We start from the raw sequence: 46916 nt of genomic DNA on the forward strand, positions 1-46916 counted from the left end.
GCGGAGTTCCCGCGCACCCGCCTCGTCCTGCCCGGCCTGCGCGTCGACCTCGCGCGGCTGGCCGCGTACGAGCGGGTCTGCGGCTTCGCCACCGGCGACGACGCCCTGCCCCTGACCTATCCGCACGTCCTGGGCTTCCCGCTCGCCATGCGCCTGATGAGCGACCGCGGCTTCCCGCTGCCGCTGCTCGGCCTCGTCCACACCTCCGTCGACATCACCCGGCGCCGGTCGCTCCCGGCCACCGGCGCGTACGAACTCGCCGTCTACGTCGGCGGTCTGGAGCCGCACCGGCGCGGCACCGAGGCCTCGGTGATCACCGAGATGCGGGACGGCGGGGAGGGCGGGGACGTCGTGTGGGAGTCGCGCAGCACGTATCTCGCGCGGCACCGCACGCACGCCGAGCCGTCCGCCGAACGGGCCGAGCAGGCACCGCTTCCCGTGCTCGCCGAGTGGCGGCTGGCCGGGGACGTCGGGCGGCGGTACGGGGCCGCGTCCGGCGACCGCAACCCCATCCACCTCCATCCCCTCACCGCCCGCCTCTTCGGCTTCCGGCGCGCCATCGCGCACGGCATGTGGACCGTGGCCCGCTGCCTCGCCGCCCACGGGGCGCCGGACGCGGTGCGGGCGCGGGCGGAGTTCCGGGCGCCCGTGCTGCTGCCGGGGACCGTGACGTACGGGGCGGAGGGGGGCCGGTTCGAGCTGCGCGGAAGCGGTGATCGCGTGCACGTCAGCGGGCGGGTGGATCCGCTGCCGTAGCGCCTCCCCGCTCCTCGCGGCCGACGACGCGGCCTCCCCGGCGCCCTGCCCCTGCCCCTGCCGTGACGGACCGGTTCAGCCACGGCTGACGCTGACCCCGCCGATCAGGCCCCACGCGTCGATACGGACCGTCGGGCCGCCGGGCTCGGTGGGACCGTCGTCCTTCACACCGCCGAGGCGGATGCCGTGGACCTCGACGCGGACGTCGGGGCGGACCTTGAGGCTGACGCCGCCGATCAGGCTCAGCTTGGTGACGCGGAGCTCGGCGCCGTCGGGAATGTCGATGTCGGTGAGGTCGATGTCCGCGCCGCCGATGAGGGAGGCGGTGAGGGTGCGCTCGTGCAGGGTCTCGCCCTTGAGGCGGTGACCGCCGATGAGGCTCACCTTGATGTCGGTCTTCTGCGGGTCCCCGCCACTGGCCTTCGTCATGGGCATGAAAGTACGGGCGGAGGGATGCGTTCCCCCAGTGTCCGTCGTCCGCCGATCGGGATGACAATTGCGCCGGCTAGCCGCACGGGCCGGGACGGACGTCGTACGGCCCGAAGCGGCCCTGGAGACCGAGCTGTTGCTCGGCCCGGTCGCGTCCCGTCTCGTCACCCTGCGGCCCGAGCCCACCCTGGCGTCGCTGCTCGCGGGAACCGGCGTGGACGTCGTCGACGCGGCCGCGTCACAGGACGGGCTGCTCCGCCTCCTGCGGGGGTGACCAGGGCCGCCCCTCCATCAGGTTGCCGAGCCCGGCCCAGGCGAAGTTCATCAGGGTGGCCGCGGCCTGCCGCGCGGTGACGCCGGGGGTCGCGTTGGCCCAGGCCGCGAGGGACTCGGCGGCGCCGACCAGCGCTTCGGCGAGCCCCGCGACCTCGCTCTCGGCCAGATCGGGATCCCGGTGCGCCTCCCGCGCGGCCACCACGATCAACTGCGTCACGAACGCGACCAGTTCCTCGCGCATCGCCGCCACCTCGGCCGCGAACGGCTCGCCGTGGGTACGGGCCTGCAGATGCAGCACGGCCCAGCCGTCCGGGTTCTGCGCGGTGTGCGTGAAGAACGCCCGCAGCCCTTCCCACAGTTGCCGGTCGACGGGCAGCTCCCGCCGCACCCCGGACCGCACCGCCTCCGTCAGCGCCTTCGCCTCACGCCGGATGCACGCGGTGAACAGGTCTTCCTTCGAGTTGAGGTACAGATAGACCAACGGCTTGGACACGCCCGCCAGTTCGGCGATCTCGTCCATCGACGCGGCCATGTACCCACGCTGCCCGAAGGTGCGCACGGCGGCGTCCAGCATCTGCTGCTCCCGCACCGCCCGCGGCATCCGCTTGGTCTTCACGGCACCCATGCCGCACAGAGTAGTTGGGACCAAGCGTGTGCAAACCCCGCGTGACAGGCTTACGAGGTCTGGGGTGCCTGGCCCTGGGTGCGGGCCGCGTCGTCCGCGTCGTCCTCCTGGGCCGCGTTCGCCTCGAAGTTCGCCTTCATCCGGTCGACCCGCTCGACGACCTTGATCGAGGCCCGGTCCCGCTCCTTGCGCAGGACGACGAAGCTGATGGGGGCCGAGATCAGCAGGGCGAGCAGGACCATCCAGATGCCGTTGGAGGCGCCGAAGCCGCGCGGGACGACGCCGGTGTAGACGAGACCCCAGACGACCACGAAGCAGCCCGCGAAGATCCCGAGGCGCATCAGCGTGTAGCGGAGCATCTCAATCCACTCTTCCGTCAACGGTACGAACATTGCCAAAGGGCACCGTCCAGTGAAGCACGTCAGGTACCCGATCTTGCAGGCGGGGGCTCAGCGCAGCGGCAGCAGCATGATCACGTCGTCGCGGTCGTCTCCCGGTGCCACCCGGATCGCCCCGGGGACGCGGCCGACCTCCTTGTAGCCGCAGGTGCCGTAGAAGCGTTCCAGCCCGAGGCCGCCCCGGCAGGTGAGCCGGATCGCCTCGATGCCGTCGAATCCGCACGCCGCGTCCTGGGCGGCGGCCAGCAGGTCGCGGCCGTACCCCTTGCCCTGGTGGCGGGGGTGGACCATCACCGTGTAGAGCCACAGCCAGTGGGTCATCAGCCGGTGCGTGTTGAGGGCGAGGAAGGCGGTGGCGGCGACCCGTCCGCCCTCGTCGTGCCCGACGAGCAGCCGGGTGCGGCCCTCCGCCATCGCGACCATGTGCCGGACCAGCTCCGGCCGGATCGTCTCCGCCGTCACCGGCGGCACGAAACCGACGGAGCCGCCGGCGTTGGACACGTCCGTCCACAGGTCGAGGATGCCATCGCGGAGGGCGGGGGTGACGGCAGGGTCGAGAGTGAAGGTAAGGGACACGTGGGTATCGTAGCCCTTACGCCAGGACGCGCGCCGCGACTTTCAGATCCGCTACGAGCCCTTGGTACGCCGACTCCCGATCGTCCGAGCGCAGCACGGACGAAGGATGAACGGTGGGCACCAGGCGCTCCCGCCGGCCGTGAACGTCCTCCTCCAGCACCGTCCCGCGCACCTGCGTGACCCGGAACGACGACCCCAGCAGCGCCTTGCCCGCGGTGGCCCCGAGCACCACGATCAGCTCCGGCTCCACGACGGCCAGCTCGGCGGCCAGCCAGGGCCCGCACGCGGTCATCTCGCGCAGCGTGGGCGCCTTGTGAATGCGCCGCTTACGGGGCTCGGCCTGCGTGAACTTGAAATGCTTGACCGCGTTGGTGACGTAGGCGTCCCTCGGGTCGATACCGGCGTCCACGAGAGCCCGGTCGAGGAGCTTCCCGGCGGGCCCCACGAACGGCTTCCCCTGCCGGTCCTCCTGATCCCCGGGCTGCTCCCCGACCAGCATCACGCGCGCGTGAGCGTCCCCTTCACCGAACACCGTCTGAGTGGCGTCCCGATGCAACGGACAGCCCCGGCAGTCTGCGGCGGCGCGGCGGAGGGAGGGAAGACCGCCGCGGTCGGGCACGAAGGGTTCGGCGGTGTACCGATCCTCCGGGGCCGAGCTCTGTATGGCCATGACCGCCGAGTACCCACCGTCCCCACGGCTGAAAAACCTACGGCCCCTCCCGCGCCTCGACCTCCGACAGGCCCGGGTGGAACAGGCCGTCACACACGTGGGGTGCCTCGGAGACGAACGGGGTCATGCCGACCACCCTGTCCTCCCACCGCTGGTCCGCCGGCCTGGAGATGACATCGACGGTCTCGGAGACGGCCGCCTTCGGTGCTGCCGGTCACGGAGCAGGGGCGCGGAATCACACCCGCATCGGCTGCGGCTCTTCCCTCCGCGCCGGGTCGGGGCCCTCGTACTCTCGGATGATCTCGTAGCGGGTGTTGCGCTCCACCGGGCGGAAGCCGGCGTCGCGGATCAGGTCCAGGAGGTCCTCGCGGGTCAGCTTGTTCGGGGTGCCGAAGTTGTCCGCGTCGTGGGTGATCTTGTACTCGACGACCGAGCCGTCCATGTCGTCGGCGCCGTGCTGGAGCGCCAGCTGCGCGGTCTGGACGCCGTGCATGACCCAGAAGACCTTGACGTGCGGGACGTTGTCGAAGAGCAGACGGGAGACAGCGAAGGTCTTCAGGGCCTCCGCGCCCGTCGCCATCTGGGTGCGGGCCTGAAGGCGGTTGCGGACCTTGCCGTCCTTCATGTCCACGAAGTCGTGCTGGTAGCGCAGCGGGATGAAGACCTGGAAACCGCCGGTCTCGTCCTGCAGTTCACGCAGGCGCAGGACGTGGTCGACGCGGTGGCGCGGCTCCTCGATGTGGCCGTACAGCATGGTGCACGGGGTCTTCAGACCCTTCTCGTGCGCCAGCCGGTGGATGCGGGACCAGTCCTCCCAGTGGGTGCGGTGGTCCAGGATGTGCTGCCGGACCTCCCAGTCGAAGATCTCGGCGCCACCACCGGTGAGGGACTCCAGGCCCGCGTCGATCAGTTCGTCGAGGATCTCCGACGCCGACAGCCCGCTGATCGTCTCGAAGTGGTGGATCTCCGTCGCCGTGAACGCCTTCAGCGACACGTTCGGCAGCGCGGCCTTCAGCTCCCGCAGGGACCGCGGGTAGTAGCGCCACGGCAGGTTCGGGTGCAGCCCGTTGACGATGTGGAGCTCGGTGAGGTTGTCGCTCTCCATCGCCTTCGCGAGCTTCACCGCCTCCTCGATGCGCATCGTGTACGCGTCCTTCTCACCCGGCTTGCGCTGGAAGGAGCAGTAGGCGCAGGAGGCCGTGCACACGTTGGTCATGTTGAGGTGCCGGTTGACGTTGAAGTGGACCACGTCACCGTTCTTGCGGGTGCGCACCTCGTGGGCGAGGCCGCCGAGCCACGCCAGGTCGTCCGACTCGTACAGCGCGATGCCGTCCTCGCGGGACAGCCGCTCACCGGAGCGGACCTTCTCCTCCAGCTCGCGCTTGAGCCCGACGTCCATGCCACGACCTTTCCTCTACGACAACTCGACCCAACGGTACGCCCACGGGCTCACACCTGTTCGGGCAGCTCACCCACCCGGTTCTCCCACTTCGTGGAGAGCACGATCGTGGTACGGGTCCGGGACACGCCCTTCGTCCCGCTGAGCCGCCGGATGATCTTCTCCAGGCCGTCCACGTCGTTCGCCCGCACCTTGAGCATGAACGAGTCGTCACCGGCGATGAACCAGCAGTCCTCGATCTCGCTGAGCTCCTTCATCCGCTGGGCCACGTCCTCGTGGTCGGCCGCGTCGGAGAGGGAGATCCCGATCAGCGCGGTGACGCCGAGGCCGAGCGAGGCGGCGTCGACGGTGGCGCGGTAGCCGGTGATGACACCGGCCGCCTCCAGCCGGTTGATGCGGTCGGTGACGCTGGGCCCCGACAGACCGACGAGGCGCCCCAGCTCCGCGTACGAGGCCCGGCCGTTCTCCCTCAGGGCCTGGATGAGCTGCCTGTCCACCGCGTCCATGCGATCGATGCCTTCCGCTGAAGAGTTCCCGAGTGATGAGAGGTAGTGCGAGGTGCTCACAGGTGCCGGCGCCCTAGTCCGCGCTGTGGCCGCCGCCCAAGTCGCCCTTCCAGCGCCGGTACAGGCCGTGCCCGACGCCCGCCGCGTCCAGCACCCGCCCGGCGACGAAGTCCACCAGGTCCTGGATGTGCGTGGCGCCCGCGTAGAAGGCGGGCGAGGCGGGGACCACGGTGGCGCCCGCGTCGTCGAGGGCGACGAGGTGGCGCAGCGTCTGGCCGTTCAAGGGGGTCTCCCGTACGGCCACGACCAGCGGCCGGCGCTCCTTCAGTGTGACGCTCGCGGCGCGCTGGAGCAGATCCTTGGACAGCCCGAGCGCGACACCGGCCACGCACGCCGTGGAGGCCGGCACGATGAGCATGCCCTTGACCGGGTACGACCCCGAGGACGGGCCTGCGGCGAGGTCCCCGGCGGGCCAGTACTGCACGGCGCCGACGTCCACGGTGTAGGTCCCGGGCTTTCCGTCGGCACCCCGCGTCAGCCATTCCCGCAGGTCGTCACGCCAGTGTGCGTCCCGGAACGAGATCCCCGTCTCGTCCAGGAGGGTGAGCCGGGAGGCCCGGCTGACGACCAGGTCCACGCTCTCGCCGGCGTCGAGCAGCGCACGCAGCACCGACGCGGCATATGGCGTGCCGGAAGCGCCGGACACCCCTACGATCCAAGGTGTACGCGGCGTCTCTCCTGGCTTGACTGGGTCCACGACACCGAGCCTATCCGGCGCCGCGGGGTGGGAACCGGTCGAGGGGGCTCGGTCGTTGTCCGTAGGGGTCGGGCGGATCGTTGGGGGACGGCATGTCGGGTACGGAGCTCGAGTGGTCGCGGGGCGAGCGGGCGAAGGCCGCGGCCAAGCTGATGGTGGGCTGGATCGCGCTGCTGTGGCTGCTGGAAGTGGTCGACGTGGTCAGCGGCCACGCGCTCGACGGTCTCGGCATCATGCCGCGCCGGGTCTCCGAGCTGGTGGACATCGTCCCGGCCGCGTTCATCCACTTCGGCTTCGCCCATGTGGCCGCCAACAGCGTGCCGCTGCTGGTCATGGGCTTCCTGGCGGCGCTGGGCGGGCTGCGCCGGTTCGCCGCCCTCTGCCTCGTCATCATCGTCGCCGACGGACTGGGCGTGTGGCTGACAGCCCCGGACCACACCAACACCGCGGGCGCGTCCGGCCTGATCTTCGGCCTGTTCGGCTTCCTGTTGGTCAGCGGCTTCGTCGAGCGCCGCCCGCTGGGCGTCCTGGTGGGCCTGCTGATCGGCGCCGTCTGGGGCACGTCGATCCTCCTGGGCCTGTCCCCCCTGCAGACGGGCGTCAGCTGGCAGGCCCACCTGATAGGCCTGGCGACGGGAGTCGGGACGGCGTTCTGGTTCCGGCGCCGCCCCGCCTCGCCTCCCGCACTCACACGGTGAGGCCCCGAACCAGCAGGTCCAGCAGCGCGCACACGAACAGGGCGATGCCGATGAAGCCGTTGACGCTGAAGAACGCGCGGTTGAGGCGGGACAGGTCGTGGGGTCGCACGATCGAGTGCTCGTAGACGAAGGCGCCCGCGACGATCATCAGACCGACCCAGAAGAACCCTCCCGCGTCGGTGGCGACGGCGTACCAGACGAGGAGGGACATGGTCAGCAGGTGGCACACCCGCGCGCCCCAGATGGCCCCCGGGATGCCGAAGCGGGCCGGTACCGACATGACGCCGATCTCGCGGTCGGTCTCGACGTCCTGGCAGGCGTAGATCAGATCGAACCCGCCGATCCAGATGCCCACGGCGAGGCCGAGGATCACCGCGTGCCAGTTCCACTCGCCGCTGATGGCGAGCCAGCCGCCGATCGGGCCCATGGCCTGGGCGAGCCCCAGGATGGCCTGCGGGAAGTTCGTGAACCGCTTGCCGTAGGGGTAGACGACCATCGGGACGACCGCGACCGGCGCCAGCGCCAGGCAGAGCGGATTGAGCAGCGCCGCCGAGCCGAGGAAGACCACGACCGCGATGAGGGCACCGGTCCAGGCGTGCTTCACCGACATCGCGCCGGTGACCAGCTCGCGGTGGGCCGTGCGCGGGTTCCGGGCGTCGATCTCCCGGTCGATGATCCGGTTCACGGCCATGGCGAACGTCCGCAGACCCACCATGCAGACGGTGACCAGGAGCAGCCGCCCCCAGTGGATGTTCTTGTCCCACTCGTACATCGCGGTGAGCGCGGCGATGTACGCGAAGGGCAGGGCGAACACCGAGTGCTCGATCATCACCAGACGCAGAAACGCCTTGGTGCGTCCTGGCTGCGGGATCGCGGCGGAGGCACTGCTCATGAAAGGCCGTACTCCTTCCAGCGGCGGTCGACCTTCGCCGCCGTATCCGGGTCGGACAGGACCATGTCGGGCCAGCCGCCGTCGCGGGTGTAGCCCTCCTCGGGCCACTTCTTCGTCGCGTCGATCCCGGCCTTGCCACCCCAGAACTGCTGGTAGGAGGCGTGGTCGAGATGGTCGACGGGGCCTTCGACGACGCTGAGGTCGCGGGCGTAGTCGGTGTTGCCGAGCGCCCGCCACGCGACCTCGTGCAGGTCGTGGACGTCGCAGTCGGAGTCCACGACCACGATCAGCTTCGTCAGGGACATCATGTGTGCCCCCCAGATCGCGTGCATGACCTTCTGGGCGTGCTTGGGGTACTTCTTGTCGATCGAGACGATCGCGCAGTTGTGGAAGCCGCCCGCCTCGGGCAGGTGGTAGTCCACGATGTCCGGGACGATGATCTTCAGCAGGGGGAGGAAGAAGCGTTCGGTCGCACGGCCGAGGGGTCCGTCCTCCGTCGGGGGCCGGCCTACGACGATCGACTGCAGCAGCGGGCGCTTGCGCATCGTCACGCAGTCGATGCGCAGCGCGGGGAACGGTTCCTGCGGGGTGTAGAAGCCGGTGTGGTCGCCGAAGGGGCCCTCGGGGAGCATCTCGCCGGGCTCCAGCCAGCCCTCGATCACGACCTCCGCCTGCGCCGGCACCTGCAGCGGCACCGTCTTGCAGTCCACCATCTCGATCCGCTTGCCGGCGATGAACCCGGCGAAGAGGTACTCGTCGATGTCACCGGGCAGGGGCGCGGTGGCGGCGTACGTCACCGCGGGCGGGCAGCCGAAGGCGATCGCGACCGGCAGCCGCTCGCCGCGCCGTGCCGCGACCTGGTAGTGGTTGCGGCTGTCCTTGTGGATCTGCCAGTGCATACCGATGGTGCGCTTGTCGTGCCGCTGGAGCCGGTACAGGCCGAGGTTGCGGATCCCGGACTCCGGGTCCTTGGTGTGGGTGAGGCCCAGGTTGAAGAAGGAGCCGCCGTCCTTGGGCCAGGTGAACAGCGCGGGCAGCCGGTCGAGATCGACGTCGTCCCCGGTGAGGACGACCTCCTGCACCGGCGCGTTGTCGGACTTCACCTTCTTCGGCGGTACGTGCGTCATCGCGCCGAGTTTGCCGAAGGCCTCGCGCACCCCGACGAACCCGTGCGGCAGTTCGGGCCGCAGCAGGCCGCCGATCTTCTCGCTGATCTCGCCGTACGACTTCAGGCCCAGGGCCTTCAGCAGCCGCCGGTCGGTGCCGAAGACGTTCATCGCGAGGGGCATGGCGGAGCCCTTCACGTTCTCGAAGAGCAGCGCGGGGCCGCCTGCCTTCTGCACCCGGTCGACGATCTCCCCGACCTCGAGATACGGGTCGACCTCGGCCTTGACGCGCTTGAGGTCGCCCTCGCGTTCCAGGGCCCTGAGCAGGGAGCGAAGATCGTCGTAAGCCATGGGTCCCAGTATCGGCCACCCGCTACCCTGACCCCGTCACCGGGGCCGACTCACCACCGCTGGGAGAGCACGCGAGCATGCTGAGGTATCTGCCGTTCCTTCTGGTGCTGGCCCTGTGGATCTACGCCTTCGTGGACTGTCTGAACACTCCCGAGGAGGAGGTGCGCGGACTGCCCAAGGTGGCCTGGGTGATCGTCATCCTGCTGTTCGGCGAGGTGCTGGTCGGGCCGGTGGCCTGGCTGATCGCCGGAAAGAACCGGTCGGCCGCCACCGGATCCGCGGGGCCCGCCGCGCCGGGGCGCTGGGTCGCGCCGGACGACAACCCCGACTTCCTGAAGTCCCTGGACGACACCAAGGGCGACAAGGACCCGGACAAGAACAAGGACTGAGTCTGAGCCGCCGCGGCGCCGGGGTCCGCCCTCACGACGGCGGGCCGTACAAGGTGTACGTCGCCGCAGCCCCCGAAGCGGACAGTGCGTCCCTGGGCCCGGACCGGTCGGAACCGGACACTTGGCTCGTATGACGACTGCTCCTGCCGACTCCGCCGGCACCCTCGCCCCCGCCTACGGTGACAAGGTCATCGCCGTCGAAACGGCGGGCTCCGAGCCCATCCCCGATGCCGAGCGGCACGGCAGCCCGCTCCAGCTGCTGTGGACGTGGGCCTCACCGAACATCGAGTTCGCGACTGTCTACATCGGTGTGATCGCGGTCCTCTTCTTCGGGCTGAGCTTCTGGCAGGCCACGGCCGCCATCGTGCTCGGCACCGCGGTCGGCGCGATCACGCAGGGCGTGCTGTCGCTGGACGGGCCCCGGTTCGGGGTGCCGCAGATGGTGATCGGCCGCCTCTCCTTCGGCTACTTCGGCAACATCCTGCCCTCGGCGGCCAACGGCCTGGTCGCGGGCGTGGGCTGGTTCGCGGTGAACAGCGTGAGCGCGGCCTTCGCGCTGAACACGCTGACGGGTCTGCGGCCGCTGCCGTCCCTGTTCCTCGTGGTCGTGGCCGAGATCCTCATCGGCTTCATCGGCCACAACTTCGTCCACACCTTCGAGAAGTACGCCTTCCCCACGCTCGCGGTGATCTTCCTGCTGGCCGGCGTGTGGACCTTCAAGGACGCCCATCTCGGCGGGGGCGGAACCGGCGGCGGGATCGGCGGTTTCCTGCTCGCCTTCAGCGCGGCCTGGGGCTACGCGGCGGGCTGGAACCCGTACGCCACGGACTACTCGCGCTACCTCCCCCGCACCGCGAACCGACTGAAGACGATCCTCTACCCGGCCGTCGGCCTGTTCGTGTCCGTCGCCGTGGTCGCGGTCATCGGCGCGGCCTCGGCGACGATCCTGGCCCCGAAGGACGCCACCCCGACGGCCGCCTTCACCGGCCATCTGCCGGGCTGGCTGGGCGACCTGGTGCTCATCGCGATCATCCTCGGCGGCATCTCGGCGAACGCCCTCAATGTGTACTCCGGGGCGATCTCCATCGCGTCCTTCGGCCTGAACCTCCCCACCTGGCTCAGCCGCGGGGTGCTGGTCGTGGTGTCGGGCGTGGCCGGTACGGCGGCGGCGTGGGCGTCACTGGACGACGCGGGGGCGGCGTACGAGGCGTTCCTGCTGGTGATCGCGTACTGGGTGGCGCCGTGGCTCGGGGTCGTCCTGACGGAGCGCTGGCTGCAGGGCCGAACGGCGACGGACGAGGCCCTGACGGCCCGCCTGAGGGACCGCACCTTCACCAACTGGCCCGGACTGGCGGCCCTGTTGATCGGCGTCGCGGTCTCGGTCCCCCTCTTCTCCAACCAGGAGGACTACGTCGGCTACGTCCCCAAGCACTGGCCGTCCTTCGGCGACATCACCCCGGTCGTCGGCTTCGTGGTGAGCGCGGTGCTGTACGCGGTGCTGCGGAGCCGGGGACGGGGTACGAGCGCGGCGGCCTGAGCGGACCGACGGGGCCGGACCTCCCCACGTTGATATACTGGCAGTGCCCTGTATATCAACGTGTGCTCGGAGGGCGTGTGTCCAGGACCCTGGTCGACATCGACGACGACATGCTGGCGTTCGCCCAGCAGCAACTCGGCACCAAGACGAAGCGGGACACCATCAACCGCGCCCTGACCATAGCGGCCGCGATCAGCGCGGACGACCGGGCACGGGCACTGCGCTGGCTGCAGGAGAACTCGGAGGACTACCTCGACTTCGAGGCCCTCGAGGCGCTGGAGCGCTCAGGACAGTGACGTATCTGGCCGACACCTCGGCGGTCTGGCGCCTTCTGCGCGGGCACATCACATCCCCGTGGCCCGAGCACGTCGCTCGGGGACTGGTGGCCGTCTGCCCGCCCGTCGAGGCCGAGTTGATGCGCGGAGTACGCGCGGACCGCGACCACGAGCCCTTCTTCACCATGCTCGGTCAGACCTTCGGCTGGGTACCCGCACCCGACGACGTCTGGCCGAGGATCATCGCCGTGCAGCGAGAGCTGCTGAAGATCGGCCATCACCGGGGCCCGTCACCCGTCGACATCCTGATCGCTCTGACCGCGGAACACCACCGACTGACCGTCCTCCACGTCGACGACGACTTCGGCGCCATCGCCAAGGTGCGACCGGGCATCCCGATGATCCGCCTGCAGCCGGACATCCGATGAGACCCACCTTCCGTCAGGCCACCGTCCGCAGCCCCCGCACCTGAGTCGCCCCCATCCCCCGGACCACCCGGTGTGCGCAGGCCGCCTGCAGCAACTCGCCCAGGAGGTCGGGGTCGTCGATCTCCAGGCCCAGCAACGACTCGATGCGCTCGAGGCGTTGGTAGAGGGACTGGCGGCCGATGTGGAGCAGGGCGGCCGTACGGGTCGGGGAGCAGCCGTGGCGCAGGTGCACCTCCAACGTCCGTACCAGGTCGCTGGGATGGGCCGCCTCCCACGCCAACAGCGGCCCCAGCGTGTGCTGCACCATCCGGGCAAGCCGGTCCCGGTTGGTGTCCACACCGCCACGGGTCAGCTCCCGCTCCAGGGCGAGCGCGCGGGCGGAGGTCACCAACGGGCCGTCCGGGACGGAGGGTTCGGCGGCCGGCACGGTCAGCGCCAGTTCCAGCGTCGTACGGGCCGCGCGCAAGGTGTCGCTCCAGCGCAGCCAGCCACCGCCCGCGTCCACGGCATGTCCGACGGCGACGGTGAGCCCGGACTCGGCGGCACCGCGGAAGGCGTCCTGGACGGCGCGGATCGGGTCGCCGGTTCCGGTGGCGGGCAGCGCGAGCAGGGCCAGCACGTCGCCCGGGAAGGCCGCCCGCAGCACCGCGGCCCCGCTCAGCAGCCGTACGGCCCGGTCCACCGCGCCGGTCTCCCGGGTCCCGTGCACGGACACCCCGATCAGCCGTGCCCCCGGCCCCGGATGGAACCCGGCGAGGGCCGAACGGGCCTCCACCTCGGGCTGGTTGAGGGCCGCCTGGTCGGCGAGGTCGGCGAGCAGGGCGGCCGTGTGGTCGTCGCCCCAGGGCCGTACCACCTGCCGCCCGGACAGCCCGCGCGCGACGATCGCCCGGTTGGCCGCCTCGGTGATCCGCACGAAGGGCACGACCCGGTGCAGGGCCAGCAGGGGCAGGCCGAGTCGCTCGGCCTCGTCGACGACCTCGGCGGGCATCTGGGGCAGGGACCGGCCGATCTCCACCGCCAGCCCCGCCGCACCGCGCGCGGCCAGCTCACGGACGTACCGCCGCCGTACCTCCTCGTCGGCGTCGGTGAGTCCGAAGCCGTTGGTGAGCAGCAGTTCGCCGCCGTCGAGGAAGTTCGCGCCCTCGTAGACCTCGCTGGAGTGGACCCAGCGCACGGGGCGGTCGAGGGCGGTCCGTCCGGTCAGCAGGCGGGGCTCGGAGGCGCGTACGGGATCGAGGTCCAGGACTTCGCGGAGCGTGAGGGCGGCCACGGGCACCTCCTGGGCGTGGACAGTTCGTCCGGCGGCGGGATGCCCGGAGAGTACTTTCCGCACGTTGCCCTCGTGTTTCGGCCACAGGAGAGTGGAACGTATGGATCAGGCACAGGCACGCACCTGGCTCGCCACCGCCGTCGCGGAGGCCCGCGCCGGGCTCGCGGAGGGCGGCATCCCGATCGGGGCCGCGCTCTACGACGCCGACGGCACGCTGCTCGGGCGGGGCCACAACCGGCGCGTCCAGGACGACGACCCCTCGATGCACGCGGAGACGGCCGCGTTCCGGAACGCGGGACGGCAGCGGTCGTATCGCGGTACGACCATGGTCACCACCCTCTCGCCCTGCTGGTACTGCTCCGGACTGGTCCGGCAGTTCGGCATCTCCCGGGTCGTCGTCGGCGAGGCGGCGACCTTCCACGGCGGGCACGACTGGCTGGCCGAGCACGGCGTGGAGATCGTGCTGCTCGACGACCCCGAGTGCATCGGCATGATGCGCGACTTCATCAAGAACCATCCGGCTCTGTGGAATGAGGACATCGGTGAGTGACGCCCCTGCCCCGCGCATCCCGACCATCGATCTGCGGCCCTGGCTGGAGGGCGACGCGGACGCCCGCGCGGCCATCGCCCGTACCGTCGACGAGGCCCTGCAGAGCGCCGGGTTCCTGCTGGTGACGGGGCACGGGGTCGACCCGGCTCTGCGCTCGGGGATCCGGGAGGCGGCGCGGGCCTTCTTCACCCTGCCCGTGGACGTCAAGCAGCCCTACGAGGCGAAGGTCGGCGGCCGCGGCTGGCTCGGACCCGGCGCGGAGGCGAACGGCTACTCGGAGGGCACCGAGACCCCGCCCGACCTGAAGGAGTCGCTGACCTTCGCGACGCACGAGCCCTTCGAGGACCCGGTGATCAACGCGGAGTGGTACGCGCCCAACGTGTGGCCGGCGGAGGTGCCGGAGCTGCGGACGCTGTGCGCCGAGTACCTGGAGCGGATGGCGGAGCTGGAGAAGCGGCTGCTGTCCCTGCTCGGCGAGGCGCTCGGCCTGGAGGGCGACTTCTTCTCCCGGCACATGGACCATCCGACGTACGGCTTCAACATCAACTGGTACCCGGGGACGGACGTCGTCGGCCAGCCGCAGCCGGGCCAGTTCCGCATCGGCCCGCACACCGACTTCGGGACGGTGACGATCCTGGACCGGCAGGCAGGCAAGGGCGGGCTGCAGGTCTACACCGACGAGGGCGGCTGGGAGGACGCGCCGTACGATCCCGACGCCTTCACCATCAACATCGGTGACCTGATGGCCCGCTGGACCGGCGACCGCTGGCGCTCGGGCCGGCACCGGGTCCTCCCGCCGCCGGCCGACGCCCCCTCCGAGGAGCTGATGTCCCTCGTCTACTTCGGCGAGTGCACCCCGGGGACGGTCGTGGAGTCCGTGCCGGCGCCGGTGGGGCGGGTGGCGTACCCACCGGTCGACTCGCATGTGTACCTGCGGGAGAAGCTGGACTCGATCACGGTCGGCTGACCGGCTTCTCCCCCGGCCACGGCTGCCGCCCGCCCACGGCTGCTACCCGCCCGCCGCCACTACACGCCCGCGTACGAGTGCTTGCCCGAGACGAAGATGTTGACGCCGTAGTAGTTGAAGAGCCAGCAGCCGAAGGCGATCAGGGCCAGGTAGGCGGCCTTGCGGCCCTTCCAGCCGGCGGTGGCGCGGGCGTGCAGGTAGCAGGCGTAGGCGACCCAGGTGATGAACGCCCAGGTCTCCTTGGGGTCCCAGCCCCAGTAGCGGCCCCAGGCGGACTCGGCCCAGATCGCGCCCGCGATGATCGTGAACGTCCACAGCGGGAAGACGGCCGCGTTGACGCGGTAGGAGAACTTGTCCAGCGAGGAGGAGGCGGGCAGGCGCTCCAGGAACGAGGTGGCGAAGCGGCCGGGCGTGCCGCCGTTCTCCAGCTTGGTCTCGTAGGAGTCCTTGAAGAGGTACAGCAGCGTGCCGACCGCGCCCACGTAGAAGACCGCGCCGCACAGGATGGCGGTGGAGACGTGGATGTACAGCCAGTACGAGTGAAGGGCGGGAACCAACTGGTCGCTGGCGGTGTACAAGACAGTGACGGCGATGCCGAGATCGAGGAGGACCGTCGTGATCAGGAACAGGCCGAGCCAGCGGACGTTCTTCTTCAGCGCGAGCAGCGTGAGGTACACAGTGACGGCCACCGCGGAGAACGTGATGTTGAACTCGTACATGTTGCCCCACGGCGCCCGCTCCACCGAGGCCGCGCGGGCGATCACGCCGACGAGGTGGATGAGATACGCGAGCACGGTGAGCGAGATGGCGATACGCCCGTAGAGGTCGCCCTGCTCGTCCCCGCCGTGCGCCCCGGGCCCGTCCGGCACGTCACGGGCGCCGGCCGCGGACCGTACGACGACCTTGGGCCGCTCCAGTACGGCGGTGCCGCCGGCCTTCTGCACGGTGACGGCCGGGGCCTTGCCCTTGGCGCCCTCGGCCTTCCCCGTCAGCGCGGCGGCCGTACGGCCGATCTTGCTGCGGCTGCCGAAGATCCACTCGGCGATGTACGTGAAGAAGGCCAGGGTGTAGACGGCCATCGCGGAGTAGATGAGCGTGTTGCTGATGTTCGCGAGGTGTTCGTTGGTCGCGGTGGCCAACTCGGTTCCGGCGGAGAGAGTCACTTCTCAGCCCCTTCGGCAGGTACGACTTGGGGGTCGGGGGTGGTTGAGTCGTCGTGGTCTGGGGAGCCGGCGTCGGGTTCGGCGTCGGAGTGGTCCTGGGAGGCCGCTTCGGGCTCGGGTGCACCGGGTGCCTGGTCGTAGAGGATCCCGGCGAGATCGCCGAGTTCCTCCGGGACCTTCGCGGACTCGCTGCGGCCGAGACCGGCCATCTCGACGACCGTGACGCCGTCGGGGCCGGTCACCGCGCGCACCCAGACGCGGCGGCGCTGGATGAACAGGGAGGCGGCGAGGCCGAAGATCGCGACGAGGGCGCCGGCGAGCGCCCAGTCGGTGCCGGGCTGCTGGACGATCTGGAAGTTCGCCCACTCCTTGGTGGTGTCGTAGGTGATCGACCCGGCGCCGTTCGGCAGCTGCATGGTCTCGCCGGGCTTCAGGTTCGCCCTGAGCTGCTGGCCCTTGGCGTCCTTGAACTCCTTCACATGCGACTTGTCGAGCTGGTACACGCTCTGCGGGATGCCGGAGTTGACCCCGAGGTCACCGTGGTACGGCGTCAGGTTGAGCACCGGGTTGAGCAGGGCGGGGAAGGTGGAGGCGGTCTCGCTGCCCTTGGTGTAGGTGGGCAGGAGGAACGCCGAGATGCCCAGCTGCTCGCTGACGCCCTGGGCGTTCCGGTAGCCGTCGAGGACCTTGACCACGCCGGTGGAGGTGACGTTGGAGTCGAGCGGAAGGAGGGGGACGGCGTCGCGGTAGACGACGTTGCCCTTGCCGTCGCGGACGGTGATGAGGGGGGCGTAACCGTGGGCGGTGAGGTAGACCTTGGCGTCGCCGATGGACAGCGGTTCGTTGACCTTGACGATCCTCTTCTTGCCCTTGCCGTAGGCGCCCTGGCTGTAGGTGACGGCGGCCTGGTAGGTGCGCGGGGTGCCCCGGTTGGGGCCGTTCGTCTCGTACGTGCCGGTGAACTTGTTCAAGCGGAAGCTGAACGGCACCAGATCGTCGGTGGTGAAGAGGTTGCCGGACTTGAAGTCGTCGTACTGGGTGGTGGTGTTGGAGAAACCGTCGCCCTCGACGATCAGCTTGTTGCCCTCGGACTTGTAGAGCTGGCCCCAGGCGAAGGCGGTCAGCAGGACGATCAGGGCGATGTGGAAGGCGAGGTTGCCGATCTCGCGCAGATAGCCCTTCTCGGCGGCGACGGCGTCACCGGCGAGGTGGGCGCGGAAGCGGCGCTTCTTGAGGAGGGCGAGCGCGGCCTCGCGGACCTGCTCGGGTTCGGTCTCGGTGCGCCAGGTCGTGTACGCGGGCAGCCGGGTCAGCCGCCGGGGGGCGCCCGGCGGGCGGCCGCGGAGCTGGCCGACGAACTGCCAGGTGCGCGGGATGATGCAGCCGATGAGGGAGACGAACAGCAGGATGTAGATCGCGGAGAACCACACCGAGCTGTAGACGTGGAAGAGGCCGAGCTTGTCGTAGATCGGCGCCAGGACGGTGTGCGCCTTGCGGAAGTCGGCGACCTTGGTGGCGTCGATGCCGGACTGCGGGATCAGCGAGCCGGGGATGGCGCCGAGGGAGAGGAGCAGGAGCAGGAGCAGCGCGACCCGCATCGAGGTCAGCTGCCGCCAGAACCAGCGGGCCCAGCCGATCACGCCCAGGGAGGGCAGGTTCGGCAGGTCCTCCTTGGGCGCGGTGGACAGCTGGGAGCCGGCGGCGCCGAGATCCGGGTCCTCGGCCCGTTCGGGGGTCGTACCGGTTGTGGTCTTGCTCATCGATCAGATCCCCACGGTGAAGCCGGCGGACCAGGACTGCATGTCCTGCACGATTCGGTCCCAGGCGCCGGTGACCAGGAGCAGACCGGTCACGATCATCATCGTGCCGCCGATCCGCATCACCCAGACATAGTGGCGCTTGACCCAGCCGAAGGCGCCGAGCGCCTTGCGGAAGGCGACCGCGGCGAGCACGAAGGGCACGCCGAGGCCGAGGCAGTAGGCGACGGTCAGTATGGCGCCCCGTCCGGCGCTGGACTGCTGGGAGGACAGGGCCAGCACGGAGGCGAGCGTGGGTCCGATGCAGGGGGTCCAGCCGATGCCGAACAGGGCGCCCAGCACGGGTGCGCCGGCGAGACCGGCCACGGGCCGCTTGTGGAAGCGGAACTCACGCTGGGTCATCCAGGGCATCAGGCCCATGAAGAAGACACCCATGAGGATCATGAGCACGCCCAGCACCTTGGACAGGATGCCCTTGTTGTCCTGGAGGGTGTCGCCGAAGAAGCCGAACAGGGCGCCGCTGGAGACGAACACGGCGGTGAAGCCGAGCACGAACAGGGAGGCGCCGGCGACCATGCGTCCGCGCCGGGCCTCGGCGAGGTCGGTGCCGGTGACGCCGGTGACATAGGAGAGGTAGCCGGGGACGAGCGGGAGGACGCACGGGGAGAAGAAGGAGACGAGTCCGCCGAGCAGCGCGATGGGCAGGGCGACCAGCAGGGCGCCGTTGAGCACCGTGCCGTTGTAGCCCGTCGCGGCGAGTGTGGTGACGGATGTCACGTCACTTCTCCGCGAGGACCGGGGCGATCATGCTGCGCAGCTTGTCCTCGCTGAGCGCGGCCAGCGAGCGGGCGGCGATCCCACCCTCGCGGTCCAGGACGAGCGTGGAGGGCACCGCCTGCGGGTTGAGGGTGCCCTTCTTGAAGCGCAGCATCAGCTTGCCGGTGGGGTCGTAGAGGCTGGGGAAGGTGACGCCCATCTGCTTCTCGAAGGCGACCGCGTTCTGGACGCTGGTGTCGCGGGTGTTGATGCCGACGAACTGCACGCTCTTGGCCTTGAGGCTCTCGTAGACCTTCTCCAGGCCCGGCGCCTCGGCGCGGCAGGGGGCACACCAGGAGCCCCACACGTTCAGGACCACGACCTTGCCCTTGTAGGAGGCGACGTCGAGCTGTTGCCCGTTGACCGTCTTGCCGGACAGGTCGGGCGCGGCGGCGCGCTCCCCCTTCTTGGCGGTGGAGATGCCGTCCTTGCCCATGACGAAGTTGGTGTCACCGCCTCCGCCGGAGGTGCCCCCGGAGCTGCACGCGGACAGGGTCAGCGCCGCGGCCGCGGCGGCTGCGGTGAGCAGGACGGCACGGCTGCGGTTCGAGCGCAGGGGGACGTGGCTGGCGGCACTCATGTGAAAAGTTTCGCATGCCCGTTCCGGGGATCTTGCCCGCCCCCCTCACGGGCCCCACAGGGCCAGGAAGCCGCATGTCAGGCGGCTTGACCGGAGGGTGAGGACGAGGAGGACGGGGCCGGCTGAAGGAACGCCTTCCAGCCGCCGGCGGGGCGCTGTCCGACGTCGAGCGTACGGAGCTTGGCGAGCACTTCCGGCTTCTGCACGTCCATCCAGTCGACGAACTGCCGGAAGGAGACCAGCCGTACGTCCGCGCCCTTCTCCTTCTCCCGCGCGATGTGCCTGAACGCCTCCTCGACGGCGTCCATATAGATGCCGCCGTTCCAGTGCTCGAAGTGGTTGCCGACGAAGAAGGGCGCCCGGTTCGACTCGTATGCCCGCTGGAAGCCGGATATGTACGCCTGCGCGGACTGGGTGCGCCAGCCCGGGTAGTTGTAGGCGGGCGCCTTGGTCGTGTTCAGCGACTGGTTGGCGAGCATGTTGTAGTCCATCGACAGGACCTCGAAGGACCGGCCGGGGAAGGGGATCTGCTGCAGCGGCAGGTCCCACACGCCCAGCTTCTTGTCCGGCCACACCTGCCGGCCGCCGGGCGAGGAGGCGTCGTAGCGCCAGCCGAGCGACTTGGCGGTGGGCAGCAGGTTGTTCTGGCCGAGCAGACAGGGCGTACGGCCGCCGACCAGCTCCTTGTCGTAGTCGAAGGGGAGCGAGGGCAGGCCGGTCCAGCCGGTGTTGGTGCGCCACTGCTTCACGAACGCCTTGGCCTGCTGGATCTCGCTGCGCCACTGCGCGGGCGTCCAGTTGCCGACGGTGCCGTGGCCGGAGCAGAAGTGGCCGTTGAAGTGGGTGCCGATCTCGTGGCCCTCGAGCCAGGCGCGGCGGACGTTGGTGAGCGTCGCCTTGATGTGCTCGTCGGTGAGGTAGCCGATGTCGGAGGCGCCGCGCGGGTTGTTCGGCGGGTCGTAGAGCCGCTTCTTCGACTCGGGCAGCAGGTAGAGCCCGGACAGGAAGAAGGTCATGGACGCGCCGTGCTGCTTGGCGAGGTCGAGGAAGCGGGGGAAGAGACCGTTGCCGACCTCGCCGGCGCCGTCCCAGGAGAAGATGACGAACTGCGGCGGGGTCTGGCCGGGCTCCAAGGGCTCGGGCTTGGCCGGCTGATGGGGCTGCTTGCCGCTGAAGGAGGTCGAGCCGTCGCCGATCGGCTTGGCCGGATGCGCCGTACTCCCGGACTTCTTGCCGCCCTTGGAACCCGATGCGGGGTGCGGCCCGTCTGACGGGTTGAGGGTGCCGCAGCCGGCGAGTCCGGCCGCCGCCGCGGCTCCCGCGCCCAGCCCGAGCATTCCCCTGCGAGAGAGTGCGCGCATTCCAACCCCGATTCGTCATGTGCTCTGGTGGTCACCCATTCAGAGGACATGACGAACGGGGAGGTTCCTCGCGATCACACTAATCCCGCAATAAATGTCACGAACGTGTCATAAGACACAAGATGAACGTCCTGCGCCGGCTCAGGCGCTCCTGCGCGGACTCAGGCGCTCAGGCGCCGAAGGCCTTGCTCTTCCCCTTCACCGGCTTGGCGCCCGCGAGGAGATGAGCGGGCACCAGATCGCGGGCCGGCTCGGTGTAGCCGACGGACACGATCTTGTCACCCCGGTAGGTGAAGCTCGTCAGCGAGGCGAGGGTGCACTGCCGCTTGCGCGGGTCGTGCCACAGCCGCCGCTTCTCGACGTAGGAGCGCACGGTCCAGATCGGCAGCTGATGACTGACCAGCACCGCCTCGTGCCCACGCGCCTGCTCCTTGGCGGCGTCCAGTGCCTGCATCATCCGTACGACGATGTCGACGTACGGCTCGCCCCAGGACGGCTTGAACGGGTTGACGAGGTACTTCCAGTTTTCCGGCTTCCTGAGCGCACCGTCGCCGACGCCGAAGGTCTTGCCCTGGAAGATGTTGTCGGCCTCGATGAGCCGCTCGTCGGAGGCGAGAGGGAGCCCGTGCGCCTTGGCGATCGGCGTGGCCGTCTCCTGCGCCCGCTCCAGCGGCGAGGCGCAGACGTACGTCACGTCCCGGGAGGCGAGGTGCTCGGCGACCCGGTCGGCCATCTGCCGCCCGAGCTCCGAGAGGTGGTACCCGGCGAGACGGCCGTAGAGGACCCCGTCCGGGTTGTCGACCTCGCCGTGCCGCATGAGGTGTACGACCGTGATGTCCTGCTGCTCGCTCATGCTGCTGTGGCCTCCGCCGCCGCTCGGGCCGCCGCCGGGAGGGCGTCGGCGATGCGCTGCACGGCCTGCTCGTCGTGGGCCGTGGACACGAACCAGGACTCGAAGGACGAGGGCGGGAGGTAGACGCCCTGCGCCAGCATCGAGTGGAAGAAGGCGGTGAAGCGGAAGGACTCCTGCGCCTTCGCGTCCTCGTAGTCACGCACCGAGCGGTCCGTGAAGAAGACGGAGAACATGTTGGAGGCGCTCTGCAGCCGGTGCGCGACGCCTTCCTTGGTGAGCGCCTCGGTGACCAGCGCCTGGATCTGCTCCGACACGGCGTTGACCTTGTCGTAGGCGGCGTCGTCGAGCAGGCGCAGCTGGGCGAGGCCGGCCGCGGTGGCGACCGGGTTCCCGGAGAGGGTGCCGGCCTGGTAGACGGGCCCGGCGGGGGCGAGGTGCTCCATGACGTCCTGTCGGCCGCCGAAGGCCGCGGCCGGGAAGCCGCCGCCCATGACCTTGCCGAAGGTCATCAGGTCGGGCCGGACGCCATCGATCCCGTACCACCCGGCGCGACTCGTCCGAAACCCGGTCATGACCTCGTCGGAGATGAACAGCGCGCCGTTCTTCGCGCAGGCGTCCTTCAGCCCCTGGTTGAACCCGGGCCGCGGCGGTACCACGCCCATGTTGCCCGGCGAGGCCTCGGTGATCACACAGGCGATCTCGCCCGGGTGCCGGTGGAAGGCCTCGTTCACGGCCTCGAGGTCGTTGTACGGCAGCACGATCGTGTCGCCGGCCTGGGCCCCGGTGACGCCGGGGGTGTCGGGCAGGGCGAACGTGGCCACCCCGCTGCCGGCGGCGGCGAGTAGCGAGTCGACGTGACCGTGGTAACACCCGGCGAACTTGATCACCTTGGAGCGCCGGGTGAACCCGCGGGCGAGCCGGATGGCGCTCATGGTCGCCTCGGTCCCGCTGCTGACCAGCCGTACCTGCTCAACGGGCTCCACCCGGGCGACGATCTCCTCGGCGAGCGCGACCTCGCCCTCACCGGGAGTGCCGAAGGACGTACCGCGTGAGACGGCGTCCTGGACGGCGGCGATGACCTCGGGGTGGGAGTGGCCGAGGATCATGGGCCCCCAGGAACACACGAGGTCCACGTAGTCCCGGCCGTCCGCGTCCGTCAGATAGGCGCCCCGGCCCGACACCATGAACCGGGGCGTGCCGCCCACCGCCCGGAAGGCGCGCACCGGGGAGTTCACGCCGCCGGGCGTGACGGCGGCCGCGCGGTCGAACAGCTCCTGCGACTCGGGGGCTTCGTATGGATATGGCAGTTCGCTCATGACCTGCGGCTTCTCCGACCTCTCGGGCTGGGCGGGCTCCGGTTGCCCGGTGACCTCCCCAGGGTAGGTCAGGGGGGCGCGGCGGCAGTGGGGCACCACCGCCGTCCCGCTGCTGACCCGAGGAACAGTCGCGACCCGATGTGATCTGCGAAACTGGGACCTGATACACACACCTCGAACGGCCCTGTCGTACGTATAGGAGTGCGTACGGATGTACGGCTGATGTACGACCGGGTGTACGGAGGCTTGTTCAGGGGCTGCGAAGATCCTGCGGACAGGTGTTTCAACGCACGTTTCGGCGGGCGGCCGTGGGGGAGGTCACTGACACGATGATCGGGTTGCGCGGCGGGGGCCACGCGTCCTAGAAAAGCAGTCGGGTGGAGATATGCATCGCGGTGGCGGACTGGGCGAGGGGACTGACGACCTGGGTCCTCGACGGGCCCAGCGGGGAAGGCACCGACGCGAGGCGGAGGAAGCTACCGAGAGACGTCAGGGACAGGGTGTACCGAGTGAGCCCGAACCGTTCGACCGGCGGACCGACCGTCGGCTCGACCGGCTGCGGGCGGGGAGCAGGAATGGTGGTCGGGTGGGGGTGACGTACAAGTACTTCGGCGCGCCGGACGGCGCGACCGCGGCCCGCGTCCCGATCTCGATGCGCCCCGAGGAACTCGGCGGCGACGAGCTCGGCATGAACGGCATGTTCACGAAGATCAAGCCGGAGACGATGGCGGCGATGGTCCTCACGGGCATAGAAGGCGTGCCGCTGCACAAGGTCCCGCCCCTGGAACTGGTCGTCCTGCACCCCGACTACGCCGTGGTCAAGCTCCCCATGACGGTCGTCGACCCCCTCCGCGGCATCGGCGAGGAGGCGGTGGGCGCGGCGGCCTTCATCTGGTCGACGGTCCCGGACCGGGGCGGCCCCCGGGACGCGTTCAACGTGTACCAACTGCTCCACGAGTGGCAGGACTTCAGCCACCGCCTGCATGAGGCGGGGCATCAGCCGTACTGCCTGGTGTGGCCCTGAGCCGCGGTTCTCGCGGTTCCCGGGAAGCGGCCGTCAGGCCGGGTAGTGGGCGGCCTCGGCTCCCAGGACGTTCAGCAGGTCCAGGGCCTCGGCGCTGCGGGATCCCCGTGGTGCCGTGTAGAGCACGAGGTACTGGTCGCGGTCGGTGAGGCTGAGCGTGTCGCAGTCGACGGTGACCTCGCCGACGGTCGGATGGCGGAAGGTTTTGGTGAGCATCGGCGCGGCCTGTACGTCGTGCCGTTCCCAGAGCCGGGCGAAGTCGGGGCTGCCGGTGCGCAGTTCCTCGACCAGGCCGGTCACGTCCGGATCCGTCGGGTAGCGGGCGACGGTGGTGCGGAGCTGCGTGACCACGTGATGCCGGAACTCGGCGGCGTCGGAGATCCCGTACAGCGTGGCACCGTCCCGTGTCGGCCCGAGGAACACCCGGCGCGCGAGATTGCGGTCCCTGGGGGCGAGCGGTGCGAAGTCCTCCATGAGCGCGGCGGCGAGGTCGTTCCACGCGAGGACCTCGAACGTGGTGGAGATCACGAAGGCGGCCGTCTGCGGGAGCCGTTCGAGGAGCGCGAGGATGCTCGGGCGGACGTCGCGCCGGTGCAGCCCGGCGCGGGCCGGTGCCGTCCCCGCGAGGACGTGCAGGTGGTCGGATTCGGCGTCGGTGAGCCGTAGCGCGCCCGCGATCCCGGCGAGGACCTCGGCCGACGGTCGCGGCGCCCTGCCCTGCTCGAGCCGGACGTAGTACTCGGTGGAGATGTGCGCGAGGACCGCGACCTCCTCGCGGCGCAGACCGGGGGTGCGGCGTCGGGGTCCGGTGGGCAGGCCGACGTCCTGCGGGCGCAGCCGCTCGCGGCGGCTGCGGAGGAACGCCCCGAGTTCCTGTTTGTCCATACGCCCAGTGTGCCCGCGGCACGGCGGCGGATCCTGGTACAGCCTGTGCCTGTATCCGGACGGCGGCCGGCCGGACGCTTGGGGTCATGACGAACACCACGCACAGCGCACACACAGCACCCGTCGGCCTGCTTACCGGCAAGGTCGTGTTCATCACCGGCGCCAGCCGCGGCATCGGGGCGGCCGCCGCCCGGCTCTTCGCCGCCGAGGGCGCCGCCGTCGTGCTCGCCGCCCGCGGCACCGACGCCCTGGAGCGGATTGTCAAGGAGATCCGCGCCGAAGGCGGTGTCGCCGACGCCGTCACCCTGGATCTCGCCGATCCCGCGAGCATCCGCGCCGCGGTCGACCGCGTCGGGGAACTGCACGGGCGCCTCGACGGCGCCTTCAACAACGGCGCGGTGATCCAGCAGCCGGGCCCGCTCGACACCACCAGCGACGAGGACATCGACACGCAGTTCGCCGTGAACTTCCGCTCCCACTGGACCGCCATGAACGCCGAGGCCGCGCTCATGCGCCGCACCGGCGGCGGGGCGATCGTCAACACCTCCAGCATCGGCAGCCGCCGCGCCAACCCCGTCCTGCCCGCCTACGGCGCCATGAAGCGCGCGCTCAACAGCATCACCGAGACCGCGGCCAGGACCTGGGGCCCGGAGGGCATCCGCGTCAACGGCATCACCCCCGGCGGCACCGCCACCGAGATGATCGACGCGTGGGAGGCGGCGACCCCGGGCGTCGTCGAGGCCAACAACGCGGCCACTCCGCTCGGCCGCATGGCCGAGCCCCGCGAGGTGGCCGAGGCCGCCGCGTGGCTGCTCAGCGATCGCGCCTCCTACGTGAGCGGCGCCATCGTCCCCGTCGACGGCGGCGCCGGCGCCTGACGAGAGCGGCCCGTGCCCCGGGCCGCCTCAGCCGATGGCGTACGCCCGGTACACCGTCTGCACCGAGCTGTCCCCGGCGGCGTCCGTAACCTCGGAGCGCAGGGCCACGGCGCCGGAGGCGGGGTTGTGGACGGACGCCTGCCAGGCCGTGCCGGAGTGGGTCACGGTCGCCGGCTTCCAGGTCCTGCCGCCGTCGGCGGACGACCAGACCCGGACGGACTTGACGGTCACGCCGGTGAGCCTCGTGTCGGGCCCCTGGGACTCACGCCCGGGGGTCACACCGACCGTCGTGGTGGAGTTCGGCGCGGCCTGGTTGTGGCTGTTCAGCCCGGCGGGCAGGAAGCGGGTCAGGAAGACCGGCGCGACCCACGCCCTGGCCGGGTCGGCCACCTTGAAGTGCCAGTCGAGGGTGACGCGCGAGCTCAGCATGCCGGCGGGGAAGGTGATGCCCGGGCGGTAGCGCCGGCCGTCGACGGTCAGGCGGTACCAGCCGGCCGAGCGGACGGGGGCGGAGAACTCGTCGTCGCTGTTGCGCCAGTCCGTCAGGGTCTGCTTCTTGACGGTGGTCGCCCCCTTGGACAGGACCACCGTCTCCTTCGTGATGTCCCCCGAACCACCGCCCACGTCGGGGTCATTGACCAGGCCGTCCGGCCAGAAGGTGACGGACCGGTCCCCGAGCAGCGGCAGGTTGTGCGTCGGACCCCACACCGCCCGGCCGAAGGACTGCGTGACGCTCTGCCCCGTCTTCAGTGTCCGCAGCTTCGGGAAACCGCCGCTGACGTCCTCGCCGTTGCTTCCGCTGATGTCGTCGCGCGGCTGCCAGGTCCCGGGGGTGACATGGACGGTGGCGCCGTACGGGGCGTTGTCGTCGCGCACCCCGGCCATCAGGTCGGTCGTGCAGTCGTCGACCTTCGGCTCGGCCTGGAGCGCGGTGTAGACCTGGGTGCCCATCTCGGTTCCGCTGCGCACCGCGAAGTGCACGCTCGCCAGCTGGGACCGCTTGAACGACCCGCCGGGCGCTGCCGGGATGCCCTTGCTGTTCTTCACAGCGACGTAGCTGTCGTCGCCCGACCACTGCGCCAGGTACCCGAACTGCAGCAGCGGGGAGGAGTTGGGGATGGCGTAGAGGGAGCCCTCGTCGTTCCAGCCGCCCGCGCTGAACGCGTCCGGCATGTCCATGCTGGCGGCGCACACCTGCGCGCTGATCCGCGGCGGGCCCGTCACGTCGGCGGGCGTGTCCAGCGACACCTTGACGGCCTTGCCCTTGCGCGCGTCGAGCGTCACCGCCTTGTTTCCCGACACCTGGACGACCTGCGCGCCGATGGTGTCGGTGCCCAGACCGTCCGGGGCGCTCTCGTAGATGTCGGTCATCGCCAGGTAGCGCCCCGACGGCAGGCCGAGCCGCTTTCCTGAACTGACGCTGTACGTCCTGCCGGACGGCACGGCGACGACCGTGACCGTCGTCGCGACCTTGGCGCCGTGCCGCCCCAGCGTGGTCACGGTCAGTGAGGCCGACGCCGCCTGTGCGGCAGCGGCGGACACGAACAGCGGCGCCAGCGCGGCCACGCCCACGACAGCGAGCGTTCTTCGTCGCACCATCATCAACTCCCCCTCCAGCCCCCGAAGTCGGCCCATCGTAGCCATGGCGCGGACATGGCAGACCCAAGGGAGGAGCGGCGCCTGATCAAGCTGTGACAAAGACGCGTCGGGTCCCCGAGGGTAGGGTGGCCGCACTCGTGTCGAGGTGGGTGATGGCGGTGGAGTGGCGGGAATTCGCCGAGGCGATGGCCCAGCTCGCACGGAACCTGCTCGCGCAGGAGTCGCTGCAGGGGACGCTGGACGAGATCGCGGCCTCGGCGGTGCGGCTGGTGGAGGGCTGCGACGCGGCCGGGATCCTGGCGATCCGCAAGGGCCGGGCGGTCACGCTGGCCTCCTGCGGGGAGATGGTCGAGGCGTCCGACCGGCTGCAGGGCGAGCTGGCCGAGGGGCCGTGCTTCGACCTGGCCCGCGGTATGAAGGGCGCGGACGGCGAGCGGGTGTTCCGCATCGCGGATCTCACCGGACCGCAGCCGACCTGGCCGCGGTTCGCCGCGGCGGCCCGTGATCTCGGCATCGGCAGCATGACCGGGGTGCTGCTCTACACCCATGACGAGGACTTCGGCGCGCTGAACCTGTACTCCCGCCGCCCCGGCGCCTTCGGCGAGGACATCGAGACCGCCGGCTGGCTGCTGGCCTCGCACGCCGCCGTGGCCCTGGCCGACGCCCGCACCATCGACCAGCTCGAGGACGCCATGAAGACCCGGCACGCCATCGGCGAGGCCATGGGCATCCTCATGGAACGCCACAAGCTGAGCGAGGACGACGCCTTCGACGTGCTGCGCCGCATCTCCCAGCAGCACAACATCAAGCTGCGCGACGTCGCCCAACGCGTCCGCGGCGACCGCGGCGACCAGTGATCGTCACCGCGGAGCCCTCTCACTGCGTCTTATTGCGACCTACTTGCAACAACTGCCTCAAAGCATCAGCATGATCCCTGACGGGGTCGGCCCGATCGTCTTCTCACCCGGCGACCGCCGGCCCGGCCGACCCCGTCCGGACCCGGCGCTGGTCAGACGGCCGCCGGCGCGGCCGGCTCCGCCAGCAGGTCGACCAGCGTCGCCCGGGCGCGCGCCACGCGGGAACGGACCGTGCCGACCGGACAGTCGCTGACCTCGGCGGCCTCCGCGTACGGCAGTCCGGCCAGCTGGGTGAGGACGAACGCCTCGCGGCGCTCGTCCGGCAGCGTGGCCAGCAGATCCAGCAGCGCGACGCCGTCGTCGAAGCCGGGCAGGTCGCACGGCTGGGCGAGCTCGACGGCCAGCTGCCAGTCCGGTACGTCGGACAGCCGGGGCCGGGAGGCGGCGTACCGGTAGCTGTCCATGACGGCCCGGCGGGCGATGGACAGCAGCCAGGCGCGTGCCGAGGAGCGGCCCTCGAAACTGTGGAGGCCGGCGAGGGCGCGCAGGAACGTGTCCTGGGCGAGGTCGTCCACGGCCTGCGGGTCGGCGCACAGATGGGCGACGTAGCGCCGGACGTCTCGCTGCAGGGCGCGCACGAACCGCTCGACGGCATCGGGGTCGCCGCCCCGGGCGGCGAGCGCCCAGGCCGTGATCGACTCGTCGAGCGCCGCCGTCCTGTCGTTCGAGGCGCGCGAGGTGGGCAGGGCAGGGGTCATCACCTGGTGTCCTTCTCGGATCCGTGATCCGGACCGGCGCGCGAGGGCGCGGGCGGTCCGGTGAAGGGGGAGACGGCCTACGACGCGGTGGCGCCGGGGCACAGGAGCGCTACGGCGCGGTTGGCGCCGGGGCGCTGCGGCGTTACGGGCGCCTGTGCGGTCGTACGGCCGTGGCCCGGGGCGCGCAGGGGCTGCCCCGGGGAGCCTGCTGTCCTCAGACGACAGCCGTCACGGCGGGAGGACCCCGAGAGGTGATCGCGTGGACGAGAAGGAGCAGTCGCGGCGCCCGGTCCGAGCGGCGGCGCCGCGGGTGCGGACGCGGGCGTTCCGGGGTGACGGGCAGGGCCAGCAGCAGCCGCAGGGGCGCGGCCAGCCGTCCGGCGACGGCGCGCAGGATACGGAAGGCGGCCCTCTCGCCGTAGGCCAGCCACAGACCGCACAGCAGCGCGGCCAGCAGGTGGGCGGCGAGCATGCCCAGCGAGGGTGAGCCGAGGGCCGCGATGTGGGACGTGGCGTGCGTCGGCGCCCCGTCCATCGTGCTCATGTCCATCGAGCCCATGCCGCTCATGTCCATGGCGCTCGTGGACCCGGGTGTCCCGGTGACCGACTGGGCGAGGGAGAACGCCTCGTGCAGTGCCGTCTGGGCGGCGACCACGACCGTCACGATCAGCGGCAGCCCGCGTTCACGCCCGGCCAGACACCAGCCGGCGAGGCCCGTGGCCGCCGTACCGGCGCTCAGCGCCCAGGCGGCCACCTGGCTGCCGGACATCATGACGTGACCCAGGGCGGCGAGCACCACGCACACGGCCGCGAACACCGCGGCCCGTACCGTGCGAGAACACCACCCTGCCGTCATGGCGCCTCATCCTTGCATCCGGGCGTCCCTCGTCAGATGGGGGTACGGAAATCCACAGGGGACCACACTCAATCCACAGACTGTGATCCCAACCACGGAATCGGGGGCATCCTGGTGTCCGTACGCGCGGACCGGGAGGTGCGGGATGCGGTGGTGGGCCGGGGTGTGGGTGGCGGCCGGGGTGGTCGCGCTGGCGGCGTGCGGCGGGTCCACGGGAGGTGGTGGGTCGGCTTCGCAGTCCCCCGGCCGTTCGTCGGGACCACCCGCCAGTCCGTCGGTCAGCCCGTCAGTGAGCTCGTCGTCCACTCCTCCGGCCAGCCCCTCCGAAAGCCGGCCCGCGTCCCCCAGTGCGTCCGCCTCCGCGGCGGGCTGCGTCGCCGGGCACGCGGAGGTCACCGTCGCGCCGGGCGACCCGGTCGAGCGGCAGCTGTGCGTGCGGCCGGGCACCGTCGTGACGCTGGTGCTCCGGCCCCGCGTCGACGACCGCCGCTGGACGGCCGTGAGCACCTCCGCCCCCGCATTCGTCGTGGTCTCCGGCTGGCGGCGGGACGCGGACGGCACCGCGCATGCCTCGCTGCGCAGCGCCGGTACCCGGGGCGGTACGGCCAGGATCACCGCGCTGGCGAAGGCCCCGGACGTGGCGGGCGCGGCCCGGCCCGTGTTCACCCTGCAGGTGAGTGTGGTGCCGTACCCGACGCAGGGGTAGGCACGCCGGATGACCTTGATGCGCCCGTGGCGGTTCGTGGTGTGGTTCGGGACCGTCAGTCTGCTCGCCGACTTCGTGTACGAGGGCGCCCGCTCGGTCACCGGCCCGCTGCTGGCGTCGCTGGGCGCGTCGGCGCTGGTGGTGGGTGTGGTGACGGGGGCCGGGGAGGCGGCGGCGCTGGGGCTTCGGCTGGTCTCCGGCCCGCTCGCGGACCGTACCCGCCGCTTCTGGGGGCTGGCGATCGCCGGATACGCGCTGACGGTCGTCTCCGTACCGCTGCTGGGCGTGGTCGGCACGTTGTGGGCGGCCTGCGTGCTGGTGATCGCCGAGCGGGTCGGCAAGGCCGTGCGGTCCCCGGCGAAGGACACGCTCCTCTCCCATGCCACCGCCGCGACCGGCCGTGGCCGCGGGTTCGCCGTGCACGAGGCGATGGACCAGGTCGGCGCCCTGGTCGGCCCGCTCGTCGTGGCCGGGGTGCTGGCCCTCACCGGCGGTGACTACGGCCCCGCCCTCGGCGTCCTCGCCCTTCCCGGCGTCGCGGTGCTGGTGCTGCTGGTCTGGCTGCGGTCGAGGGTCCCGAACCCACGGTCGTACGAAGAGGAACACACCCCGTATGAGCACGAGCCCGCCATCCCGGAGTCCGCACCCGCGTCGGACAGCCGCCCTCTCCCCCGCGCCTTCTGGACGTACGCGGCGTTCACCGCCACCACCACCGCCGGCTTCACCACCTTCGGCGTGCTCTCGTACCACCTGGTCGAACGGCATCTGCTGGCCACCGCCTGGGTGCCCGTCCTCTACGCCGCCGCCATGGCCGTCGACGCGCTCGCCGCACTGGCGACCGGCTGGCTGTACGACCGTCACGGGGCCCGCGTGCTGGTGGTCCTGCCGGTGCTGGCGGCCGTGGTCCCGGCGCTGGCGTTCACGCGGACCGTGGGGGTCGCGGTGGCGGGTTCCCTGGTGTGGGGCGCGGCCATGGGCATTCAGGAGTCCACCCTCCGTGCGACGGTCGCCGACCTGGTGCCGCCGGGCCGGCGCGCGACGGCCTACGGCGTCTTCGCCGGGGTGGTGGGCGCGGCGAGCCTGGTGGGCGGGGCGCTGACCGGCGCGCTGTACGGCACGTCGATCCCGGCGCTGATCGCGGTGGTGGCGGGCGTGCAGGTGCTGGCGCTGGTGCTGCTGGGGGTCAGCGCGCGCGCCGCATGACAGCGGTGGCCGGCCGCTCCACTCAGCCGATCGCCGGTACGTCGCCCTCGCCGATGCATCTGGCGTGCGGGGCGAGCGGCCGTACCGCGCCGCTGAGTTCGACGAGGACGTCGTCGACGGCGGTGACCCGGTCGGAGATCTCGATCTCCACGGCGGGGTCGCGGCCGTACGTGACCAGCACCTTGCGGCCGTCGTGCGCTTTCGGCCGCCAGACCCAGTCGACGTCGTCGACGTTCACGCAGGCGTCGGTCGTGGCGGCGGGCGGCTCCAGCCCGCAACGCGCGGTCACCGCCCCGTCGCCCCACACGGCAGCGCCGGGCACACCGACGTCGGCGCGCTCGAGCCCCGCGAGCCCGGAGGGATACCCCCGCACAACCCGCCGACAGGCAGCGCTGTCGCCCCGAGCCGCGGCGTGCAGCCCATGATCACTCGCCCGCACCTCATGCACGACGAGCGCACCCCCCAGGGCCAGCCCCGCGATCCCCACTCCCACCCCGCCCCACACCCTGCGAGCCGCCACGCCCAGCCCCCTCCCCGCCAACCAACCGCCCGCCCCAGTCTTCCACCGCCCGCACATCGCCCGCGGGACCCCTCCCCCATCTCGCGGCCCCGGCTCCGCGCTCCCTTCACACCCTTGTGCACCCCCGCCGCTCCCCGAAAACCCCCAGCTCAGCGCCGCCCGCCCCTACGCTGAAAGAGTGACGGACGACATGCCTGTCGGCGATCTCGTCGGCCGTGGGCGGGAACTCGGGCTGCTGGACCGGCGGCTGAGCGCGGCGCGGGCCGGCGAGGGCGGGCTGGTGCTGGTCGAAGGGGAGGCCGGGGCGGGGAAGACCGCGCTGGCGCACGCGTTGAGCGGGCGGGCACGACGGGCGGGGATGCGCGTGGCCTGGGGCGCCTGTCTGGAAGGTGGGGGCACGGCGCCGTAATGGCCGTGGGTGCAGATCCTGCGGAGCGTCGGGCGCCCGGCGGACGCCCTCGCGGGCCCGGGGGCTGTTCGGAGAACCGGTTCCAGGTCTTCGACGGCGTGGTCGGGGAGGTGCGCGGCTCCAGCGGTGGGCACGGGCTGCTCGTGGTCCTCGACGACCTGCACTGGGCCGACGAGCCGTCGCTGCGGCTGTTGCAGTGGGCCGCCGCCGTGGCCGACGACCGGGTGCTGCTGGTGGGGCTGCACCGGGGTCAGGAGGCCTTCGCGTACGGCGAGGCGGGGGCCGTGCTGGGGGCCCTGGCCCGGGGACGCGCGGCCGACTCGATCGCTCGCGCGCAGGAGCCCGCCCGGGGGACCAGGCCCTGACGTCCCGGACCGCCCCCGCCCGGTTTCGCGAGACCGGCCGGGGGCGGTGCCCTCGCGCCGGTCCGGGGCCTGGGTCAGCCCGTCTCGCGGACCGTGCTCCCCGGTACTCCCCCCACCGTGAAGCCGATGACCGCCCCGCCCCCCTCGCGTTGGAAGGCGAAGGGGGCGCCGCCGTGGGCCATGGCCACCTCGCGGACGATGGAGAGGCCGAGGCCGGAGCCGGGGAGGGAGCGGGCGTCGGCGGCGCGGTAGAAGCGGTCGAAGACGCGGACGAGGTCGCAGTCGGCGATGCCGGGGCCCCGGTCGAGGACCTCGACGCGGACCGTGCCGGTCCGGGCGGGCCCGGAGACGGCGATCTCGATGGGACCGGTGCCGTCGCGGTCGAACTTCGCCGCGTTCTCCACGAGGTTGGACAGCGCCCGGGTCAGCATCCCGAGCCGCCCGTCCGTCGTCGTGTCGCCGCTCGAGCGGACCGTGACCTCCCGTCCGGTACGGCGCCGGGCGACCCCCGCGACGTCCTCGGCGATGTCGACGAGGTCCACCCGCTGCGGCGGCTCCGTGTCGGACTGTCCGGCGGCGAGATCGACCAACTCGTTGACGAGATCGGTGAGTTCGCGTGCCTCCTGGCCGAGGTCGGCGACCAGTTCCTCCCTCGTCGAGGGCGGCAGTTCGTCGATACGGCGCAGCAGGGAGATGTTCGTCCGCAGGGAGGTGAGCGGGGTGCGCAGTTCATGGCCCGCGTCCTGGACCAGGCGCCGCTGGTCCTCCTCCGACTGGGCGAGCCGGCCGAGCATCCGGTCGAAGGCGCGGCCGAGGCGGCCCACCTCGTCGTACCCGGTGACCGGCACATCGATGCCGAGCCGGCGGGTGCGGGCCACGTCCTCGGCGGCCGAGGTCAGGATGATCAGCCGGCGGGTGATGCGCCGGGCCAGCCACCAGCCGAACAGACCGGCGGCGGTCACGACGGCGGCCATCAGGATCAGCGTGCGCTGCTGCAGCGCCCGCAGCAGATCCTCGGTGTCGCTGAACTCCTGCGCCACCTGCACGGCACCCCGCCCGTCACCGAGCGACACGGTCGCGATGCGGTAGACGTCCGCGTCGACGCCGACGTCCTTGTGCTCGACCATCCTCGCGGCCGTGCGCGTCGCGGCGATCGCCCGGTCGGCCGCCGTCACCGGCAGCCCGGGGCTCCCGGAGTCGACGACCTTGCCGTCCGGCCCCAGTACCTGGACGTCCGTCCGGGCCGGCCGCACGATGTCGTGGCCCGGAGCCGACGAGGAGAAGTCGTCCGGGGTCATCCGGTGCTGGCGCACCTCGTCCCGCAGATCCTGCACGACCTGGTCGAACACCGACTCCTGGTCCACCCGCACCAGCCGCGCCGCCGCGCTGTACGACAGCACGCCGACCAGCACGGTCACACAGGCGGTGACCGTCGCGAACGACACCGCGAACGTGGTGCGCAGGGAGACCAGCCCGGGCCGCCTTCTGGCCAGCAGCCGCCTGAGCCGGCCCACTCAGTCCTCCCGGAGCACGTAACCCACGCCACGGACCGTGTGGATCAGCGCGGGCGCGCCGGGCTCGTCGAGCTTGCGGCGCAGGTAGCCGACGTACACGGCGAGGTTCTTCGAGCCGGGGCCGAAGTCGTAGCCCCAGATCCGGTCGTAGATCGTGGAGTGGTCGAGCACGATGCCGGCGTTGCGCACCAGCAGTTCCAGCAGCTCGAACTCGGTACGGGTCAGCTCCAGCTCGCGCTCCCCGCGCCAGGCGCGCCGGGCCTGGACGTCCATGCGCAGCCCGGCGGCCTCGATCTGCCGGTGGGAGGACGGGATGGCGTCCTTCGTCCCCTTGGCCTCCTTCGGCGGTACGTCGGGCGCGGCGCCGTTCTCCTGGCTGCTGCGGCGCAGCAGGGCCCGCAGCCGGGCGAAGACCTCCTCGACGTCGAAGGGCTTGACCACGTAGTCGTCGGCGCCGGCGTCCAGGCCGGCGATGCGGTCCGCGGTCTCGACGAGCGCGGTGAGCATGAGGATGGGGGTGCGGTCGCCCTCGGCGCGCAGGACCCGGCAGACCTGGAGGCCGTCGATGCCGGGCATCATCACGTCGAGCAGCAGCACGTCGGGCGGCGTCTTGTGGGCCTGCGCCAGTGCCTCGACGCCGTCGGCGACCGCGGTGACCTGGTAGCCCTCCAGGCTCAGGGCGCGCTCCAGCGCGTGGCGGATGGCGCGGTCGTCTTCGGCGAGCAGCACAGTTGGGGGCACGTACCCAGTCTGCCAAGCCCTGTGGCGGTTCGGCCGAGGTGAGCGGACCGACGATCAGCCTTTTTACCGGTCTCTCACCGTCACACAGGCAACCGGAGACCTACGCCTACCGTCTTCCCACCGACGGCCGGAGGTACCGCTCACACGCCGGACGGACCGGTGGGGGACAGCGCCGCCAGCTGCTGCGCGAACGGCACGACCTCCAAGTCGTCCTTGGCCCGCCTCGGCCCCGAGAGCCCCGAGCGCCCGGAGAGCCCCGAGCGCCCCGACAGACCCGTCATCAGCCCGGCCAGCTCCCCCGCCGCCCGTTCGATCCGCCCCTCCAGGCCCTCCGCGCCCCAGTCCTCCGAGGCCGCGTACACCCCGGTGGGCACGACCACCGCCCGCAGATACGCGAACAGCGGACGCAGCGCGTGTTCCAGGACCAGCGAGTGGCGGGCCGAGCCGCCCGTCGCCGCGATCAGGACCGGCTTGCCGTCCAGCGCGTCCTTGTCGAGGACGTCGAAGAACGACTTGAACAGGCCGCTGTAGGAGGCCGAGAACACCGGTGTGACGACGACCAGTCCGTCCGCCGAGGTCACCGCGTCCTGCGCGGCGGCCAGGGCGCGGCCCGGGAAGCCGTTGGTGAAGTTGTGCGCGATCTCCACGGCGAGGTCGCGCAGCTCGACCACCTCGACCTCGACCGGCGCCTGCCGGCCCACCGCCGCGGCCAGCCGGTCGGCCAGCAACCGAGTGGACGACGGGACGCTCAGCCCCGCCGAGACGACGACGAGCTTCATGCGACGACCTCCTCATCCGCGACTGCGGCCTTCTCCGCGTCGTTCGGTGCGTGCTTCTCTGCGTGCTTCTGTGCGTCGGCGAGCAGCGACGCGTGGGTCGGTGCCTCCGGCACGTCCGCCGGGCGGCCCGCCGCGAACTCCTTGCGCAGCACCGGCACGACCTCCTCGCCCAGCATGTCGAGCTGCTCCAGCACGGTCTTCAGCGGCAGCCCGGCGTGGTCCACCAGGAACAGCTGGCGCTGGTAGTCACCGGCGTACTCCCGGAAGGAGAGCGTCTTCTCGATGACCTCCTGCGGGGAGCCGACGGTCAGCGGGGTCTGGTCGGTGAAGTCCTCGAGCGAGGGCCCGTGGCCGTACACCGGCGCGTTGTCGAAGTACGGACGGAACTCGCGCACCGCGTCCTGCGAGTTCTTCCGCATGAAGACCTGGCCGCCGAGGCCCACGATCGCCTGCTCCGGCGTCCCGTGCCCGTAGTGCGCGTAGCGGGTGCGGTACAGCTCGACCATGCGCTTGGTGTGGTCGGCCGGCCAGAAGATGTTGTTGTGGAAGAACCCGTCGCCGTAGTACGCGGCCTGCTCGGCGATCTCCGGCGAACGGATCGAGCCGTGCCAGACGAACGGCGGGACACCGTCCAGCGGGCGGGGCGTCGAGGTGAAGCCCTGCAACGGCGTCCGGAACTTCCCCTCCCAGTCCACGACGTCCTCGCGCCACAGGCGGCGCAGCAGCGCGTAGTTCTCTATCGCGAGGTTGATGCCCTGGCGGATGTCCTGTCCGAACCAGGGGTAGACCGGCCCGGTGTTGCCACGGCCCATCATCAGGTCCACCCGGCCGTCGGCCAGGTGCTGGAGCATCGCGAAGTCCTCGGCGATCTTCACCGGGTCGTTGGTGGTGATGAGGGTGGTGGAGGTGGAGAGGATCAGCCTCTCCGTGCGCGCGGCGACGTACCCGAGCATCGTCGTCGGGGACGAGGGCACGAACGGCGGGTTGTGGTGCTCGCCGGTCGCGAAGACGTCCAGGCCGACCTCCTCGGCCTTCAGGGCGATGGCGACCATGGCCTTGATGCGCTCACGCTCGGTCGGCGTACGCCCCGTGGTGGGGTCCGGCGTCACATCGCCGACGCTGAAGATCCCGAACTGCATGGTCGCTCGACCTCCAAGTTGTTGACGGTTCAACTATACCCCTCCAACGAAGCCCGAGTCCCCCGTATTCCGCGGACTGTCAGTGGCCCGTCCTACGATCCCGACATGGCCGCCGCACGCCGTGACACCCGAGGCATCGTCGGCGCCGCGGACTTCCTCGCCCGCGTGGACTTCCGCCGCCCCGACGCCGCCGAGCCGTTGCGCGCCTACATCGAGCACTACTGGCTGATCGACTGGGACCTCCCCGAGCCCTACGTCTCGCACGTGGTCCCGCATCCCGCCGTGCACATCGTCTTCCAGCACTTCGAGGGCCAGGGGCCCTTCGTGGAGATCGCCGGCGTCCAGCACGGCCTCTTCACCCAGAAGCTGGAAGGGCGGGGCCGGGTGTGCGGCATCAAGTTCCGGCCGGGCCGCTTCCGCGCCTTCGCGCCGGACCGGCCGGTGAGCGCGTGGACGGGCCGCCGGGTCCGCTCCCCCGAGGTCCTCCCGGACGCCGATCTCGCCGCCGTCCTCGATCCCGACGACGAGACGGCCCGCATCGCCGCCCTCGACGCCTTCCTCCTCGCCCGCGATCCACGGCCCGACCCCCAGGCCGAGCTCGCCGCGGCCCTGGTCGAACGCGCCCGCACCGACCGCTCCATCCGCCGGGTCACCGAACTGGCCCGCACGGAGGACATGTCCGTACGACTGCTGCAGCGCCTGTTCGCCGCCCACGTCGGCGTGGGCCCGAAGTGGGTCATCCTGCGCTATCGCATCCATGAGGCCCTGGAGCACGCGGAGACGGACCGCGAGGTGGACTGGGCGGCCCTGGCCGCCGACCTCGGCTACGCCGACCAGGCCCACCTGGTACGGGACTTCACGGCCACGGTCGGCGTGCCGCCGACTGCCTACGCAGCCAGAGTCTCCGGCTGACGAAATCCCCTTGACGCCAGACGCCTCACTCCAGATATTTATCTGCGTGACACAGATTCTTCGTAACGCAGTGGAAAGACCTCCGCTCTCCGCCCGCACCCGCTGGGCCGTCCTCGCCGTCGTCCTCGCAGCGGACGTCCTCGACCTCCTCGACGCGACCATCACCAACATCGCCGCGCCGACGATCACGAGAGACCTCGGCGGCGGCCCGGGCCTCGTGCAGTGGCTCGGCGCCTCCTACGCCCTCGCGCTCGGCGTGCTGCTCGTGCCCGGCGGGCGGCTCGGCGACAAGTACGGGCACCGGTGGCTGTTCCTGCTCGGCCTCGCCGGGTTCGTCGCGGCCTCGCTGGCCTGCGGGCTGGCCCCCGACCCGGCCGTGCTGGTCGTCACCCGGCTCGCGCAGGGCGCCTTCGGGGCGCTGGTCATCCCGCAGGGCTTCGGCATCCTCGGCGCGACCTGGCCGCGAGAGGAGATCGGCAAGGCGTTCAGCCTGTTCGGGCCCGTCATGGGGCTGTCCGCCGTCGGCGGGCCGATCCTCGCCGGGTTCCTGGTCGACGCCGACCTCGCGGGCCTGGGCTGGCGCCCCATGTTCCTGATCAACCTGCTCCTCGGCGGCGCCGCCCTGCTCGCCGCCGCCCGCCTGCTCCCCCGCGACACCGGCGACCCGTCCGTCTCCGTGGACGGCCGCGGCTCAGCCCTTCTCGCCGGCGCCCTGCTCGGCCTGCTCGGCGGCCTCATCGACGGCTCGGGCGGCGACTGGGGCGCCCGACCGCTCGCCCTCCTCCTCGCCGGCCTCGCCCTGTTCGCCGCCTTCTGCCACCGCCAGCGCACAGCGCCCGAACCGTTGATCCGGCCCACCCTCCTGCGTAACCGCGGCTTCACCTCGGGCCTGATCCTGGGTGTGCTCGCCTTCGCAGCCGTCGCCGGCCTGCTCTACGTCGTCTCCCTCTACTTCCAGCGCGGCCTCGGCCGCTCCCCCGCGGGCACCGCGCTCGGCCTGATCCCCCTGTCCGCCGGGATCGTCGTCGCGTCCATCGCCTGCCACCGGCTCATCCACCGCCACGGCCGCCGACTGGTCGTCACCGGACTGCTGCTGATCCTGGCCGGCTGCGGCAGCCTCGCCCTGCTCGCCACCCACGGCTCCTGGGCCCTCGTCCCGCCCCTCCTCCTCACCGGCCTCGGCATGGGCACCTGCTTCGGCACGGTCTACGACGTCACCATCGGCGACATCGCCCCCGAGGAGGCCGGCAGCGCGAGCGGCTCACTCAACGCGGTGCAGCAACTGGCCAACGCGATCGGGGCCGCGGCCGTGACCACCGTGTACTTCGGCACGGCCGGCAGAGGTGAGACACACGCCCTGCACACGAGCCTGGCGGTGGTCACCGCGACCGTCGCGATGTGCCTCCCCCTCGTACGCCTGCTGCCCCGCGAGGCTCCCCGGCACGACCACTAGGGACGTCACGGAGAACGCCCGGACGCGCGCTAGACGTCCCCGGCGCGCAGCCGGGCGATCTGCCGGCCGCTGAAGTCCACCGTCCGCCTCATGTGCCCCACGACCACGGCGAGTTGGGCGTCGTCCAGGTCATCGAAGAGGGCGGCCCAGCCGCCGCTCAGCCGCTCCCACATCCGGCCGAACTCGGCGATCTTCTCCGGCACCGTCAGCACGAGCACCTTGCGCCGATCGGCCGCGTCCCGCCGCCGTACGACGTACCCGGCCTTCTCCAGCCGGTCCACCAGCCGCGTCGCCGACCCGGTCGTCAGCCCCGTCAGCTCGGCGATCCGGCCCGTGGTGACCGGCCCGCCCTCCAGCGTGAGCAGGTTCAGGCACTGCAGATCCGTCGGATGCAGCCCGATACGGTCCGCCACGGCCTGGTTGAACAGGGCGTACGAGGCCATGTAGCGGCGCGAGACCGTGGACAGCTCCTCCAGCAGCCGCTCCCGTGCGCTACCCGCCATGCCCAGCTCCCTCACTTCTGCACCGTGCAGAGATCGTACGACGCAGAGGTCCACCGCCCCGGAAGCCACGGCAGCCGTGGCGGCCGCGGCAGTCGCGGCTCAGAAGTAGTAGTCATCGCCCGTGGCCAGGACGAGCACCCGCTGCCGGTCGTTCTGCCGGTTCCGGTCCACCGTGCCACCGCTCCACACCGTGTCGATCTGCAGCAACACCTCCGACGGCGCGCCCAGCAGCCGTACCCGCAGCCCGATCCGCTCCCCCACCTCGTCCGCCGCCAGCGCCCCCACCCTGCACAGCACCGCCCGCGACTCCGACCGCGCGCACCCCGCCGGCAGCGTCTGCGCGTCCGTCAGCGCCCGCGACCAGCGCAGCCGTACCGTCGCGTCCGGTACGGCCGACGGCCCGAAGTTGCCGGGCGTGAACCGCACCTCCACCCGCCCGTCGGCCAGCGAGGCGGCACCGTGGTAGGCGAGGTCGGCCTCCGGACCGCCCCCGACGGCCCGCGCGGGACCCACCGCCCCGCAGACCGCGGCCAGCACCGCCGCCGCCCACGCAAGAACCCTCCGCATGCCCCACTCCTCACTCCGGCACCGTGGACGTACGGATGTATCCCGCGCGGGGGCGCCCCGCAGGCGCCCTCCATCAGGTGACAGCGCGCGTGACAGGCTGCAGCCATGCTCATCGCCCGCTCCGCCGCCCTGTTCGTCCTCGCTGCCCTCTTCGAGATCGGCGGCGCCTGGCTGATCTGGCAGGGCGTCCGCGAACACCGCGGCTGGCTGTGGATGGCCGGCGGCGTCCTCGCGCTCGGCGCCTACGGCTTCGTGGCCACGTTCCAGCCCGACGCGCACTTCGGCCGCATCCTGGCGGCGTACGGCGGCATCTTCGTCGCGGGTTCGATCCTGTGGGGGGTGGTCGCGGACGGGTACCGGCCGGACCGCTGGGACATCACCGGGGCCGCGATCTGCCTGGCCGGGATGGCAGTGATCATGTGGGCCCCGAGAAACGGCGGCTGACCACCCGTACCGAAGGGCGCGCGGCGCCTCCCGCCTATCCTGTCCGGGACGAACCCGCACACCGAACCCGCGATCCCAACCCGCACACCGAACCCGCCGAGGAGCACCTTCATGGCCCCGTCCCGCATAGCGATCGTCACCGGCGCGAGCAGCGGAATCGGCGCCGCGACCGCCCGCAGGCTCGCCGAGGCCGGCTACCGCGTGGTCCTCACCGCCCGCCGCGAGGACCGCATCGAGGCGCTGGCCAAGGAGCTCAACGAGGCGGGCCACCAGGCGACCGCGTACCGGCTCGACGTCACCGACCGCGCCGCCGTCGACGAGTTCGCGACGGCCTTCAAGACGGTCGCCGTCCTCGTGAACAACGCCGGCGGAGCCCTCGGCGCCGACCCGGTCGCGACCGGCGACCCCGCCGACTGGCGCACGATGTACGAGACGAACGTCCTCGGCACGCTGAACGTCACCCAGGCGCTGCTGCCCAAGCTGGTCGCGAGCGGCGACGGCACGGTCGTCGTGGTCTCCTCCACCGCCGGCCACGGGACGTACGAGGGCGGCGCGGGCTATGTCGCCGCCAAGCACGGCGCCCACGTCCTCGCCGAGACCCTCCGCCTGGAGATCGTCGGACAGCCGGTGCGGGTCATCGAGATCGCGCCCGGCATGGTCAAGACCGACGAGTTCGCGCTGACCCGCTTCGGCGGGGACGCGGAGAAGGCGTCCAAGGTGTACGAGGGCGTGGCCGAACCGCTGACCGCCGACGACGTGGCCGACACCATCGGCTGGGCGGTCACCCGCCCCCACCACGTCAACGTCGACCTTCTGGTGCTGCGCCCGCGTGCCCAGGCGTCGAACACAAAAGTCCACCGGGACCTGTGATGGCCGCCGACGAGGGTGAACGGCGGCGCCTCGAGCTGGAGAAGAAACGCGAACGGTACGTCTGGTACTACCTCGCGTACTTCCTCTTCGGCATCCATGTCGTCGCGTTCGTGATGATCTACGCCGTGCTGCACGCCAAGTAGGCATAGAGTCGCAGCCTGTGGACAGACACCTGCGCTTCGACGCGCTGCACAACTTCCGTGACCTGGGCGGCTATTCGACGCCCGACGGGCGCCGGATCCGTGCCGGGCGCCTGTACCGGTCGGACTCGCTGGGCAAGGTGCGGCAGGGCACGGAGGACTGGTCCCGCTTCCTCTCGCTGGGCGTCCGCACGGTCGTCGACCTCCGCCACCCCTGGGAGATCGAGAAGCGCGGCCGGGTACCGGACGACGCGTCCTTCAGCTACCACAACCTCAGCATCGAGCACCGCCCGTACAACCAGCCGGCTTTGCCGCCCGAGGTCGACCCGGGGCCGTACCTGGCGGAGCGGTACATGGAGGTGGCGGAGGACGGCACGAAGGAGATCCGCCGGGCACTGGAACTCATCGTGGCCGCGGCGGAGTCCTCCGACGCCCTGGTCTTCCACTGCGCGTCCGGCAAGGACCGCACGGGCCAACTGGCGGCCTTCGTCCTGTCGTTGCTGGGCGTCCCGGACGAGACGATCATCGAGGACTACAGCCTCACCGAACTCGCGGCACCGGCGATCCTCGCGACCTGGACGGCACGGGAGGGCCACGCCCCGACCTGGCTGGGCTTCGGCCGCGCCCCGGCGACGGTCATGCGCACGTACCTCGCCGCCATGAAAGCGCGCCACGGCTCGATCGAAAGATACGTGACCCGAGAACTGTCCCTCGACGCACCGGAGTTGGCATCCCGCCTCCGGGCATCCCTCCTCGAACCCCGCCCCACCACCTGGCCGCCCCTGACCTACCGCAGGGCCACCCCCTCCGACGCCCCCGCCCTGGTCCGCCTCCGCGACACGGCCGCCCTCTGGCAACTGGCCCGCGGCATCGACCAGTGGAAACCGGGCGAGAAGGACGAGAGCCACTTCCACACCCGCATGCGGGAGGGCGAGGTCTGGCTGGCGTACGCGGACGACCGCCTGACCGGCGCCTACGAACTCTGGTGGGACGACCCGGCCGCCTGGGGCCCCCGCCCCGCCGACGCGGGCTACATCCACCGCCTCATGACGGTCCCCCACACCTCCCCACCCGGCACGGGCCGCCACCTCCTCACCCACGCCGAATCCCGCATCACCGCCACAGGCCGCCCTTACGCCCGCCTCGACTGCCTCGCCACCAACCCCCGCCTCCGCAGGTACTACGAATCGGCGGGCTTTGCGGTGGTCGGCGAACAGCGAGCCAAGGAGGGCGGGTTGGGCAGCCCGTACGCGGTGACACTGCTGGAGAAACGGCTGACGGGCTGATTCAGCCCTTCACGCAGACGACCTGCTTCAGCTTCGCCACGACCTCGACGAGGTCCCGCTGCTGGTCGATGACCTGCTCGATCGGCTTGTAGGCGCCCGGGATCTCGTCGACCACACCGGAGTCCTTGCGGCACTCCACGCCCCGCGTCTGCTCCTCCAGGTCCTTGGTGGAGAAGCGGCGCTTGGCGGCGTTGCGGCTCATGCGCCGACCCGCGCCGTGGGACGCCGAGTTGAAGGCCTTCTCGTTGCCGAGACCCTTCACGATGTACGAACCCGTGCCCATGGAGCCCGGGATGATGCCGTAGTCGCCGGAGCCCGCGCGGATCGCGCCCTTGCGGGTGACGAGCAGGTCCATCCCGTCGTAGCGCTCCTCCGCCACGTAGTTGTGGTGGGCGCTGATCTCCGGCTCGAAGGTCGGCTTCGCCTTCTTGAACTCCTTGCGGACCACGTCCTTCAGGAGCGCCATCATGATCGAGCGGTTGTACTTCGCGTACTCCTGCGCCCAGAACAGGTCGTTGCGGTAGGCCGCCATCTGCGGGGTGTCCGCGATGAAGACGGCGAGGTCGCGGTCGACCAGCCCCTGGTTGTGCGGGAGCTTCTGAGCCACGCCGATGTGGTGCTCGGCGAGTTCCTTGCCGATGTTCCGAGAACCGGAGTGCAGCATCAGCCATACAGAACCGGTCGTGTCCGTGCAGACTTCAACAAAATGGTTGCCGCTGCCGAGCGTTCCCATCTGCTTTCCGGCACGCTCGTGACGGAATTTGACCGAATCGGCCACTCCATCGAACCGCTCCCAGAAGTCCTCCCACCCGGCCGTCGCGAACCCGTGCAGCCGCCCCGGGTCGACCGGGTCGTCGTGCATTCCACGGCCCACCGGAATGGCCTGCTCGATCTTCGACCGCAGTCGCGAGAGATCCCCCGGCAGGTCGTTCACCGTCAGGGACGTCTTCACCGCCGACATTCCGCAGCCGATGTCCACCCCGACCGCCGCCGGACACACCGCACCCCGCATCGCGATCACCGAGCCGACCGTCGCGCCCTTGCCGTAGTGGACGTCCGGCATGACCGCGAGGCCCTTGATCCAGGGCAGGGTGGCGACATTGCGGAGCTGCTGGAGGGCACCCTCCTCGACCGACGCCGGGTCGGTCCACATACGGATCGGGACCTTCGCGCCCGGTATCTCGACGTACGACATGTCTTCCTCATTCCCCCGGAAAAAACAACAGAGCCATATAGAAGTGGGTAATCGCAAAAAAGACGCCAAGGTCTACGAAAAGGACAGCGGACCGGCGGTCACGGCGTTGCGTGCGATAGACATTGTCTGCAGGGGTGCCCCCTGCGCGGCAAGCCATTAACCAGCGAGAGGAGCCTGACCGTGCAGCGGAAGGCGTACGTACCCGGCGTCGCCGCGCTCCTCGCGGCCCTGCTGGCCGGCTGCACCGGCGGCTCCAGCGGCGGCGGCACGACGGACGACGCGAACCCGGGCAACGCCGGCTCGGCCACCGCCGTCGCCCAGCCGGGCAAGTACGACACGCTCCCGACACCGTGCAGCGCGGTCAGTCACAACACCCTCGACTCCCTGCTGCCCGGCATCAAGCAGATCGCCGACCAGGACCAGCGACAGAAGGCGTACGAGGGCGAGGCCGACCTCACCTACGACACCGACCGCAAGTCCGGCTGCCGTTGGAAGGTGGAGTCCACGGACGCGACGGACCATCTCTTCGTCGACTTCGAGCGGGTGGTGTCGTACGACAACGCGGTGAGCGACGACGCCGAGGCCCAGCAGCTGTTCGCGACGAAGGTGGAGGCGGCGGACCTGCCCGAGCCGACCGCCTCGAGCTCGGACGCGGGCGTGACCGCCGACGCCGGTTCCTCGCCCACCTCCTCGTCCTCGGCATCGCCCTCCACCTCCTCAGCGCCGTCCTCCTCGCCGTCCTCCTCCTCGTCCGCGCCCTCCTCCGACCTCCAGCCCCGTGTCCTCTCCGGTCTCGGCGACGAGGCGTTCCTCGACGACGTGGTCAGCGGCTCCGGTTCGACGGCGCAGCAGCGCACGGTGACTGTGGCGTTCCGCACGTCGAACGTCATCGTGACCATCGAGTACGAGGAGCAGCCGGCCACCGTCGGCACGGTCCCGGACAGCAAGGAAATGCAGGACAGGGCAAGGAAACTGGCCTCTCAGCTGGCGGACACGCTGGGCGGATAAGGGGTGTTCACCGCTCCCCCGCGTCCCTTCGCAAAGCTTTCAAAGCAAAACCGCACAGAGACCTCACCGCGTACCGTGGCCCCTCGGACCCGATCCGACGGCAGGAACCACGAGCGTCATGAGTGAAGGAACCATGCAGCGACCAGCACAGCGAGATGAGCTCGACCAGCGAGAGAAGCGGGCGGGGCGCCTGGGCCGTGTCCTTGTCTGCGCGGCGGCGGTCCCCGTGATGCTGATCGTCGCCGGCTGTTCCTCGGACTCCGGCTCCGGTGACAGTGGGAGCAAGGGGTCGGAGAGCGGCGTGAAGACGTCCTCGTCGGCGGGCGGGAGCGCGTCACCGACGGTGCAGGCGGCGGCGTACCGGACGATTCCCGACTCGTGCGGGACGTTGTCGCAGAAGACGCTGACCTCGCTGGTGCCGAAGGGGGCCAAGTCCGGCAAGAAGGGCTCTTCGGACGAGGCGGGCACGCGGGCGAGTTGCTCGTGGAGCAGCCTGGCCAACAACGGTGTGAAGGGCTCGCAGTTCCGCTGGCTGAACGTGTCTCTGCTGCGTTTCGACTCGGACGCGGCGCGCGGTGAGGGCAACCAGCTGGCGCACGTGTACTACGAGAAGCAGGTCAAGGACGCCCAGTCGGTGGCGGGCGCGAAGAACGTCACGTCGCAGGCGGTCGCCGGGACGGGCGACGAGGCGACGGCGGTGCGCTACGACCTGAAGAAGAAGGAGGGCGCCTTCAAGCAGCAGACGGTCGTGGCGCGGGTGGAGAACGTGGTCGTCACCCTCGACTACAACGGCGCGGGTCTGGCCGGCGACAAGACGCCGAACGCCGACGATCTGAGCAAGCTGGCGCAGCAGGCGGCCAAGGAGGCGGTGGCCTCGGTGGCGGCGGCCAACGGCGACGGCGGCCAGGGCGGCGGTTCCGGCGGCGGCTCGGGTTCGGGCACGGCGAAGCCGTCGCCTTCGAAGTCCGCGGCGCCGTCGGCGTCGGCGTCCAAGGCCGGGAAGTCCTCCGCGTCCCCGTCGAGCTCCCCTTCCTCCTCAGCGTCGAAGAAGAGCTGACCGTCACATCTGGACGGCAATTCGCAGCTCAGCACCGCATTTTGACGGAGCCCGGCCCCCTGTGAGGGCCGGGCTCCTCCCGTCCGGCGGTACGACCGCCGTACACATGTGCCACCCTGTTGCGCGCAACAACACGCAAGGGGAGGGGAGTACGGGTGGCCGCGCCACTGCAGCTGACTCGGATGCACCGCGTTCTCATCGGCGTGGTCGTGACCGGCGCCGTGATCATCGCCGGCATCGGCTTCGCCGGTTCGTACGCGGCGGTCCGCGAGTTGGCCATCAAGAAGGGCTTCGGGAACTTCGCGTACGTGTTCCCGATCGGCATCGACGCCGGTATCTGTGTCCTGCTCGCCCTGGACCTCCTCCTGACCTGGATCCGCATCCCCTTCCCGCTGCTGCGGCAGACGGCGTGGCTGCTGACCGCGGCGACGATCGCCTTCAACGGCGCGGCGGCCTGGCCGGACCCGCTGGGCGTGGGCATGCACGGTGTGATCCCGGTCCTGTTCATCGTCGCCGTGGAGGCGGCCCGGCACGCGATCGGCCG

55 protein-coding genes are annotated in these 46916 nt (G+C 71.1%); 25 read left to right on the forward strand and 30 right to left on the reverse strand.

Annotation, left to right across the window (positions count from 1 at the left end):
* Nucleotides 1–756, forward strand: a 756-nt coding sequence (locus ABZZ74_RS41150) for a MaoC/PaaZ C-terminal domain-containing protein (RefSeq protein WP_356949261.1), incomplete at its 5' end; no start/stop codon positions are given.
* Between the two features lie 75 nt (nt 757–831).
* Here the strand turns inward: ABZZ74_RS41150 and ABZZ74_RS41155 are convergent.
* Complete coding sequence (locus ABZZ74_RS41155) at nt 832–1185, reverse strand: hypothetical protein (RefSeq protein ID WP_356949262.1); 354 nt, start codon at nt 1183–1185, stop codon at nt 832–834.
* Between the two features lie 67 nt (nt 1186–1252).
* Here ABZZ74_RS41155 and ABZZ74_RS41160 point away from each other — a divergent pair, with 67 nt between their 5' ends.
* A complete protein-coding gene (locus ABZZ74_RS41160) occupies nt 1253–1459 on the forward strand; it encodes a hypothetical protein (RefSeq protein ID WP_356949263.1) in 207 nt (68 codons plus the stop codon).
* Here the strand turns inward: ABZZ74_RS41160 and ABZZ74_RS41165 are convergent.
* From ABZZ74_RS41165 to ABZZ74_RS41195, 7 genes are all read right to left on the reverse strand, one after another.
* Nucleotides 1424–2086: a TetR/AcrR family transcriptional regulator gene (locus ABZZ74_RS41165; protein ID WP_208780172.1), complete on the reverse strand. Its 663-nt coding sequence runs from the start codon at nt 2084–2086 to the stop codon at nt 1424–1426. The two genes, ABZZ74_RS41160 and ABZZ74_RS41165, sit on opposite strands and share 36 nt — an antisense overlap.
* Before the next feature lie 50 nt (nt 2087–2136).
* Entirely contained in the window at nt 2137–2445 is a 309-nt protein-coding gene (locus tag ABZZ74_RS41170) for a DUF4229 domain-containing protein (RefSeq protein WP_133043439.1), read from the reverse strand.
* A 90-nt stretch (nt 2446–2535) separates the two neighbouring features.
* On the reverse strand, nt 2536–3060 hold the full coding sequence (locus ABZZ74_RS41175; protein ID WP_356949264.1) for a GNAT family N-acetyltransferase: 525 nt from the start codon (nt 3058–3060) through the stop codon (nt 2536–2538).
* 16 nt (nt 3061–3076) lie between these two features.
* Nucleotides 3077–3730, reverse strand: a complete 654-nt coding sequence (locus tag ABZZ74_RS41180) for a UdgX family uracil-DNA binding protein (protein WP_356949265.1) — start codon at nt 3728–3730, stop codon at nt 3077–3079.
* Between the two features lie 235 nt (nt 3731–3965).
* Nucleotides 3966–5129 carry an aminofutalosine synthase MqnE gene (mqnE, locus tag ABZZ74_RS41185; protein WP_356949266.1) on the reverse strand — a complete coding sequence of 388 codons (1164 nt, stop codon included), beginning with the start codon at nt 5127–5129 and terminating at the stop codon, nt 3966–3968.
* A gap of 50 nt (nt 5130–5179) precedes the next feature.
* Nucleotides 5180–5635 (reverse strand): Lrp/AsnC family transcriptional regulator, encoded by a 456-nt coding sequence (locus ABZZ74_RS41190; RefSeq protein ID WP_240869314.1) that lies wholly within the window; start codon nt 5633–5635, stop codon nt 5180–5182.
* A 73-nt stretch (nt 5636–5708) separates the two neighbouring features.
* A complete protein-coding gene (locus ABZZ74_RS41195) occupies nt 5709–6392 on the reverse strand; it encodes a UbiX family flavin prenyltransferase (protein ID WP_356949267.1) in 684 nt (227 codons plus the stop codon).
* A gap of 92 nt (nt 6393–6484) precedes the next feature.
* On the opposite strand from ABZZ74_RS41195, the gene ABZZ74_RS41200 reads away from it, so the two are divergent.
* A complete protein-coding gene (locus tag ABZZ74_RS41200; protein ID WP_356949268.1) occupies nt 6485–7090 on the forward strand; it encodes a rhomboid family intramembrane serine protease in 606 nt (201 codons plus the stop codon).
* Here ABZZ74_RS41200 and mqnP read toward each other — a convergent pair.
* Together mqnP and ABZZ74_RS41210 are read right to left on the reverse strand one after the other, a co-directional pair.
* Complete coding sequence (gene mqnP / locus ABZZ74_RS41205) at nt 7080–7982, reverse strand: menaquinone biosynthesis prenyltransferase MqnP (RefSeq protein ID WP_356949269.1); 903 nt, start codon at nt 7980–7982, stop codon at nt 7080–7082. The two genes, ABZZ74_RS41200 and mqnP, sit on opposite strands and share 11 nt — an antisense overlap.
* Nucleotides 7979–9439 (reverse strand): menaquinone biosynthesis decarboxylase, encoded by a 1461-nt coding sequence (locus ABZZ74_RS41210; RefSeq protein ID WP_356949270.1) that lies wholly within the window; start codon nt 9437–9439, stop codon nt 7979–7981. The genes mqnP and ABZZ74_RS41210 overlap by 4 nt, the downstream gene beginning before the upstream one ends.
* Before the next feature lie 77 nt (nt 9440–9516).
* Here ABZZ74_RS41210 and ABZZ74_RS41215 point away from each other — a divergent pair, with 77 nt between their 5' ends.
* The 4 genes from ABZZ74_RS41215 (at nt 9517) to ABZZ74_RS41230 (ending at nt 12068) form a co-directional block, all read left to right on the forward strand.
* The gene (locus tag ABZZ74_RS41215) at nt 9517–9828 is read left to right on the forward strand and encodes a PLD nuclease N-terminal domain-containing protein (protein ID WP_356949271.1); all 312 of its coding nucleotides are present in this window, start codon (nt 9517–9519) and stop codon (nt 9826–9828) included.
* A 130-nt stretch (nt 9829–9958) separates the two neighbouring features.
* Nucleotides 9959–11365: a cytosine permease gene (locus ABZZ74_RS41220; RefSeq protein ID WP_356949272.1), complete on the forward strand. Its 1407-nt coding sequence runs from the start codon at nt 9959–9961 to the stop codon at nt 11363–11365.
* Nucleotides 11366–11442: 77 nt separating this feature from the next.
* The gene (locus ABZZ74_RS41225; protein WP_356949273.1) at nt 11443–11661 is read left to right on the forward strand and encodes a type II toxin-antitoxin system VapB family antitoxin; all 219 of its coding nucleotides are present in this window, start codon (nt 11443–11445) and stop codon (nt 11659–11661) included.
* Nucleotides 11658–12068 (forward strand): PIN domain nuclease, encoded by a 411-nt coding sequence (locus tag ABZZ74_RS41230; protein ID WP_356949274.1) that lies wholly within the window; start codon nt 11658–11660, stop codon nt 12066–12068. Before ABZZ74_RS41225 ends, ABZZ74_RS41230 begins: the two co-directional genes overlap by 4 nt.
* A gap of 13 nt (nt 12069–12081) precedes the next feature.
* Here ABZZ74_RS41230 and ABZZ74_RS41235 read toward each other — a convergent pair whose 3' ends face one another.
* Nucleotides 12082–13341, reverse strand: a complete 1260-nt coding sequence (locus tag ABZZ74_RS41235) for a PucR family transcriptional regulator (protein WP_356949275.1) — start codon at nt 13339–13341, stop codon at nt 12082–12084.
* Between the two features lie 100 nt (nt 13342–13441).
* On the opposite strand from ABZZ74_RS41235, the gene ABZZ74_RS41240 reads away from it, so the two are divergent.
* Nucleotides 13442–13891 (forward strand): nucleoside deaminase, encoded by a 450-nt coding sequence (locus tag ABZZ74_RS41240; protein ID WP_356949276.1) that lies wholly within the window; start codon nt 13442–13444, stop codon nt 13889–13891.
* Complete coding sequence (locus tag ABZZ74_RS41245; protein WP_356949277.1) at nt 13872–14858, forward strand: 2-oxoglutarate and iron-dependent oxygenase domain-containing protein; 987 nt, start codon at nt 13872–13874, stop codon at nt 14856–14858. The genes ABZZ74_RS41240 and ABZZ74_RS41245 overlap by 20 nt, the downstream gene beginning before the upstream one ends.
* Nucleotides 14859–14917: 59 nt before the next feature.
* On the opposite strand, the gene ccsB is transcribed toward ABZZ74_RS41245, so the two are convergent.
* From ccsB to hemL, 7 genes are all read right to left on the reverse strand, one after another.
* The gene (gene ccsB, locus ABZZ74_RS41250; RefSeq protein WP_356949278.1) at nt 14918–16021 is read right to left on the reverse strand and encodes a c-type cytochrome biogenesis protein CcsB; all 1104 of its coding nucleotides are present in this window, start codon (nt 16019–16021) and stop codon (nt 14918–14920) included.
* Nucleotides 16018–17781 carry a cytochrome c biogenesis protein ResB gene (locus tag ABZZ74_RS41255; RefSeq protein ID WP_356949279.1) on the reverse strand — a complete coding sequence of 588 codons (1764 nt, stop codon included), beginning with the start codon at nt 17779–17781 and terminating at the stop codon, nt 16018–16020. The genes ccsB and ABZZ74_RS41255 overlap by 4 nt, the downstream gene beginning before the upstream one ends.
* A 3-nt stretch (nt 17782–17784) precedes the next feature.
* Nucleotides 17785–18555, reverse strand: a complete 771-nt coding sequence (locus tag ABZZ74_RS41260; RefSeq protein ID WP_208780155.1) for a cytochrome c biogenesis protein CcdA — start codon at nt 18553–18555, stop codon at nt 17785–17787.
* A 1-nt stretch (nt 18556) separates the two neighbouring features.
* Nucleotides 18557–19174: a TlpA disulfide reductase family protein gene (locus ABZZ74_RS41265; protein ID WP_356949280.1), complete on the reverse strand. Its 618-nt coding sequence runs from the start codon at nt 19172–19174 to the stop codon at nt 18557–18559.
* A 77-nt stretch (nt 19175–19251) separates the two neighbouring features.
* Nucleotides 19252–20535 carry a hypothetical protein gene (locus ABZZ74_RS41270; protein WP_356949281.1) on the reverse strand — a complete coding sequence of 428 codons (1284 nt, stop codon included), beginning with the start codon at nt 20533–20535 and terminating at the stop codon, nt 19252–19254.
* Nucleotides 20536–20704: 169 nt separating this feature from the next.
* The gene (locus ABZZ74_RS41275) at nt 20705–21388 is read right to left on the reverse strand and encodes a histidine phosphatase family protein (protein ID WP_356949282.1); all 684 of its coding nucleotides are present in this window, start codon (nt 21386–21388) and stop codon (nt 20705–20707) included.
* The gene (gene hemL / locus ABZZ74_RS41280; protein WP_356949283.1) at nt 21385–22704 is read right to left on the reverse strand and encodes a glutamate-1-semialdehyde 2,1-aminomutase; all 1320 of its coding nucleotides are present in this window, start codon (nt 22702–22704) and stop codon (nt 21385–21387) included. The genes ABZZ74_RS41275 and hemL overlap by 4 nt, the downstream gene beginning before the upstream one ends.
* A gap of 385 nt (nt 22705–23089) precedes the next feature.
* On the opposite strand from hemL, the gene ABZZ74_RS41285 reads away from it, so the two are divergent.
* On the forward strand, nt 23090–23728 hold the full coding sequence (locus tag ABZZ74_RS41285) for a hypothetical protein (RefSeq protein WP_208780150.1): 639 nt from the start codon (nt 23090–23092) through the stop codon (nt 23726–23728).
* A gap of 33 nt (nt 23729–23761) precedes the next feature.
* Here the strand turns inward: ABZZ74_RS41285 and ABZZ74_RS41290 are convergent, their stop codons facing one another.
* On the reverse strand, nt 23762–24613 hold the full coding sequence (locus tag ABZZ74_RS41290; protein ID WP_356949284.1) for a helix-turn-helix transcriptional regulator: 852 nt from the start codon (nt 24611–24613) through the stop codon (nt 23762–23764).
* Nucleotides 24614–24699: 86 nt separating this feature from the next.
* Here ABZZ74_RS41290 and ABZZ74_RS41295 point away from each other — a divergent pair, with 86 nt between their 5' ends.
* On the forward strand, nt 24700–25491 hold the full coding sequence (locus ABZZ74_RS41295; RefSeq protein WP_356949285.1) for an SDR family NAD(P)-dependent oxidoreductase: 792 nt from the start codon (nt 24700–24702) through the stop codon (nt 25489–25491).
* A gap of 27 nt (nt 25492–25518) precedes the next feature.
* On the opposite strand, the gene ABZZ74_RS41300 is transcribed toward ABZZ74_RS41295, so the two are convergent.
* On the reverse strand, nt 25519–27126 hold the full coding sequence (locus ABZZ74_RS41300) for a hypothetical protein (RefSeq protein WP_356949286.1): 1608 nt from the start codon (nt 27124–27126) through the stop codon (nt 25519–25521).
* Nucleotides 27127–27242: 116 nt separating this feature from the next.
* Between ABZZ74_RS41300 and ABZZ74_RS41305 the strand changes: the two genes are divergently transcribed.
* Nucleotides 27243–27947 carry a GAF and ANTAR domain-containing protein gene (locus ABZZ74_RS41305; RefSeq protein ID WP_356949308.1) on the forward strand — a complete coding sequence of 235 codons (705 nt, stop codon included), beginning with the start codon at nt 27243–27245 and terminating at the stop codon, nt 27945–27947.
* A 152-nt stretch (nt 27948–28099) separates the two neighbouring features.
* Here the strand turns inward: ABZZ74_RS41305 and ABZZ74_RS41310 are convergent, their stop codons facing one another.
* Entirely contained in the window at nt 28100–28708 is a 609-nt protein-coding gene (locus ABZZ74_RS41310) for a sigma-70 family RNA polymerase sigma factor (RefSeq protein WP_356949287.1), read from the reverse strand.
* Nucleotides 28709–28919: 211 nt separating this feature from the next.
* Nucleotides 28920–29561 carry a hypothetical protein gene (locus ABZZ74_RS41315; protein WP_356949288.1) on the reverse strand — a complete coding sequence of 214 codons (642 nt, stop codon included), beginning with the start codon at nt 29559–29561 and terminating at the stop codon, nt 28920–28922.
* A gap of 289 nt (nt 29562–29850) precedes the next feature.
* Here ABZZ74_RS41315 and ABZZ74_RS41320 point away from each other — a divergent pair, with 289 nt between their 5' ends.
* Nucleotides 29851–30267 (forward strand): acetyl-CoA synthetase, encoded by a 417-nt coding sequence (locus ABZZ74_RS41320; RefSeq protein WP_356949289.1) that lies wholly within the window; start codon nt 29851–29853, stop codon nt 30265–30267.
* 9 nt (nt 30268–30276) lie between these two features.
* Complete coding sequence (locus tag ABZZ74_RS41325) at nt 30277–31470, forward strand: MFS transporter (protein ID WP_356949290.1); 1194 nt, start codon at nt 30277–30279, stop codon at nt 31468–31470.
* A 22-nt stretch (nt 31471–31492) separates the two neighbouring features.
* On the opposite strand, the gene ABZZ74_RS41330 is transcribed toward ABZZ74_RS41325, so the two are convergent.
* The gene (locus tag ABZZ74_RS41330) at nt 31493–31990 is read right to left on the reverse strand and encodes a DUF3515 family protein (protein WP_356949291.1); all 498 of its coding nucleotides are present in this window, start codon (nt 31988–31990) and stop codon (nt 31493–31495) included.
* 178 nt (nt 31991–32168) lie between these two features.
* On the opposite strand from ABZZ74_RS41330, the gene ABZZ74_RS41335 reads away from it, so the two are divergent.
* Entirely contained in the window at nt 32169–32399 is a 231-nt protein-coding gene (locus tag ABZZ74_RS41335) for an ATP-binding protein (RefSeq protein WP_356949292.1), read from the forward strand.
* A gap of 5 nt (nt 32400–32404) precedes the next feature.
* Nucleotides 32405–32764 carry a hypothetical protein gene (locus tag ABZZ74_RS41340; protein ID WP_356949293.1) on the forward strand — a complete coding sequence of 120 codons (360 nt, stop codon included), beginning with the start codon at nt 32405–32407 and terminating at the stop codon, nt 32762–32764.
* 74 nt (nt 32765–32838) lie between these two features.
* On the opposite strand, the gene ABZZ74_RS41345 is transcribed toward ABZZ74_RS41340, so the two are convergent.
* From ABZZ74_RS41345 to ABZZ74_RS41360, 4 genes are all read right to left on the reverse strand, one after another.
* Nucleotides 32839–34278, reverse strand: coding sequence for a HAMP domain-containing sensor histidine kinase (locus ABZZ74_RS41345; protein ID WP_356949294.1), 1440 nt, complete (start codon nt 34276–34278; stop codon nt 32839–32841).
* Nucleotides 34279–35019, reverse strand: coding sequence for a response regulator transcription factor (locus ABZZ74_RS41350; RefSeq protein WP_356949295.1), 741 nt, complete (start codon nt 35017–35019; stop codon nt 34279–34281). It lies immediately after the preceding gene.
* A 140-nt stretch (nt 35020–35159) separates the two neighbouring features.
* Nucleotides 35160–35798 (reverse strand): FMN reductase, encoded by a 639-nt coding sequence (locus tag ABZZ74_RS41355; RefSeq protein WP_356949296.1) that lies wholly within the window; start codon nt 35796–35798, stop codon nt 35160–35162.
* Nucleotides 35795–36937 carry an LLM class flavin-dependent oxidoreductase gene (locus ABZZ74_RS41360; RefSeq protein ID WP_356949297.1) on the reverse strand — a complete coding sequence of 381 codons (1143 nt, stop codon included), beginning with the start codon at nt 36935–36937 and terminating at the stop codon, nt 35795–35797. The genes ABZZ74_RS41355 and ABZZ74_RS41360 overlap by 4 nt, the downstream gene beginning before the upstream one ends.
* Before the next feature lie 105 nt (nt 36938–37042).
* Here ABZZ74_RS41360 and ABZZ74_RS41365 point away from each other — a divergent pair, with 105 nt between their 5' ends.
* Together ABZZ74_RS41365 and ABZZ74_RS41370 are read left to right on the forward strand one after the other, a co-directional pair.
* Nucleotides 37043–37849 carry a helix-turn-helix domain-containing protein gene (locus tag ABZZ74_RS41365; RefSeq protein WP_356949298.1) on the forward strand — a complete coding sequence of 269 codons (807 nt, stop codon included), beginning with the start codon at nt 37043–37045 and terminating at the stop codon, nt 37847–37849.
* A gap of 70 nt (nt 37850–37919) precedes the next feature.
* On the forward strand, nt 37920–39302 hold the full coding sequence (locus tag ABZZ74_RS41370) for an MFS transporter (protein WP_356949299.1): 1383 nt from the start codon (nt 37920–37922) through the stop codon (nt 39300–39302).
* A 29-nt stretch (nt 39303–39331) separates the two neighbouring features.
* On the opposite strand, the gene ABZZ74_RS41375 is transcribed toward ABZZ74_RS41370, so the two are convergent.
* Nucleotides 39332–39805, reverse strand: coding sequence for a MarR family winged helix-turn-helix transcriptional regulator (locus ABZZ74_RS41375; RefSeq protein WP_356949300.1), 474 nt, complete (start codon nt 39803–39805; stop codon nt 39332–39334).
* A 99-nt stretch (nt 39806–39904) separates the two neighbouring features.
* On the reverse strand, nt 39905–40372 hold the full coding sequence (locus ABZZ74_RS41380; protein ID WP_356949301.1) for a hypothetical protein: 468 nt from the start codon (nt 40370–40372) through the stop codon (nt 39905–39907).
* A 105-nt stretch (nt 40373–40477) separates the two neighbouring features.
* Here ABZZ74_RS41380 and ABZZ74_RS41385 point away from each other — a divergent pair, with 105 nt between their 5' ends.
* From ABZZ74_RS41385 to ABZZ74_RS41400, 4 genes are all read left to right on the forward strand, one after another.
* Nucleotides 40478–40816, forward strand: coding sequence for a YnfA family protein (locus tag ABZZ74_RS41385; protein WP_133043477.1), 339 nt, complete (start codon nt 40478–40480; stop codon nt 40814–40816).
* Nucleotides 40817–40927: 111 nt separating this feature from the next.
* Entirely contained in the window at nt 40928–41686 is a 759-nt protein-coding gene (locus ABZZ74_RS41390; RefSeq protein WP_133043478.1) for an SDR family NAD(P)-dependent oxidoreductase, read from the forward strand.
* On the forward strand, nt 41686–41829 hold the full coding sequence (locus ABZZ74_RS41395; protein ID WP_356949302.1) for a hypothetical protein: 144 nt from the start codon (nt 41686–41688) through the stop codon (nt 41827–41829). The genes ABZZ74_RS41390 and ABZZ74_RS41395 overlap by 1 nt, the downstream gene beginning before the upstream one ends.
* Nucleotides 41830–41846: 17 nt before the next feature.
* A complete protein-coding gene (locus tag ABZZ74_RS41400) occupies nt 41847–43112 on the forward strand; it encodes a GNAT family N-acetyltransferase (RefSeq protein WP_356949303.1) in 1266 nt (421 codons plus the stop codon).
* Nucleotide 43113: 1 nt separating this feature from the next.
* Here the strand turns inward: ABZZ74_RS41400 and ABZZ74_RS41405 are convergent, their stop codons facing one another.
* Nucleotides 43114–44307, reverse strand: a complete 1194-nt coding sequence (locus ABZZ74_RS41405; RefSeq protein WP_356949304.1) for an RtcB family protein — start codon at nt 44305–44307, stop codon at nt 43114–43116.
* A gap of 180 nt (nt 44308–44487) precedes the next feature.
* On the opposite strand from ABZZ74_RS41405, the gene ABZZ74_RS41410 reads away from it, so the two are divergent.
* The 3 genes from ABZZ74_RS41410 to ABZZ74_RS41420 all read left to right on the forward strand — a co-directional run.
* A complete protein-coding gene (locus ABZZ74_RS41410; protein WP_356949305.1) occupies nt 44488–45315 on the forward strand; it encodes a DUF3558 domain-containing protein in 828 nt (275 codons plus the stop codon).
* A 118-nt stretch (nt 45316–45433) separates the two neighbouring features.
* Nucleotides 45434–46372, forward strand: a complete 939-nt coding sequence (locus ABZZ74_RS41415; RefSeq protein WP_356949306.1) for a DUF3558 domain-containing protein — start codon at nt 45434–45436, stop codon at nt 46370–46372.
* A 155-nt stretch (nt 46373–46527) separates the two neighbouring features.
* A partial coding sequence (locus ABZZ74_RS41420; protein ID WP_356949307.1) for a DUF2637 domain-containing protein occupies nt 46528–46916 on the forward strand: 389 nt, incomplete at its 3' end.

Origin of the sequence: Streptomyces sp. NPDC006476 (assembly GCF_040612015.1) — a bacterium.
GTDB classification, from domain to species: domain Bacteria; phylum Actinomycetota; class Actinomycetes; order Streptomycetales; family Streptomycetaceae; genus Streptomyces; species Streptomyces griseorubiginosus_B.

Excerpts from the sequence above, each read along its gene's own strand:
- ABZZ74_RS41155 (WP_356949262.1), bottom strand. The coding sequence starts at position 1,185 with ATGACGAAGGCCAGTGGCGGGGACCCGCAGAAGACCGACATCAAGGTG.
- ABZZ74_RS41165 (WP_208780172.1), bottom strand. The coding sequence starts at position 2,086 with ATGGGTGCCGTGAAGACCAAGCGGATGCCGCGGGCGGTGCGGGAGCAG.
- ABZZ74_RS41170 (WP_133043439.1), bottom strand. The coding sequence starts at position 2,445 with ATGCTCCGCTACACGCTGATGCGCCTCGGGATCTTCGCGGGCTGCTTC.
- ABZZ74_RS41180 (WP_356949265.1), bottom strand. The coding sequence starts at position 3,730 with ATGGCCATACAGAGCTCGGCCCCGGAGGATCGGTACACCGCCGAACCC.
- mqnE (WP_356949266.1), bottom strand. The coding sequence starts at position 5,129 with ATGGACGTCGGGCTCAAGCGCGAGCTGGAGGAGAAGGTCCGCTCCGGT.
- ABZZ74_RS41190 (WP_240869314.1), bottom strand. The coding sequence starts at position 5,635 with ATGGACGCGGTGGACAGGCAGCTCATCCAGGCCCTGAGGGAGAACGGC.
- ABZZ74_RS41200 (WP_356949268.1), top strand. The coding sequence starts at position 6,485 with ATGTCGGGTACGGAGCTCGAGTGGTCGCGGGGCGAGCGGGCGAAGGCC.
- mqnP (WP_356949269.1), bottom strand. The coding sequence starts at position 7,982 with ATGAGCAGTGCCTCCGCCGCGATCCCGCAGCCAGGACGCACCAAGGCG.
- ABZZ74_RS41210 (WP_356949270.1), bottom strand. The coding sequence starts at position 9,439 with ATGGCTTACGACGATCTTCGCTCCCTGCTCAGGGCCCTGGAACGCGAG.
- ABZZ74_RS41215 (WP_356949271.1), top strand. The coding sequence starts at position 9,517 with ATGCTGAGGTATCTGCCGTTCCTTCTGGTGCTGGCCCTGTGGATCTAC.
- ABZZ74_RS41220 (WP_356949272.1), top strand. The coding sequence starts at position 9,959 with ATGACGACTGCTCCTGCCGACTCCGCCGGCACCCTCGCCCCCGCCTAC.
- ABZZ74_RS41240 (WP_356949276.1), top strand. The coding sequence starts at position 13,442 with ATGGATCAGGCACAGGCACGCACCTGGCTCGCCACCGCCGTCGCGGAG.
- ABZZ74_RS41245 (WP_356949277.1), top strand. The coding sequence starts at position 13,872 with ATGAGGACATCGGTGAGTGACGCCCCTGCCCCGCGCATCCCGACCATC.
- ABZZ74_RS41255 (WP_356949279.1), bottom strand. The coding sequence starts at position 17,781 with ATGAGCAAGACCACAACCGGTACGACCCCCGAACGGGCCGAGGACCCG.
- ABZZ74_RS41265 (WP_356949280.1), bottom strand. The coding sequence starts at position 19,174 with ATGAGTGCCGCCAGCCACGTCCCCCTGCGCTCGAACCGCAGCCGTGCC.
- ABZZ74_RS41270 (WP_356949281.1), bottom strand. The coding sequence starts at position 20,535 with ATGCGCGCACTCTCTCGCAGGGGAATGCTCGGGCTGGGCGCGGGAGCC.
- ABZZ74_RS41275 (WP_356949282.1), bottom strand. The coding sequence starts at position 21,388 with ATGAGCGAGCAGCAGGACATCACGGTCGTACACCTCATGCGGCACGGC.
- hemL (WP_356949283.1), bottom strand. The coding sequence starts at position 22,704 with ATGAGCGAACTGCCATATCCATACGAAGCCCCCGAGTCGCAGGAGCTG.
- ABZZ74_RS41285 (WP_208780150.1), top strand. The coding sequence starts at position 23,090 with ATGCATCGCGGTGGCGGACTGGGCGAGGGGACTGACGACCTGGGTCCT.
- ABZZ74_RS41290 (WP_356949284.1), bottom strand. The coding sequence starts at position 24,613 with ATGGACAAACAGGAACTCGGGGCGTTCCTCCGCAGCCGCCGCGAGCGG.
- ABZZ74_RS41295 (WP_356949285.1), top strand. The coding sequence starts at position 24,700 with ATGACGAACACCACGCACAGCGCACACACAGCACCCGTCGGCCTGCTT.
- ABZZ74_RS41300 (WP_356949286.1), bottom strand. The coding sequence starts at position 27,126 with ATGGGCCGACTTCGGGGGCTGGAGGGGGAGTTGATGATGGTGCGACGA.
- ABZZ74_RS41305 (WP_356949308.1), top strand. The coding sequence starts at position 27,243 with ATGGCGGTGGAGTGGCGGGAATTCGCCGAGGCGATGGCCCAGCTCGCA.
- ABZZ74_RS41315 (WP_356949288.1), bottom strand. The coding sequence starts at position 29,561 with ATGACGGCAGGGTGGTGTTCTCGCACGGTACGGGCCGCGGTGTTCGCG.
- ABZZ74_RS41325 (WP_356949290.1), top strand. The coding sequence starts at position 30,277 with ATGACCTTGATGCGCCCGTGGCGGTTCGTGGTGTGGTTCGGGACCGTC.
- ABZZ74_RS41355 (WP_356949296.1), bottom strand. The coding sequence starts at position 35,798 with ATGAAGCTCGTCGTCGTCTCGGCGGGGCTGAGCGTCCCGTCGTCCACT.
- ABZZ74_RS41360 (WP_356949297.1), bottom strand. The coding sequence starts at position 36,937 with ATGCAGTTCGGGATCTTCAGCGTCGGCGATGTGACGCCGGACCCCACC.
- ABZZ74_RS41365 (WP_356949298.1), top strand. The coding sequence starts at position 37,043 with ATGGCCGCCGCACGCCGTGACACCCGAGGCATCGTCGGCGCCGCGGAC.
- ABZZ74_RS41375 (WP_356949300.1), bottom strand. The coding sequence starts at position 39,805 with ATGGCGGGTAGCGCACGGGAGCGGCTGCTGGAGGAGCTGTCCACGGTC.
- ABZZ74_RS41380 (WP_356949301.1), bottom strand. The coding sequence starts at position 40,372 with ATGCGGAGGGTTCTTGCGTGGGCGGCGGCGGTGCTGGCCGCGGTCTGC.
- ABZZ74_RS41385 (WP_133043477.1), top strand. The coding sequence starts at position 40,478 with ATGCTCATCGCCCGCTCCGCCGCCCTGTTCGTCCTCGCTGCCCTCTTC.
- ABZZ74_RS41390 (WP_133043478.1), top strand. The coding sequence starts at position 40,928 with ATGGCCCCGTCCCGCATAGCGATCGTCACCGGCGCGAGCAGCGGAATC.
- ABZZ74_RS41395 (WP_356949302.1), top strand. The coding sequence starts at position 41,686 with ATGGCCGCCGACGAGGGTGAACGGCGGCGCCTCGAGCTGGAGAAGAAA.
- ABZZ74_RS41405 (WP_356949304.1), bottom strand. The coding sequence starts at position 44,307 with ATGTCGTACGTCGAGATACCGGGCGCGAAGGTCCCGATCCGTATGTGG.
- ABZZ74_RS41415 (WP_356949306.1), top strand. The coding sequence starts at position 45,434 with ATGAGTGAAGGAACCATGCAGCGACCAGCACAGCGAGATGAGCTCGAC.